At 72.2% G+C, this 50,293-nt stretch carries 50 protein-coding genes and 1 tRNA gene; 23 read left to right on the top strand and 28 right to left on the bottom strand.

Annotation, left to right across the window (positions count from 1 at the left end; all coding sequences use genetic code 11):
- Positions 1-316: 316 nt before the first annotated feature.
- Entirely contained in the window at positions 317-1,543 is a 1,227-nt protein-coding gene (locus QL987_RS08920) for a LacI family DNA-binding transcriptional regulator (protein WP_290157288.1), read from the bottom strand.
- 54 nt (positions 1,544-1,597) lie between these two features.
- Here QL987_RS08920 and QL987_RS08915 point away from each other — a divergent pair, with 54 nt between their 5' ends.
- The 5 genes from QL987_RS08915 (at position 1,598) to QL987_RS08895 (ending at position 8,007) form a co-directional block, all read left to right on the top strand.
- Positions 1,598-2,971, top strand: coding sequence for an MFS transporter (locus QL987_RS08915; protein WP_290157287.1), 1,374 nt, complete (start codon positions 1,598-1,600; stop codon positions 2,969-2,971).
- Between the two features lie 90 nt (positions 2,972-3,061).
- Positions 3,062-3,757 (top strand): endonuclease NucS, encoded by a 696-nt coding sequence (gene nucS / locus QL987_RS08910; protein WP_111075370.1) that lies wholly within the window; start codon positions 3,062-3,064, stop codon positions 3,755-3,757.
- 124 nt (positions 3,758-3,881) lie between these two features.
- Entirely contained in the window at positions 3,882-4,556 is a 675-nt protein-coding gene (locus tag QL987_RS08905; RefSeq protein ID WP_290157286.1) for an HAD hydrolase-like protein, read from the top strand.
- Positions 4,553-5,824 carry an MFS transporter gene (locus tag QL987_RS08900; protein WP_290157285.1) on the top strand — a complete coding sequence of 424 codons (1,272 nt, stop codon included), beginning with the start codon at positions 4,553-4,555 and terminating at the stop codon, positions 5,822-5,824. The genes QL987_RS08905 and QL987_RS08900 overlap by 4 nt, the downstream gene beginning before the upstream one ends.
- Before the next feature lie 137 nt (positions 5,825-5,961).
- Positions 5,962-8,007 carry a glycosyltransferase family 39 protein gene (locus QL987_RS08895; RefSeq protein WP_290157284.1) on the top strand — a complete coding sequence of 682 codons (2,046 nt, stop codon included), beginning with the start codon at positions 5,962-5,964 and terminating at the stop codon, positions 8,005-8,007.
- 15 nt (positions 8,008-8,022) lie between these two features.
- Here QL987_RS08895 and QL987_RS08890 read toward each other — a convergent pair whose 3' ends face one another.
- The 7 genes from QL987_RS08890 to QL987_RS08860 form a co-directional block, all read right to left on the bottom strand.
- Positions 8,023-8,862, bottom strand: a complete 840-nt coding sequence (locus QL987_RS08890; RefSeq protein WP_290157283.1) for an SDR family oxidoreductase — start codon at positions 8,860-8,862, stop codon at positions 8,023-8,025.
- A gap of 83 nt (positions 8,863-8,945) precedes the next feature.
- Entirely contained in the window at positions 8,946-9,605 is a 660-nt protein-coding gene (locus tag QL987_RS08885; RefSeq protein WP_290157282.1) for a nucleoside/nucleotide kinase family protein, read from the bottom strand.
- Positions 9,602-10,351: an FAD:protein FMN transferase gene (locus tag QL987_RS08880; protein WP_290157281.1), complete on the bottom strand. Its 750-nt coding sequence runs from the start codon at positions 10,349-10,351 to the stop codon at positions 9,602-9,604. The genes QL987_RS08885 and QL987_RS08880 overlap by 4 nt, the downstream gene beginning before the upstream one ends.
- Positions 10,348-10,812 (bottom strand): FMN-binding protein, encoded by a 465-nt coding sequence (locus tag QL987_RS08875; protein WP_290157280.1) that lies wholly within the window; start codon positions 10,810-10,812, stop codon positions 10,348-10,350. Before QL987_RS08875 ends, QL987_RS08880 begins: the two co-directional genes overlap by 4 nt.
- Positions 10,809-12,278 (bottom strand): ferredoxin reductase family protein, encoded by a 1,470-nt coding sequence (locus tag QL987_RS08870; RefSeq protein WP_290157279.1) that lies wholly within the window; start codon positions 12,276-12,278, stop codon positions 10,809-10,811. The genes QL987_RS08875 and QL987_RS08870 overlap by 4 nt, the downstream gene beginning before the upstream one ends.
- A 128-nt stretch (positions 12,279-12,406) precedes the next feature.
- Complete coding sequence (locus tag QL987_RS08865) at positions 12,407-13,855, bottom strand: HAMP domain-containing sensor histidine kinase (RefSeq protein WP_290157278.1); 1,449 nt, start codon at positions 13,853-13,855, stop codon at positions 12,407-12,409.
- Positions 13,852-14,532 carry a response regulator transcription factor gene (locus QL987_RS08860; protein WP_290157277.1) on the bottom strand — a complete coding sequence of 227 codons (681 nt, stop codon included), beginning with the start codon at positions 14,530-14,532 and terminating at the stop codon, positions 13,852-13,854. The genes QL987_RS08865 and QL987_RS08860 overlap by 4 nt, the downstream gene beginning before the upstream one ends.
- Before the next feature lie 224 nt (positions 14,533-14,756).
- Here QL987_RS08860 and QL987_RS08855 point away from each other — a divergent pair, with 224 nt between their 5' ends.
- The gene (locus QL987_RS08855; RefSeq protein ID WP_253465936.1) at positions 14,757-15,221 is read left to right on the top strand and encodes a DUF2231 domain-containing protein; all 465 of its coding nucleotides are present in this window, start codon (positions 14,757-14,759) and stop codon (positions 15,219-15,221) included.
- A gap of 40 nt (positions 15,222-15,261) precedes the next feature.
- On the opposite strand, the gene QL987_RS08850 is transcribed toward QL987_RS08855, so the two are convergent.
- Positions 15,262-15,780: a hypothetical protein gene (locus tag QL987_RS08850; protein WP_111075359.1), complete on the bottom strand. Its 519-nt coding sequence runs from the start codon at positions 15,778-15,780 to the stop codon at positions 15,262-15,264.
- A gap of 187 nt (positions 15,781-15,967) precedes the next feature.
- On the opposite strand from QL987_RS08850, the gene QL987_RS08845 reads away from it, so the two are divergent.
- On the top strand, positions 15,968-17,296 hold the full coding sequence (locus QL987_RS08845; protein WP_290157276.1) for a PP2C family protein-serine/threonine phosphatase: 1,329 nt from the start codon (positions 15,968-15,970) through the stop codon (positions 17,294-17,296).
- Here the strand turns inward: QL987_RS08845 and QL987_RS08840 are convergent.
- The gene (locus QL987_RS08840; RefSeq protein WP_290157275.1) at positions 17,280-17,693 is read right to left on the bottom strand and encodes a MarR family transcriptional regulator; all 414 of its coding nucleotides are present in this window, start codon (positions 17,691-17,693) and stop codon (positions 17,280-17,282) included. The genes QL987_RS08845 and QL987_RS08840 overlap by 17 nt on opposite strands.
- Before the next feature lie 54 nt (positions 17,694-17,747).
- Between QL987_RS08840 and QL987_RS08835 the strand changes: the two genes are divergently transcribed.
- The gene (locus tag QL987_RS08835; RefSeq protein ID WP_290157274.1) at positions 17,748-18,524 is read left to right on the top strand and encodes an alpha/beta fold hydrolase; all 777 of its coding nucleotides are present in this window, start codon (positions 17,748-17,750) and stop codon (positions 18,522-18,524) included.
- Positions 18,525-18,546: 22 nt separating this feature from the next.
- Here QL987_RS08835 and QL987_RS08830 read toward each other — a convergent pair whose 3' ends face one another.
- The 8 genes from QL987_RS08830 to QL987_RS08795 form a co-directional block, all read right to left on the bottom strand.
- Positions 18,547-18,987, bottom strand: coding sequence for an NUDIX domain-containing protein (locus QL987_RS08830; protein ID WP_111075355.1), 441 nt, complete (start codon positions 18,985-18,987; stop codon positions 18,547-18,549).
- Between the two features lie 319 nt (positions 18,988-19,306).
- Complete coding sequence (locus tag QL987_RS08825; protein ID WP_111075353.1) at positions 19,307-20,143, bottom strand: alpha/beta hydrolase; 837 nt, start codon at positions 20,141-20,143, stop codon at positions 19,307-19,309.
- Between the two features lie 70 nt (positions 20,144-20,213).
- Positions 20,214-20,930, bottom strand: coding sequence for an alpha/beta hydrolase (locus QL987_RS08820; RefSeq protein WP_290157273.1), 717 nt, complete (start codon positions 20,928-20,930; stop codon positions 20,214-20,216).
- Positions 20,931-21,069: 139 nt separating this feature from the next.
- The gene (locus tag QL987_RS08815) at positions 21,070-23,829 is read right to left on the bottom strand and encodes a LuxR family transcriptional regulator (protein ID WP_290157272.1); all 2,760 of its coding nucleotides are present in this window, start codon (positions 23,827-23,829) and stop codon (positions 21,070-21,072) included.
- 24 nt (positions 23,830-23,853) lie between these two features.
- Positions 23,854-24,198 (bottom strand): hypothetical protein, encoded by a 345-nt coding sequence (locus QL987_RS08810; protein WP_290157271.1) that lies wholly within the window; start codon positions 24,196-24,198, stop codon positions 23,854-23,856.
- A 7-nt stretch (positions 24,199-24,205) separates the two neighbouring features.
- Positions 24,206-25,315 carry a chorismate synthase gene (gene aroC, locus QL987_RS08805; protein WP_290157270.1) on the bottom strand — a complete coding sequence of 370 codons (1,110 nt, stop codon included), beginning with the start codon at positions 25,313-25,315 and terminating at the stop codon, positions 24,206-24,208.
- 95 nt (positions 25,316-25,410) lie between these two features.
- Entirely contained in the window at positions 25,411-25,998 is a 588-nt protein-coding gene (locus tag QL987_RS08800) for a hypothetical protein (RefSeq protein ID WP_290157268.1), read from the bottom strand.
- A gap of 61 nt (positions 25,999-26,059) precedes the next feature.
- Positions 26,060-27,379 carry a carboxylesterase family protein gene (locus QL987_RS08795; RefSeq protein WP_290157267.1) on the bottom strand — a complete coding sequence of 440 codons (1,320 nt, stop codon included), beginning with the start codon at positions 27,377-27,379 and terminating at the stop codon, positions 26,060-26,062.
- Between the two features lie 155 nt (positions 27,380-27,534).
- On the opposite strand from QL987_RS08795, the gene QL987_RS08790 reads away from it, so the two are divergent.
- The 3 genes from QL987_RS08790 (at position 27,535) to QL987_RS08780 (ending at position 30,219) form a co-directional block, all read left to right on the top strand.
- The gene (locus QL987_RS08790) at positions 27,535-28,335 is read left to right on the top strand and encodes a sugar phosphate isomerase/epimerase (protein WP_290157266.1); all 801 of its coding nucleotides are present in this window, start codon (positions 27,535-27,537) and stop codon (positions 28,333-28,335) included.
- Entirely contained in the window at positions 28,332-29,441 is a 1,110-nt protein-coding gene (locus tag QL987_RS08785) for a Gfo/Idh/MocA family oxidoreductase (RefSeq protein WP_290157265.1), read from the top strand. The genes QL987_RS08790 and QL987_RS08785 overlap by 4 nt, the downstream gene beginning before the upstream one ends.
- A gap of 82 nt (positions 29,442-29,523) precedes the next feature.
- Positions 29,524-30,219 carry a hypothetical protein gene (locus tag QL987_RS08780; RefSeq protein ID WP_290157264.1) on the top strand — a complete coding sequence of 232 codons (696 nt, stop codon included), beginning with the start codon at positions 29,524-29,526 and terminating at the stop codon, positions 30,217-30,219.
- A 396-nt stretch (positions 30,220-30,615) separates the two neighbouring features.
- Here the strand turns inward: QL987_RS08780 and QL987_RS08775 are convergent, their stop codons facing one another.
- From QL987_RS08775 to QL987_RS08750, 6 genes are all read right to left on the bottom strand, one after another.
- On the bottom strand, positions 30,616-30,909 hold the full coding sequence (locus QL987_RS08775) for a hypothetical protein (protein ID WP_290157263.1): 294 nt from the start codon (positions 30,907-30,909) through the stop codon (positions 30,616-30,618).
- Between the two features lie 131 nt (positions 30,910-31,040).
- Positions 31,041-31,679 carry a TetR/AcrR family transcriptional regulator gene (locus QL987_RS08770; protein ID WP_290157261.1) on the bottom strand — a complete coding sequence of 213 codons (639 nt, stop codon included), beginning with the start codon at positions 31,677-31,679 and terminating at the stop codon, positions 31,041-31,043.
- Positions 31,680-31,735: 56 nt separating this feature from the next.
- Positions 31,736-32,746 carry a diacylglycerol kinase family protein gene (locus tag QL987_RS08765; RefSeq protein ID WP_290157260.1) on the bottom strand — a complete coding sequence of 337 codons (1,011 nt, stop codon included), beginning with the start codon at positions 32,744-32,746 and terminating at the stop codon, positions 31,736-31,738.
- A gap of 214 nt (positions 32,747-32,960) precedes the next feature.
- Complete coding sequence (locus QL987_RS08760; RefSeq protein WP_290157259.1) at positions 32,961-33,527, bottom strand: MarR family transcriptional regulator; 567 nt, start codon at positions 33,525-33,527, stop codon at positions 32,961-32,963.
- Between the two features lie 102 nt (positions 33,528-33,629).
- The gene (locus tag QL987_RS08755; RefSeq protein WP_111075333.1) at positions 33,630-33,812 is read right to left on the bottom strand and encodes a hypothetical protein; all 183 of its coding nucleotides are present in this window, start codon (positions 33,810-33,812) and stop codon (positions 33,630-33,632) included.
- Between the two features lie 209 nt (positions 33,813-34,021).
- The gene (locus QL987_RS08750; RefSeq protein ID WP_290157258.1) at positions 34,022-34,360 is read right to left on the bottom strand and encodes a manganese catalase family protein; all 339 of its coding nucleotides are present in this window, start codon (positions 34,358-34,360) and stop codon (positions 34,022-34,024) included.
- Here QL987_RS08750 and QL987_RS08745 point away from each other — a divergent pair.
- From QL987_RS08745 to QL987_RS08735, 3 genes are all read left to right on the top strand, one after another.
- Complete coding sequence (locus QL987_RS08745; protein ID WP_290157257.1) at positions 34,359-34,769, top strand: hypothetical protein; 411 nt, start codon at positions 34,359-34,361, stop codon at positions 34,767-34,769. The two genes, QL987_RS08750 and QL987_RS08745, sit on opposite strands and share 2 nt — an antisense overlap.
- Positions 34,770-34,884: 115 nt before the next feature.
- Positions 34,885-35,583, top strand: coding sequence for an SDR family oxidoreductase (locus QL987_RS08740; protein ID WP_290157255.1), 699 nt, complete (start codon positions 34,885-34,887; stop codon positions 35,581-35,583).
- A 70-nt stretch (positions 35,584-35,653) separates the two neighbouring features.
- On the top strand, positions 35,654-36,442 hold the full coding sequence (locus QL987_RS08735) for an alpha/beta hydrolase (protein ID WP_290157254.1): 789 nt from the start codon (positions 35,654-35,656) through the stop codon (positions 36,440-36,442).
- A 127-nt stretch (positions 36,443-36,569) separates the two neighbouring features.
- On the opposite strand, the gene QL987_RS08730 is transcribed toward QL987_RS08735, so the two are convergent.
- A tRNA-Leu gene (locus tag QL987_RS08730) sits at positions 36,570-36,656 on the bottom strand.
- An 85-nt stretch (positions 36,657-36,741) separates the two neighbouring features.
- On the opposite strand from QL987_RS08730, the gene QL987_RS08725 reads away from it, so the two are divergent.
- From QL987_RS08725 to pknB, 7 genes are all read left to right on the top strand, one after another.
- Positions 36,742-37,422 carry a DUF3662 and FHA domain-containing protein gene (locus QL987_RS08725; RefSeq protein WP_111075329.1) on the top strand — a complete coding sequence of 227 codons (681 nt, stop codon included), beginning with the start codon at positions 36,742-36,744 and terminating at the stop codon, positions 37,420-37,422.
- Positions 37,419-37,985, top strand: coding sequence for an FHA domain-containing protein (locus QL987_RS08720; protein ID WP_290157253.1), 567 nt, complete (start codon positions 37,419-37,421; stop codon positions 37,983-37,985). The genes QL987_RS08725 and QL987_RS08720 overlap by 4 nt, the downstream gene beginning before the upstream one ends.
- A gap of 6 nt (positions 37,986-37,991) precedes the next feature.
- Positions 37,992-39,362 carry a Stp1/IreP family PP2C-type Ser/Thr phosphatase gene (locus QL987_RS08715; RefSeq protein ID WP_111075327.1) on the top strand — a complete coding sequence of 457 codons (1,371 nt, stop codon included), beginning with the start codon at positions 37,992-37,994 and terminating at the stop codon, positions 39,360-39,362.
- Positions 39,359-40,798 carry an FtsW/RodA/SpoVE family cell cycle protein gene (locus QL987_RS08710; protein ID WP_253465859.1) on the top strand — a complete coding sequence of 480 codons (1,440 nt, stop codon included), beginning with the start codon at positions 39,359-39,361 and terminating at the stop codon, positions 40,796-40,798. Before QL987_RS08715 ends, QL987_RS08710 begins: the two co-directional genes overlap by 4 nt.
- The gene (locus tag QL987_RS08705) at positions 40,795-42,249 is read left to right on the top strand and encodes a penicillin-binding protein 2 (protein ID WP_290157251.1); all 1,455 of its coding nucleotides are present in this window, start codon (positions 40,795-40,797) and stop codon (positions 42,247-42,249) included. The genes QL987_RS08710 and QL987_RS08705 overlap by 4 nt, the downstream gene beginning before the upstream one ends.
- Positions 42,246-43,976 carry a protein kinase gene (locus tag QL987_RS08700; RefSeq protein WP_290157250.1) on the top strand — a complete coding sequence of 577 codons (1,731 nt, stop codon included), beginning with the start codon at positions 42,246-42,248 and terminating at the stop codon, positions 43,974-43,976. The genes QL987_RS08705 and QL987_RS08700 overlap by 4 nt, the downstream gene beginning before the upstream one ends.
- Positions 43,977-44,129: 153 nt before the next feature.
- Positions 44,130-45,980 carry a Stk1 family PASTA domain-containing Ser/Thr kinase gene (gene pknB / locus QL987_RS08695; RefSeq protein WP_290157249.1) on the top strand — a complete coding sequence of 617 codons (1,851 nt, stop codon included), beginning with the start codon at positions 44,130-44,132 and terminating at the stop codon, positions 45,978-45,980.
- Between the two features lie 186 nt (positions 45,981-46,166).
- Here pknB and QL987_RS08690 read toward each other — a convergent pair whose 3' ends face one another.
- Positions 46,167-46,805, bottom strand: coding sequence for a gamma-glutamyl-gamma-aminobutyrate hydrolase family protein (locus tag QL987_RS08690; RefSeq protein ID WP_111075322.1), 639 nt, complete (start codon positions 46,803-46,805; stop codon positions 46,167-46,169).
- Positions 46,806-46,888: 83 nt separating this feature from the next.
- Between QL987_RS08690 and QL987_RS08685 the strand changes: the two genes are divergently transcribed.
- Positions 46,889-47,143, top strand: coding sequence for a cell division protein CrgA (locus QL987_RS08685; protein WP_110902913.1), 255 nt, complete (start codon positions 46,889-46,891; stop codon positions 47,141-47,143).
- 993 nt (positions 47,144-48,136) lie between these two features.
- Here QL987_RS08685 and QL987_RS08680 read toward each other — a convergent pair.
- Both QL987_RS08680 and QL987_RS08675 read right to left on the bottom strand, forming a co-directional pair.
- Positions 48,137-48,988, bottom strand: coding sequence for a rhomboid family intramembrane serine protease (locus QL987_RS08680; RefSeq protein WP_221849361.1), 852 nt, complete (start codon positions 48,986-48,988; stop codon positions 48,137-48,139).
- Positions 48,989-48,993: 5 nt separating this feature from the next.
- Positions 48,994-49,533, bottom strand: coding sequence for a peptidylprolyl isomerase (locus QL987_RS08675; RefSeq protein ID WP_290157247.1), 540 nt, complete (start codon positions 49,531-49,533; stop codon positions 48,994-48,996).
- 114 nt (positions 49,534-49,647) lie between these two features.
- Between QL987_RS08675 and QL987_RS08670 the strand changes: the two genes are divergently transcribed.
- Complete coding sequence (locus tag QL987_RS08670; RefSeq protein WP_111075320.1) at positions 49,648-50,223, top strand: hypothetical protein; 576 nt, start codon at positions 49,648-49,650, stop codon at positions 50,221-50,223.
- The last annotated feature ends 70 nt before the right edge of the window (positions 50,224-50,293 follow it).

Here is a 50,293-nt window from a genome sequence, read left to right as displayed (position 1 = left end):
AGGTGGAGCCGCACAACCCGCGCCCGCCCGAACCGCGGCATCCCGCGGTTCGGGGCGGATTCGGTTGGGCGGAGGCGCGTGGACGGCTGGTGTCGCGCCTCGCGTCCGACGCCGCGGCCTGCGCGTGAGCGGCTGGTGCCGCGCCTCGCGGCCGGCAGCGCTCGCGGCCAGGGCCGCGGGTCGCGGTTCGAGGCGGACCCGCACAACCGTCGCCCGCCCGAACCGCGGGATGCCGCGGTTCGGGGCGGCTTCGGTTGGGCGCAGCCGAACGGAACCACGGGCGCGAAGGGCGCGCAGAGCGCGCCGCGCAGCGCGCCTACCCCCGCGGGGGCGCCGTCGTGTCGCCGATCTGCAGCTCGGAGCGGAACGACGCCGGCTCCGGCGCCTCGCCCTCGAGCATCGCGAGCGCGGCCCGGGCGGCCGCCTCCCCCTTCGGCACGAACGGCTGCACGAGCGTCGTCAGCTGCCGGATCGGCGAGCGGTGCAGCAGGCTGTCGTCGACGTGGATGCCGTCGAAGCCGACGACGCTGACGTCCTCGGGGACGCGGAGTCCGGCCTCGAGCGCGGCGGAGATCACCCCGACGGCGAGCAGGTCGCTCTGCGCGACGACGGCGGTGGGAGCGTCGAGTCCGGCGGCGAAGAGCGCGGCGCCGGCGATCCGACCCTCTTCGACGGAGCTACCGGTGGTGACGACGGCCGGTGCCCAGGGGTAGACCTCGCGGACGCCACGGAGGCGCTCCATCGTGGTGAAGGCAGTGGAGGACCGTTCGCGCTCCGCGTCGACGGGTCCGCGTTCGCGCGAGCTGTCGAGCGGCAGAGCGACGACGGTGACGGCTTCGTGGCCGAGCTCGCGGAGGTACGCGGCCGCCCGGCGGGAGGCGTCGCGGTTGTCGAGGTGGATCGGGACAGCGCCCTCGATGACGTCGGCCTCGATCGCGACGACGGGGATCGCGCGACGGCGGAGGACGGCGACCGCGGGGTCGATCCGCACGTTGCAACCGATCAGGATGACGGCATCCATGGGCGCGTCGACGAGCGGGGCCATGCCGCGTTCGTCGTCGAGAGGGCTGCGCACCAGGAGGAGCGAGACCCCGGCGGCCCCGGCGACCTCGGCGATGCCGTCGAGCGTCAGCACGTTCACCGGGTCGCGGAAGGCGTCGCTCAGCCGGTCGTCGAGGACGACGCCGATCACGCCGGACCGTCCGCGGCGCAGCGATCGAGCCCGGGGGTCCGGACCGTCGTAGCCGAGTTCCGCGGCGACGGCGAGGATGCGCTGGCGGGTGTCCTCGGACACCGGGCCGCTGCCGCTGAACGCCAGGGACGCGGTGGACGGGGCGACTCCGGCAGCGCGGGCGACGGCGGCGAGCGTCGGCCGGGAGGCACGCCCCACCCGGGTACCGCCCGTCGCGTCCGACCGCGGCGGGCGGGGAACACCGGCCGGGACGGCCGGGCCGGTCGGGCTGGACGCGCCGTCCGGGCTGCTCGCACCGGGCACCGGGGCGCGGTCGTCCGACTCGCCGGGTTCGCTTGCCGTGTCGTCCATCGCTGGTTAGCGTAACGGGCAGACCAGCTCGAATCGATTCGATCGGACAGACCCATGGCGACGGCCGTCACCCGCACCGCACCGACGACGCGCGCCTGGCGCAACGCGGTGTTCGTCGTGTTCACGCTCTCCGGGCTCGACATCGCCACCTGGCTCGGCCGGATCCCGAGCGTCCGCGACTCGCTCGGCGCCTCGCCCTCGACGATGGGGCTGCTGGTCCTCGGCATGTCCGTCGGGTCGATCGGCGGGCTCACCTTCGCCGGCCACATCGTCGCCCGCCTGGGTGCCCGGCGCGGGGTCCTCGTCGCGTCGGCAGCGCTGGCGCTCGGCCTGGTCGCCGCGGGCGTCGCCGTCACCCTGGGCTGGGGCTTCGCCGCGATCTGGATCTGCCTGATCGCGTTCGGCTTCGGCAACGGCCTGTGCGACGTGTCGATGAACGTGGCCGGTGCGACCGCCGAACGACTCGGTGGCCGGACGATCATGCCGCTGTTCCACGCCGCGTTCAGCGTCGGCACCCTCGCCGGCGCGGGCCTCGGTGCCCTCGCCGAACGCCTGGAGGTCCCGGTCGCCCTGCACTTCATCGTCGTCGGGGTCCTCACCAGCCTGGCGATGATCGTCGCCATCCGCTGGTTCGGCGACGACCGACACGTCGAGCCCGAGGCCACCGACACCAGCCCCGTCGCCCTGCCGGTCTCGCGCTGGGCGGTCTGGCGACAGCCGTCGACGCTCCTCATCGGCGTCATCGTGCTCGGCATGGCGCTGGCCGAGGGCTCCGCGAACGACTGGCTGCCCCTCGCCATGATCGACGGGCACGGCCTGGAGAACGACGGCGGCTCCGCGGTGCTGACGGTGTTCCTCGCCGCGATGACCGCCGGGCGCATCGCCGGCAGCCCGCTCATCGACCGGTTCGGCCGTGTGCCGGTGCTCCGCGTCAGCGCAGCCGTCGCCGTGGTCGGCCTCGGCATGCTCATCTTCGTGCCGAGCGTCCCGCTCGCGATCGTCGGCGTCGTGCTCTGGGGGCTCGGCGCGTCCCTCGGCTTCCCGATGGGCATGTCCGCGGCCGCCGACGACCCCCGCACCGCCGCCGCCCGGGTCAGCGCGGTCGCGACGATCGGCTACGTGGCGTTCCTCGCCGGGCCGCCGATCATCGGGTTCGCCGGGGACCACGTCGGGCTGTTGCACGGGCTGCTCATCGTGTTCGTGTTCATCATCGCGGCGGGCCTGGCGTCCGGCGCAGCGCGCGAGCGGACCGGGGTGGGCGCGGGTGCCACGCCGACCGCCCAGGCCGGCGACGCGCACGGCGGGGGTGTGGCGCGCCTCCCGTCCGACGTGGACCGGGCGGTCGACGCGACCGGCACCGAGGAGACCGGCACCGACGCGACCGACGCAGCCGGCACGTCCCAGAAGGCAGACGCCGACCGCCGCTGACCCTGCCAGCACCGGCTGCCCGCGACCGCACCCACGCCCCCCGGCCCGCCGACCCGCCGGGCCACCGCCGATCCCGGTTAGGCTTCCCGGGTGCGTCTCGTCATCGCCCGCTGCTCCGTCGACTACGCCGGTCGCCTGTCGGCACACCTGCCCCTCGCGAACCGCCTGCTCATGCTGAAGGCGGACGGCTCGCTGCTCGTCCACTCCGACGGCGGCAGCTACAAGCCGCTGAACTGGATGAGCCCGCCGTGCTCCATCGCGATCGCCGAGCCCGACGAGGACCAGGCCGCCGCCGGCATCACCCAGGTGTGGACGGTGACGCAGAAGAAGACGCAGGACCGCCTGATCGTCAGCATCCACGAGGTCTTCGCCGACGAGTCCCACGACCTGGGCGTCGACCCGGGCCTGGTGAAGGACGGGGTCGAGGCGCACCTGCAGCAGCTCCTGGCCGAGCAGATCGAACTCCTGGGCGACGGGCACACGCTGGTCCGCCGCGAGTACATGACCGCCATCGGACCGGTCGACATCCTGGCGCGCGACGACGCCGGTGCGAGCGTCGCGGTCGAGATGAAGCGCAACGCCAACATCGACGCGGTCGAGCAGCTCACCCGCTACCTCGAGCTGATGAACCGCGACCCGCACCTGCGTCCGGTGCAGGGCGTGCTGGCGGCGCAGTCGTTCGCCCCGCAGGCACGCACCCTGGCCGAGGACCGCGGGATCCGCTGCCTGGTGCTGGACTACGACGAGATGCGCGGCATCGAGGGCGGGCACGCCCGCCTGTTCTGACGGGAGGCCCGTCCCGGCCCCGCCCCGCACGCCCGGCCCGGCATCCGGCTGCGGCCCGACCCTGCGTCGCGGCCCGGCCGTCCGTCGCGGCCTGACGGTCCGCCGCGGTTAGGCTGGACAGGTCATGACAAACAGCCCGGAGCGCCCCTTCACCGCCGTCCTGTTCGACCTCGACGGCACCATCAGCGACTCGGCGCCGGGCATCCTCGAGAGCCTGACGTACACGTTCCAGCAGGTCGGCGTCCCGGTGCCGGACCACGAGACCCTGCTGTCGTTCGTCGGGCCGCCGATCCTCGACACGTTCCGGATCGCGATGGGCATGGACGACGAGCTCACCGAACGCACGCTGTCCGTGTACCGCGAGCACTACCTGTCGCACGGGGCCCTGGACAGCCTGATGTACCCGGGCATCGACGTCGTCCTGCACACCCTGCACGAGGCCGGCGTGCCGATCTCGACCGCGACGAGCAAGCCCGAGACGCCGGCGACGTACATCCTCGAGCACTACGGCCTGACCGGGGACATCGACGTCATCACCGGAGCGAGCGACGACGAGGTCCGCTCCGCCAAGGCCGACGTCGTCGAGGAGGCCCTGCGTCGCCTGCGTGCCCGCGGGTTCGACGTGTCCCGCCCGGTGCTCGTCGGCGACCGCCTGCACGACGTCGAGGGTGCCGCGGCACACGGCGTCCCGACGGTCTTCGCGGAGTGGGGCTACGGCTCCCCTGCCGAGGCCGCGGACACCATCGCGCAGGCGGCGACCCCGCTCGACCTGCTGCCGATCCTGCTGCCGACCGCATGACCACCGGCACGGTCCGGTCCGGCCTGCGCGGAGCCGCCTGGCTGCTGCCGGCCGCGATCGTCCTGGTCGCCCTGAACTTCCGCGGGCCGATCGTGGCCCCCGCGCCGGTGATCGGCGACGTCCGCGCCGACCTCGGCATGACCGCGACGGTCGCCGGGCTCCTCACCACGATCCCGGTGCTCTGCTTCGCCCTCGCGACGCCGTTCGCCAGCTGGGTCATCGCCCGCTTCACCGCGGAGCGTGCGGTGTCCCTGTCGCTCGTCATCGTGCTGGTCGGGACCGTCGTCCGATCGATCCCGCACGAGGCCGCGCTGCTCATCGGCACCGCGGTGATCGGTATCGGCATCACGATCGGCAACGTGGTGATCCCGGTCGTGATCCGCCGCGACACCTCACCGGAGCGGGTCGGCCTGGTCACCGGCGTGTACACGTCGGCGCTCAACGTCGGGTCGATGATCACCTCGCTCGGCACCGCACCGATCGCGGCCGCCTGGGGGTGGCCCGTCGCGATCGCGGTCTGGGGTGTCCTGGCCCTCGTCGCGGCCGCCGCCTGGACCTACACGGTGGGCGCGGGCGCTGCCTGGCGCGGCACCGACCACGACCCGGAGCCGCTGCCCGTCACCGGGCCGATCGACCAGGTGCTCGACACCGGGTCGGTGCGGACGGTCACGTCGCGCGGGGCCACGGCCGAGGTCGAGAGCCTGCCCCACCCCGCCAAGCGCTGGGTGACGTGGGGGCTCATGCTCGCGTTCGGCGGGCAGGCGTTCTCGTACTACGCCCTGACCGCGTGGATCCCGACGCTGCTGCACGACGAGATCGGCTTCGACACGGCGTCCTCGGGCGCGAGCTCGTCGGTGTTCCAGATCCTCGCGGTCGTCGGGGCGCTCGGGGTCCCGGTGCTCGCCAGCCGGTTCCGGCCGCGGGCCATCATCGTCCTGGTCGCGTTGTTCTGGCTGGCGATGCCCCTCGGGCTCCTGGTCGCCCCGCAGCTCTGGCTGCTGTGGTCGGTGCTCGGTGGCGCGGCCCAGGGTGGTGGCATCACGATCATCTTCATCGTCATCGTCCGGCTGGTGTCGAACGACGACGACGCCCGCCGGATGTCCGCGTTCGTGCAGGGTGGCGGGTACCTGCTCGGTTCCGCCGGGCCCCTCGTCGCGGGCGCGCTGCACGGGGCGACCGGTGGCTGGACGGCTCCGCTGCTGACCGTGCTGGTCGCGGTGCTGCTGCTCGGCGTCGTCGGGTCGGTTGCGGCGCGGAAGGTCCGCTGACCAGGCCGACCGGGCTGGGAAGACCGGTCCGTCGCTCGGTGTCCGCTGGGTGTCGTCTCAGTGTCCGCCGATGATCAGCAGCGAACTGGGGGCACCCCCGCGGCTGGTCCATCGACTGGACCGACAGCCTCCCGGACGTGGACGACACGACGAGACCCGCCCGGTGGCGCGACCAACGCCCGAGCGCACGCTGGACCCTCGTCGGCATCCTGGTCGGCGCCCTCGTGCTGTTCTGCTGGAACCTCGGCCGCGGCGGTGACTTCACCTTCTACCAGGCGGCCGCGCGGTCGATGTCCGAGTCCTGGGCAGCGCTGGCCTCCGGTGCCTTCGACCCCGGTGCGACCGTCACACTCGACAAGCTCAGCGGCTTCGCGGTCCCGCAGGCCCTGAGCCTGCGGCTGCTCGGGGACTCGACCGCCGCGCTCGCACTCCCCCAGGTGGTCGAGGGGCTCGTCACCATCTGGGCGTGCTCGGTCGTCGGACTGCGCTGGGCGGGTCCGGGCACCGGCCTGGTCGCCGCGGCCGCGGCCGCGACGACGCCCGTGTTCGTGTCGATGTTCGCGCACCCGATGGAGGACGCGATGGTCACGGCGGCCCTGGCGGTCGCGCTCTGCTGCTGGCAGCGCTCGGTGCTGACCGGGAGGTGGTGGCCCCTCGTCGCCGCGGGCCTGGCCGTCGGCGTCGGCTTCCAGGCGAAGATGCTGCAGGCGTGGTTCGTCCTCCCCGCCCTGCTGCTCGGCACCTGGCTCGGCTCCGCCTCCGGCCGACGGGTCGTGCGGACGTCGGTCCTGGCGGTCGTCGCGGTCGTGTCGTCCCTGTCGTGGACGGTCGCGTTGGCGCTCGTGCCCGCGGGCCAGCGGCCGTGGATCGACGGCACGACGGACGACGACCCGTTCGCGATGGTGTTCGGCTACAACGGGCTGGGTCGGTTCCTGCCCGGGCTGGTCCCGGGTGCGGTGCCCGCCGAGGGCGGCGGCTCCCCGTGGATCCACCCCATCCCCGGCGCGGGCCACGGGACCGGTCTGACGAAGCTCGTCGACCCGCAGTACGCGACGCAGATCGGGTGGCTGCTGCCCGCGGCGGTCCTCGGCGCGGTGCTCGCGCTCGCCTCACTCCGGCCCCGCACCGGCGGGGACGGTCGGGCCGCCCGGGCGACGGCGGTCACCGTGCTCGTCTGGACCGTCACGGCCGCCGCGGTCCTGTCGGTCATGCACCTCCCGCACACCGCGTACGTCGCGGCGCTCGGCGTGCAGCTGTGCCTGCTGGCCGCCTCGGGGTGGCGCGGGGCGGTGGGACTGCTGCGTGCCTCCCGGCCGGTGCCCCGGTACACGCTCGCCGCACTGCTGCTGGTCGAGACGGTGTGGTGGCGGTGGCTGGACCGGACCGGCGGGACGCCCGAGGTCCTGGCACTGCCCGCGGTCCTCGCCGGGCTGGCAGCCGCCGCCGTCGCGCTGGTGCTCGGGGTGGTCCCCCCGGACCGGTGGCCCGCACGCCGTGCCGCCACGGAGGACCGGCCCGTCCGTCGGCGCGCGCGGCGCCTGGTCGCCGTCGCGACCGCCGCCGCACTGCTCGCCGGACCGGCCGCGTTCTCACTGCAGGCCCTGGACGCCCAGCGCGACGGGACCGGGGAGGACGCGTCCGTCGGGACCGTCGACAGCCTGGCGGCACGCGGCACCCACGAGGACCGCGAGGTCTTCCACGTGTCGGCCCCGGCGGTCACCGGAGGGACGACACCGGTGCCGTCGGACACCCGCGTGCTCGTCCGGACCGCGCTGGCGCTCGGCGGCGGGCGGGACGGTCGGCCGCTGTTCCTGTCCGACTCGTGGCGCGTCTCCGCCGAGGTGATCGCCACCACCGGCCGGGCCGTGCTCACCGACGGCGGCTACTCCGGACGCGTCCCCGTCTTCACGGTCGGGCAGGTCGGTGCCGAGGTCCGCTCGGGAGTCCGGCTGCTCGTGGAGCGCACCGGAGCCTCCGCGGACGACCCGGTCCGCCAGTACGTGGCGCACGGCCCCTGCCGGCTGGTCCGGCAGGACGGGCCCGGTGTGCGGCCCGGGTCGTCCGACCCGTCGCACCTCCGGTCCGGCGGACACACGGGTCCGGCCGACCGGGAGGCACGCCACCCGTCCGGTGCTGCGGCTCACCACCGGCAGACGGGCTGGACCCTCTGGCAGTGCGGCTGACGGGACCGGCGCGGGTCAGTCCCCCCGGGCCTCCAGGACCTGACGGAGTGTCATCGGCGGACGGCCGGTGACCCGCTCGACGTCACCGGACACCTTGCGGAGCGACCCGTCCGCGATCGCCGTGTAGGTGCTGACCCAGGCGTCGGCCTGCCACGGCTCGGGCTGCCAGCGCTGCCGGGAGGCATAGGCCTCCTCCAGGGACTCGCGGTGGTACGACACCGGGCGCCCGCGGACCTCGCTGACGACCGACGCCGCCTGCTCGAGGGTGATCGCGGCCGGACCCGTCAGGTCGTACGCGCGGTCGAGGTGCCGCGACGGCTCGCGGAGGACCGCCGTCGCCGCCCGTGCCACGTCGGCACGGGCGACCGCGGCCATCGCGCCGTCGCCCGCCGGACCGCGGATCACGCCGTCCTCGCCGACCAGGTCCTCGACGAAGTCCAGGTAGAACGAGTCCCGCAGGAACGTGTGCGCCATCGAGGTGTCCCGGATCGCCTGCTCGGTCCAGAAGTGGTCGCGACCGAGCGTGAAGGTGGCGTCGGCTGCCGCGCCCTGGAACGACGTGTAGACGACGTGCCGGACCCCGGCGTCGGCCGCGGCCCGGATGACGGTGCGGTGCTGGTCGAGCCGGTCACGGGCCTCCGCCCCGGACACCAGGAACAGGACCTCGATGCCCGCGAACGCGGCGCGGGCCGCCTCGGCGTCGGCGTAGGTGGCGACCGCGACGTCGGCGCCGGGCAGCTCCGGGGCACGGGCGGCGTCGCGGACGACCATGCGGAACGGCGTGCCGTCCGCGGCGAGCGCGCGGGCGACGGCGCCGCCGATGTTGCCGGTGGCCCCGGTGATGGCGATGGTCACGTCGTGCTCCTGTCGGTCGGGCGGTGCGGGGGTCGTGCGGTGCAGGGGTCGTGCGGTGGTGTGGGTCCGTCTCGTGCCCGGCGTCAGGTCCGGACCAGGACGGAGGCCCGGTGCAGGTCCGCCGTGACGCGTGCGGCGTTGACGCCGTCCACCTGCACGGCCCAGGCCCGGGCGGACTCGTGGTCGCGGCCGTGGCGCATGTGCCGCCCGACGAGGCGGTCGATGCGCACGTCGTCGTCGACCACGCAGGCCCAGGTCTCGGTGAACAGTCCGGGCAACTCGCGCCACGGGGCGGACTGGTCGAGCAGGTAGTTGCCCTCGGAGACGACGAGCACGGTCTCGGACGGGACGGCGATGCTGCCGGCGACGGGTTCGTCGACGCGGCGGTCGAAGTCGGGTGCCCAGACCGTCTCGGTGTCGTCCATGCCTCCGCCGGTCCTGGTGAGGCGTCGGACCAGCGCCACGTACCCGGCCGCGTCGAAGGTGTCGATCGCGCCCTTGCGGTCGTGCCGGCCCAGGGCGTCGAGTGCGGCGTTCGCCAGGTGGAAGCCGTCCATCGGGACCTGGACGGCGACGCCCGGGCCGAGCTGCTCGGTGACCGCGGTGACGACCCGGCGGGCGAGGGTCGACTTGCCCGCGCCGGGAGCACCCGCGATGCCGAGCACGCTCCGGCCACCCGCCGCGGCGAGCGCCACCGCGCGTGCGACGGCCTGGTCGGCGGACAGGGGCTCCGGCGTGCTCACGCCCCCATCCTGCTGCATGACCGGGCGGCGAGTCCGGGTGTCGCCCAGGCGCGGCCGTCGACGCCGAACGCCAGGACGTCGACCGTGCCGTCGGCGGTGGTGCGGGCGAGGTCGGCCTCGTCCCCGGCCAGGACCGCGGTGGCGAGGACGTCGGCCGTGACGATGTCGTCGGCCACGACCGTGACCTGCGCGAAGGTCGGGACCGAGCGGCGCCAGACGTGTTCCCCCCGTTCGGCGGTGCCGGAGGTCGCGACCGCACGTCGGGGCGCGTCGAGCTGCACGACGTCGGCCAAAGCGTCGCGTCGGTCCGGGTCGACGACGCCGACCCGCCAGGGTGCACCGTCGGAGGTGCCGCGGACCAGGACGTCACCGCCGGCGCTGAGCATCCAGTCCGGGGAGACGGCGTCGAGCAGCACGCCGGCGTCGCGGACGGCGAGGGCCTTGACGACGCCGGACAGGTCGATGGTCCCGTCCGGGCGGTGCGGGGTGAAGGCACCCGCGGTCCGGTCCCGCCAGGTCAGGGCCAGCGCGTAGACGTCACGGACCTCCTCGGGGGTGTCGGCGAGGCGGAGGGTCCCGGCGGCGACCCGGCTGAGCACCGAAGCGGGGTCGTACCGGCTGTACCGGTGGTCGTACCCGGCGAAGACCGCCCGGACGCGCGCGGCCGTCTCGGCGTCCGCGCCGCGCAGGCTCACGACGGTGCCCATCGTCGGGAAGGTCCGGACCGGGACGGCGGAGACCGTCACAGTCCGGCCTGGTCGATCGCGGACTGCAGGGACGTCGTGTAGCCCTCGCTGGTGAAGGTCGCACCGCTGACGGCCTGGATCTGGGCGGACTGCGCCTGCAGGGCCTCCTGGCGGAGGACCGGGGCAGCTTGGGCGCTGATCGCCACCGATCGGCCGTCCGCGTCGGTGAGCTGTGGTGCGGTGACGTCGGTGATCGTGCCGTCACTGACGACGATGCGCACCTGGACGGGTCCGTAGCGGGTCTGGGCGACGGCACCGAGGAAGGTGCCGGACGTCGTGGACCCGGACGCTGCCGACCCGGAGGTCCCGCTCGCGCCGGACCCACTCGTACCCGACCCGCTCGTGTCCGAGGTCGACGTCGGCGGGCTCGCCGTCGTCACCGTCTGCCCGCCGACCTGCCAGCCGATCACCAGCACGGCGACCGAGGACAGCACGCCGCCGAGGACCGCCCGGGCCCTCATGCGCCGAACCGCTCGTGGTGGATCCGGTGCGCGGGCACCCCGGCCCGTCGGGCGTCCTGCACGACCAGGTCGGCCCAGGACTGCGGGCCGCAGACGTACAGGTCCGACTCGAGCAGGTGCGGGAACACCGAGCCGAGGGTGACCCCGCGGCGCTGGTCCTCCTCCGTCATCCAGCTGGGTCGGGACCGGGCGCGCGGCCCGACCATCGCGCAGACCGCGCTGCCGGAGGCGTCGGCGAGCGCCGCGGTCTCCCGCCACAGGTACTGCTGCCGGTCGTCGGTGCCACGCAACAGCACCGTGGCCTCGCCGGGCCGCAGGTCGGTGTCCTCGAGCAGGGCACGGACCGGCGTGATGCCGATGCCGGACGCGACGAGCGCGAGGTACGGCGCGGTCCGGGCGTGCGTCGTGAAGAGTCCGTACGGGCCCTCGAGCGAGACCGCGGCACCCGGTCGGATCCGACCGAGTCGCGCCGAGCCCGCACCGAGGTCGCGGACGGTGATGCGCGCGCGGTCGACGGTGGGGACCGCCGAGAACGACACCGGGTGGGCGTGCCACCACGTCGCACCGGTCCAGAACCGCCACACGCCGTACTGCCCGCCGCGGGCGCCGAGCCGGTCCAGGTCCCGTCCGGCGAGGTGGATCGAGACCACCCCGGGGGCGATGGGTTCGACGGCGACGACGCGGATCCGGTGCCGCAGGCTCACGACGACCGGGACGACGAAGCGGTAGACCGCGATGAGCCCGAGGGACAGGACGTACAGCGCGATCCAGTACGCCCGCTGCCAGGAGCCGTGGGCCAGGACGCTGCCGGCACTGAGCATGTGGGGCAGGGCGACCAGGACGGCGGCGTAGCTGAGCAGGTGGATGCCGTGCCACACCTCGTACGGCAGGCGTCGACGGACGGCGACGAGCGAGCTGACGACCACGAGCACGAACAGCCCGAGGCCCAGGTACGCCAGCGGCATGTCCGGGCTCGAGAACAGCGCGATCGTCTCGGCGACCGGACCGGACCCGTCCGCCGCCGCGTACCCGAGGGTGAGCAGCGCCCCGTGTCCGAGCAGCAGGGAGAGGACCGGCTTGCCGAGGGAGCGGTGCACCGCGATCGCTCGGTCCTGGCCGACGACGCGGTCGAGCAGCGGGACGCGGGCAGCCAGGACGAGCATCACGAGGACCAGGTCGGTCGCGACGAGGCCGGCGACGATCCCGGCGTCGGTCAGGACGCCGCTGACACCGGTGACGGTGTGGGAGCCCGGTGACACGAGCCACAGGGCGACGGCCACCGCGGCGGAGGCCCAGGTCGCCACCACGAGCAGGTCCGCCATCGCCAGGCGGCGGCGTCCGGAGCGGCGGCGGCGACGTGCGGCGACGTCCCACGGCTCGACGACGGCCGGCGGGTGCGGTGTCGATGGGTGCGATGACCGTGGGACCGGGGCGGTCCTCGGTGCGGGGCGAGCGGTGTCGATCATCGGCTCGTTCCTCTCCAGCGTGTGATCAGGTGCCGTTCAGCATCAGCACCGCCCCTCTCGATCTGCCCGGAACGAGCACTGGGGATCGCTCGAGATCTCGAGTGATCGGGGGTGGACGCACCACGTGGTCAGGCCGGCGGGACCACGACGGCGGCGGACGCGCCTCCCGTCCGGCGGTTCGTCAGCGTGGCCGTTCCGCCGGCCTGCCCGGCCAGCCCGCGCACCAGCGCGAGGCCGAGGCCGGCGCCACCCGCCCCGCCGGTTCCGGCTCGGCGGGCGGTGTCCGCACGGGCGAAGCGCTCGAAGGCGACCGGCAGGAACGTCTCGGGGACACCGGGACCGTCGTCCTCGACCACCAGGCGCAGCGCCCGGTCCGGCGTCTGCACCAGCTCGATCGTGACGGCGGTCGCCGCGGTGCCGTGCGCGAGGGCGTTCGTCACCAGGTTGTCGACGATGCGCCCGAAGGCGGCGGGGTCGATGCCGTACCCGACGGTCGGGTCGAGGAGGTCGACCGTGAAGTCGACGTCGACCGGCGCGGCACCCACGCCGTCCCGCGCACCGCCACCGGCACCGGCACCGGCACCGGCACCGGCACCGGCACCGGCGGTCATCCGCGCCCGGTCGACGCCCTGCATGACCTCGGTCACGAGCGCCTCGGCCGTCGTGGTCACGGCGGGCGCACGGCCGGTGTCGGTCGCTTCGTCGAGCCGACTGAGCTCCAGGAGGGTCTGCGCGAGTGACGTCAACCGCGCCACGTCCGCCTCGGCTGCCGTCAGCGCACCCTCGAGCGCCACGGCGTCGCCGGCGGACCGGTGGGCGAGCTCGAGGCGCGCGGTCAGGGCGGCGAGCGGGGTGCGGAGTTCGTGACTGGCGTCCGACACGATGCGCCGCTCGCGCTCGGTGTTCTCGCGTTGCCGGTCGATGAAGGTGTTCAGCGTCCGGGCGAGGTCCGCCAGCTCGTCGTCCGACGGCCCGACCGGCAGGTGCCCCGCGGTCCGCCCGACGCTGAGGTCCTCCGCTGCCCGACGCATCCGTGACACCGGGCGGAGCGCGATCGTCGACAGCAGCCACGCGGCGAGGCCGAACGCGGTCAGCGCCAGGAGCGTGCCGCCGACGAGCGACCGGTCGATGCGCTCGAGCGTCTCGTGCCCGGCGCGGCCGTCCCGCGCCGCCCAGACCACGGAGGTCCGATCGGCGCTCCGGACCGGGACGCCGACGACGGTGACCGGGCCGCGCGGGGTGCGGAGGCGCAGGGTGACCTCGTCGCCCGGCACCGTCGTCGGCAGGGCACGACTGACCGCGCGGGGCAGGGCGTCCACGACCCAGTCGCCGTCCGCCGAGCGGATCCCGACGAGGACCCCCGCGGCCGGCCGGTCCGGCGCTTCCCCGGGGTTCCCGCGCAGGTCGGAGACGAAGGGTGCGGCGTCGGCGGCGGCGAGCGACCGGTCCGTCTCCAGCGTGGCGTGTGCGATCTGCAGGTGCAGCGCGACCGCGGCGCCGGCGAGGACGACCGCGCCGACCAGCAGGCTGCCCAGCGTGATCCGTGCCCGGACCGACAGCCGGCGCAGCAGTCTCACCCGGCGGTCCCGAGCTCGAGCGCGTACCCGACACCGCGGACGGTCCTGATGCGCACCCCGGCACCGGCCGCGAGCAGCTTCTTGCGGACGTAGCTGACGTACTGGTCGACGATCGTGGGGTCGAAGTGGTCGGCGCTCCCCCAGACCTCGTCGAGCACCTCACGGCGGCTGCGGGCCTCGGGCGAGCCCTGGATGAGGTACCGGAGGAGCGAGAACTCCTTGACGCTCAACGGCAGGTCCCGGCCACGGACGCTGGCCCGGACGGTGACGACGTCGAGCCGGACGTCGGCGGCCTCGAGGACCGTGGCCCCGGCGGCACGGCGACGCAGGTGGGCACGGATGCGGGCGTTGAGCTCGGCGATCGCGAAGGGCTTGGTGAGGTAGTCGTCCGCGCCGGCGTCGAGTCCGAAGACCCGGTCGTCGACGGCGTCCCGGGCGGTGACGAGGATCACCGGCAGGTCCTGTCCCATCTCGCGGAGCCGCCGGCAGATCTCGAACCCCGACATCTCGGGCAGCATCACGTCGATGGCCGCGGCGTCGAACGGTTCGGCGCGTGCGGCGGTCAGCGCGGCGATGCCGTCGGTCACCACCGTGACGACGTGCCCTTCGTCGCCGAGGCCCTGTGCCACGAGGGCACCCATCTCCGGGTCGTCCTCGACCACCAGGATGTTCGCCACGTGGATCCCTTCCGCCCGGTCGGCCGCGCACGGTCGCCCGGACCGTCGCCTGCAGCACCATCATGCGGCAGGGGCAGCCCTGACCGCACCCGCGCGAGCGCGGACGGGCGTTCGTGTGTGGTCTCGAACGAACCGACCCTCCGGCGCGCAGTCCACCAGCGGCGGGCTCCGGTTGCCTGGAACGGCGCGGCCACCCCTGGTCGCCCCGGCACGGAAGGTCCGACATGGACTGGCAACTCGGCGGACTCCCGCTCCACCCCCTCCTGGTCCACCTGACCTCGGTCGCGGTCCCCGTGGCCGCGCTGGTCGCGATCGCCGTCGCGGTCTGGCCGGCCGCTCGACGGTGGCTGGCGGTCGGCGCACCGCTGATCGGTCTGGTGGCGTTGGTCTCCGTGCCGCTCGCGACGTCGTCGGGTGAGTGGTTGGAGTCACGCGAGAAGGAGACCGCACTGCTCGAGCGGCACACCGAACTCGCCGACGGCCTGCTGCCGTGGTCGATCGCGGTCTTCGCGCTGCTCGTGCTGTGGTGGGGGTGGCACCGCTTCGGCACCGAGCGCATCACGAACCGCGGTGCGGTCCGAGCGGTCGCGGTCGTCGGCCCGGTCCTGCTCGTCGTCGTCGGCGTGGTCTCGCTGATCGAGGTCGTGGTGATCGGGCACGCGGGCGCCGTCTCGGTGTGGAAGGGCTGACGCCGCGCTGACACCGCTCAGCCGCCGTGGCTGACGCCGGTCAGCCGCCGTACTGCGCCGACACGACGATGTTGGAGCCGGACTCGGTGCAGGCGGTCCTGATCGTCCGGACCCGGAGGTCCCAGTCCGCCGTCGTGTCGTCGATCGTCGGCCCCGGGTGCTCCTCGAGGTACCGCTGGGCCCAGTCCACGGCCGGCGACACCTTCACGTCCGAGGTGACGAGGTGCTCGAACCCGAACCGGACCGACGCCGCCAGCGCGTCGAACTGCGCCTGGGTGAGCGCTCCGCGGGACAGGCCGTCGCGCGCGTTGTGCGCGACCGTCTCGAGCGCGCTGACCTGGCCGCACGTCGCAGCAGCGCTGTCGTCCTGGTCCATGTCCATGGGCTCCGGGGTCGCCTGCTCCGGGTCCACGGCCGCCGCCGCGGCTGAGGGTGTGCGCGACGTGCTCGGCGCCGCGCCTGCTCCGTCGTCGGCGGAGCACCCGGCGAGGGCGGTCGTCGCGAGCAGTGCGACGGTGACGGCGACGACGGACGTCCGGACGGTTCGGTGATTCCCCATGCGGACGATCCTGGCGGACCGGCCGGGGCCGTCGACCGCTCGATGCGGGATCGAGACCGGTACGAGACCGACTCGTGACCCGTCGGCGACGAGCCGGGAGGCCCGTGGCACGTCGCCCGGACCAGCCGTCTGCCCCACGAACGGGCGCGTTCCCACGGGCCCCTGCTGCCGGTAGCGTCAGCTCCTGATGACGAAGACGCCAACCGGTCGGACCGTCGTCCCGGACACCGCGGTCGACCGAGCGGACGCCGCCTCCGGGCGGACCGGGGCGAGAGCGAACCCGGTGGTCAACCAGGCGGTCATCGTCGTGGTGTCCGTGATCGCCGCGGTGTGCAGCGTGCTGCTGCCCTGGCTGACGGTGACCAACGCGACGAGCATGTGGACCGGGACGGCCCTGGCGGTCGTCGGGCTGGCGTTCGCCGGACTGCTCGCGGCCCGACCGACGCTGATGCGCTTCGAGCTCCTGGTGCCGGCGCTCGACTTCGTCGCGATCGGCCTGCTGCGGTACGGCACGGGTGACGCGCGGTCCCCGTTCCTCGCCGCGGTCCTGCTGCCGGTGATCTGGATCGCCGCCCGACCCGGCCGGCAGAACGTCCTCTTCCCTCTGGTCGGGACCGCCGCGACCTTCCTGGTGCCGGTGCTCCTCGGACACGCCGACCTGGGCGCGAGCGAGGTCGTGCGGCTCGTCGTCGTGCTCGTGGTGTTCACAGCCGTCGCCGGGGTCACCAACGAGCTCGCCCGGCAGGGCTCCGTCCGCCTGCAGACGGTACAGGAGCTCCGACGGCAGGCCGAGGCGGAGATCTCCCAGGCGGCGCTGGTCCAGCGGTCCCTGCTGCCCGTGTCGACGGCGGACCTGCCCGCGGCGTTCACCGTCCGGGCCGTGTGCCTGCCGACGCGCTCGGTCGGCGGCGACTTCTACGACTGGTTCCCGACCACCGCGGGCGCGGCCTTCACCCTCGGCGACGTGATGGGCAAGGGCGTCGGTGCCGGGATGATCGCCGCGGTGGTGCGGTCGGTCCTCCGCTCATCAGTACGGGAGGGGGCGCCGGACGAAGCGGTGAGCCGCACGGCGACCGGCCTGGACGTCGGTCTGGACGCACCGGCGACCGAGCAGTTCACCACGTGCTTCCACATGCACCTCGACGTCCGCGGCGTCGCCCGGTGGGTCGACGCCGGGCACGGCCTGGCGCTGGTGCTCCGAGCGGGCGGTGGCCACGAGTGGCTGCGGGGCACGGACACCCCGATCGGCGTCGGGACGAGCTGGACCACGCACGAGACGGCGCTCGACGCTGGCGACGTGGTCCTCGTCGTCAGTGACGGCGTCCTCGACCTCTTCGGCGACGGGCTCGACGCGCTGGACCGGTTCGAGGCGTTCACCCTGACCGAGCCGGACCCGGAACGCCTGGTGTCCCGCCTGGAGGAGCTCGGCCGTGCGGGCCACCACGCCGACGACGTCACGGTGCTCGCGGTCCGCTACGACCCGCAGCCGGCCGAGGTCGTCACTCCGCCGCGGTGAGGGTGGTCAGCGCGGCCATCAGCGCCGCGCGGCCCGGTTCGTCGAGCGGGGCGAACAGCTCGTCGAGCACCCGGGCGGCCACCCGGTGTCCGTCATCGAGTGCTTCGCGCCCGGTCGGGGTGAGGGTGTGCACGAGCCGACGCCCGCGTCCTGCCGACCGTTCGATGAGCCCGCGCTCGACGAGTCGGGACGCCAGCGTGCCGAACGCCTGGTCGCTCTGGAAGGTGGCGACGGCCAGGTCGTGACCGGACGCCCCCGGCATCCGGTCGACCGCACGGAGGGCGTCCCACTGCACCAGGCTCACCCCGACGTCCTGCAGGGCGAGGTCCATCGTGCGGTGGTTCCGGTACTGCGCGCGCTTGACCGCCTGGCCCAGCCGTTCGAGGTCCGTCGTCATGGTGCTACGGTATCAACACATTTAGATCAACATGTTGATTCAGGAGTCCCGACCATGCCGAACACCCTCCCCGACGACCTGCCCGTCCTCCGCGCCGACGACCCCGCCGCACCGACCGCCCTCGTGCTGCACGGTGGTGGTGGACCCCGGACGGTCGCCCCGATCGTCGGGCACCTCGCCGCCACCCGACACGTCCACGCCCCGACCCACCCGGGCTGGGACGGCACCGCGCGACCGGAGTCGATCGCGTCGATCGCCGACCTGGCGTCGGCCTACCTGACCCGGCTCCTCGACCACGGCGAGCGCGACGTGCTGGTGGTCGGGTCCTCGATCGGCGGCTGGACCGCCCTCGAGATGGCCGTCCAGGCCGCGGCGGACGACCGGTACGCCGGGGTCCTCGGCAGCGTGGTCGTCATCGACACCGTCGGCGTCGTCGTCGACGGGGAGCCGATCGCGGACTTCTTCGCGCTCGACGCCCGCGGCCTCGCCGAGGTCGCCTGGCACGACCCGGAGCGTGGCTACCAGGACCCGGCGCTCGTGACCGAGGAGCAGCGCGCGGTCCTGCGGGCGAACGGGCAGACGATGGCCGTGCTCGCCGGCCGGGCGATGAGCGACCCGACCCTGCTCGGGCGCCTGTCGGCGGTGTCCGTGCCGACCCTCGTCGTCTGGGGCGCCAGCGACCGCGTCGTCACCCCCACCTACGGCCGAGCGGTCGCCACGGCCGTCCCCGGTGCCGTGTTCGCCGAGGTCCCCGCCGCCGGACACCTGCCGCACCTCGAGGCGCCCGAGGCGACCTGGGCCGTGCTCGACCCGTTCGTCGCCGGGCACTGACCGACCGAACGGGAGGCGCGGCTCACTCCGTCGTGACGCCCGCCCACCGCAGGGCCTGCGCCACGAGCAACCCGTGGCGGTGCGCCCCGAGTTCGGCGATCGGCACCCAGGCCGCCTGGTCCGTCGTTCCCTCGGCCTCGTGGCGCAGCGAGCCCCCGACGACCCTGGCCCGGTGCACCACCTGCACGGCCTTCATCGGTCGGCCGTTCCGGGTCTTCCGACGCTCGGGCGGGACGACGTGGGAGCGCACCCCGAGCAGCTCCTCGACGACCACGTCGTACCCGGTCTCCTCGAGCACCTCGCGGACGGCGCCCTCCTCGACGGTCTCGTCGAGCTCCACCCCGCCGCCCGGCAACGTCCAGAGCCCGGCGTCCGGCCAACTCAACCGGGCGAGCAGCACCCGGTCCCCGTCGGTGACGACGGCGTAGGACGCCAGCCGGGTGTCGTAGTCGGTGTACTCCATGTCCCGACCATCCCAGGGACCGGGCCGATGCCGGAGCGCCGCGCCGGGCCTCCCGTCCTGGCGACCCGTCCGGCCGGGCCTCCGGGACGCGAGCCACGGGCCGGGCGGCGAGCGAGCGGCTGGTCAGCGAACTGGAGTGATGCCGGCGGTCATACGACGAACAGGGCGGTGACCAGCGACAGCAGCAGCAGGCACGAGGTCAGGACGGTCGCGACGACGGTCGGGAGGCGCGGTGCCGGTGCGCTGGTCGGCCCACCGGCACCGCGCCTCCCGTCCGGTCCGCTGCGGACGCAGAGTCGGCGACGTCGGTGCAGCGACGTCAGCTGCGGATGAACGCGAGGATGTCCGGGTTGATGACGTCCGCGTGCGTGGTCAGCATCCCGTGCGGGTACCCCTCGTAGATCGTGAGGGTCGCGTCACTGAGGAGCTCGGCCTGCTTCAGGGCGGCGGCCCGGTACGGGACGACCTGGTCGTCGTCGCCCTGCAGGACCAGCACCGGCACGGTGATCGCCCGCAGGTCCTCGGTCTGGTCGGTCTCCGAGAACGCCTTGATGCCCTCCAGGTGGGCGACCGCACTGCCCGTCATGCCCTGGCGCCACCAGTTGGCGACCACCGGTTCGGACGTCGTCACGCCGGGCCGGTTGAAGCCGTAGAACGGGCCCGAGGCGACGGCCTGGAAGAACTCGGCGCGGTTCGCCGTCAGCGCGGCACGGAACCCGTCGAAGACCGAGAGGTCGGTGCCCTCCGGGTTGGACTCCGTCTTGAGCATCAGCGGCGGCACGGCGGACACCAGGACGGCCTTCGCGACCCGACCCTGCGGCTGGCCGTACCGGGCGACGTACCGGGCGACCTGGCCGCCACCGGTGGAGTGACCGATGTGGACCGCGTCGTGCAGGTCGAGGTGCTCGACGACGGCGGACACGTCGCTGGCGTAGTGGTCCATGTCGTGGCCGGTGCCGATCTGCGACGACCGCCCGTGGCCACGCCGGTCACTCGCGACGACGCGGTAGCCCTCGGCCAGGAAGTACAGCATCTGCGCGTCCCAGTCGTCCGAGGACAGCGGCCAGCCGTGGTGGAACACGATCGGCTGCGCGTCGGGGTTCCCCCAGTCCTTGAAGTAGATCTCTGCCCCGTCGTCGGTGGTGATGTAGCCCATGTGTGGTGCCCTCCTGTGGTGGTCGTGCGGTGTGGTGGTCGTGCGGTGTGCTGGGTGGGTCGGTGTGGGGTCAGGCCAGCTCGGCGACGGCGTCGGTGATGACGGCGGCCACCTCGGCGGGGTGGGTCTGCATCACCAGGTGCGGGGCGTCGAGCTCGACCACCCGGCGGACCCCGGCGCGCTGGTACCCGAACCGCTCGACGTCGGGGTTGATGGTGTGGTCGGCGCTGGAGACGATCCCCCAGGACGGGCGGCTCTTCCACGCGGCGACGGACGCGGGCTCACCGAACGCGACCGCGGACAGCGGGCGTTGCGAGACCGCCAGGACCTCCGCCGTCTCCCGGTCGAGGCCGCCCGCGAAGACGACGGGGAAGGCCTCGATGGCCACCGAGACGTCCGTGCCGGGCTCGGCGCCGTTGACCGGGTACGGCGCGTACACGAGGGCGGCGGCGAGGTCGCTGTCCGGGAAGCCGCCCTGCAGCTCGCCGAGGCTCTCGCCCTCCTCGAGTGCGTAGGCGGCGACGAACACCAGCCCGACGACGTTCTCGGCGGCACCGGCGACCGTGACCACCGCGCCTCCGTAGGAGTGTCCGGCCAGCAGGACCGGCCCGTCGACCTGCTCGACGACGGACCGGATGTACGCCGCGTCGGCGGACAGGCTGCGGTTGGAGACCGGCGGGACGAGGACCCGGTGGCCCTGCTCGAGCAGGAGCTTCGTGATGGGTGCCCAGCTGGCGGCGTCGGCGAAGGCGCCGTGGACGAGGACGATGGTGGGGGCTCCGGACATGGTGCGTTCGCTCCTTCCCGGTCCGCAGCCCGTGGCGCGGCCCGGCGTCGGTGGTGACCGTGGGGTTCCGCTCAGAAGGTACGAGCGGGCACGACCGCAGCACATCGGTCACGATGACCGAGATCCGCCGCCGGATGACCTAGGGGCGAGTTGCCCGGTCCACGGCGTCGCCGTCGGCCTCGGCCTCGGCCTCGGTCGGCAGCACACCGGGCAACTGCTGGCGGGTCGAGATCCCGAGCTTCTGGAACGCCGCGTACAGGTGCGCGCCGACCGTCCGGGGTGAGACGAACAGGTGCTCACCGATGGCACGGTTGCTCATCCCGCGCGACGCGAGGGTGCAGACGCGGAGCTCCTGCGGGGTCAGCAGTTCGACGTCGCGTGCGCCGGCGGCCGGCAACCGCTCGCCGGCGGCACGGAGGGCGTCGCGCGTCCGTTCCTCCCACGTCGGTGCCGGCATCGCCGCGAACAGGTCGAGGGCCGCGTGCAGCACCGCCCGGGCGAGCGTCGTCCGGCGTGCTCGGCGCAGTCGGCGGCCCAGTCGGAGGAGCGCACGCGCCTGCACGTACGGCATCGCCCAGCGCTCGTGCTGCAGTGTCACCCACGCCGACTCGAGCTCGTCGTCGGGGACCAGCGCGAGCCGGGTGTAGTCGACCGCGGTCCGGACGATCGGTGCGTGCCAGCGCGCGTGGAGCTGCTCGAGGTCCGCCAGCCGCTGCTCGACGTCGCCGCGTCGGCCCGACTCCAGCGCGGCGTCGACGAAGTCGTGCGAGGTCGCGACGCCGAACCACGGGTGGTACCCGTCGTGAGCCGGGTCGGACAGGCCACGGAGGCGCTCGAGGGCCTCCGCCGCACGGCCCGCGAGCAGGTCGACCAGCCCCGCAGCCCCACGCAGGGTCGCGCGCATCGCCCCGGACCGGAGGACCTGCGCACCCGCCTGGGTCCCGCCAGCGATCTGCTCGGCGTCGGGCATCACCCCTTCGAGGGCGTCGAACCAGGCGAGCGCACAACGAGCCGCCGCCGAGAACCCGGCGTCACCGAGGTCACGGCCGAGCGACTCGGCCTGCTCCGCGAGGGACCGGGCCTTCGCGACGTCCCCGGCCAGGTACGTGGTCATCGAGGTGCCCATCAGTGCCTGCGGGAACGTCCGCAACTCACCACGAGCCCGCATGCTCGCGAGGGCCCGGTCGAGCAGGACCCGGGCGGTCTCGACCTCGCCGACGAGGTTGAGCGCGTAGCCGAGGAGCCACGCCGACTCCTCGTCCTCGGCCGTCGGAGCCGCTGCGAGCGCGCGTTCCATGACGTGGTCGCCGCGGACCACCGGTTCCGTCCGCGCGGCCAGGAGGATCGCCCGCGGGTCGTCGTCGGGCAGCGCGAGTGCCTCGACCACGACGAGCATCGGGTCCCCCGGGTCGGGCTCGGCGGTGTGGTCCCAGGCGATCGCGGCGAGGTGCAGCAGGGCGGTGGTGGCGTCCTCGACCCCGCCGGCCGCCTGCATCTCGGAGACCGCGTGGAGTGCCGGTCCGAGGTCGCCGACGGCGAGCCCCGTCCGGCCGGTGGGCAGGATCTCGGCGAGCCAGGCCGCACGCGCCGCGAGCAACCGGTCCGGCGCCTCGTCGCGGGCTCGCTGCACCAGGAGCGCCGCGTCGGCGATCCGGCCGGACAGCCCGGCGAGTTCCGCCGCGGTGATGCGTCGCTCGACGCGTCGGACGACGTCCGACGTCAGTTCGGCGGCTCGCTCGTAGGCGCGGCTCGCGACGAGCGGATCGGACATCGCCGTCCGTCCCGCGCCGAGTGCGGCGATCTCCTCGGCCAGGGCGTCGTCGTGTCCGGTCGTGAGCTCGGCACGCCACCAGACCGTCCGGGTCGGATCGTCCCCGTGCTCGGTGACGAGCGACCGCAGGACCGCGGTGCGCTCGGTCGGCGACGCAACGGCGAGGACCGCCGACTGGACGAGGGGGTGCCGGAACCGGATCGCGCGCGGGGCCTCCCAGACCAGGAGCGACGACGCCGACGCCTGCTCCGTCCAGGTCGGCGGTGGGAACCTCCCGAACGCCCGGGCAGCCACCCGTGCCGCCTCCTCCGCGCCCGTGCTGCCGGACAGTGCCACGGCGAGGACCGCCAAGCGGACCGACTGCTCGAGTCCGGCGAAGCGACCGGCGAACTCCTGCTCCACCCGGCCCACCACCGGACGGTCGCGGGCGTGCTCCTCCGACGCCGACCGGCCCAGTTCGCGCAGCGCCAGCGGGTTGCCCTCGGCGCGGAGCACGAGGTCCCGCCGAGCCTGCCCCCGCGGCGCTCCGGGGACGCCGTCGAGCAGCAGGTCGGCGGCCGGCGCGTCCAGCGGCGCGAGGTGCAGCCGTCGGACGCCCGGGTCCTCGGCCGCGTCCGAGTCCCGCGTCGTCATGACGATGACCATCGGGTCCTCGCCGACCCGGCGGGCGATCATCCGGAGTGCCCACCGCGACGGCACGTCCATCCAGTGCAGGTCCTCGACGACGACCAGGAGCGGACGTGCCGCGGCGGCGTCGGAGAGCAGGGTCAGCGCCGCCAGTCCGGCGAGGAGCGGCGATGGCTGCACCCCGGACGTGACCCCGAAGGCGACGTCGAGCGCCCGTCGCTGCGGCTGCGGCAGGTCCGGGATGCCCGCCCGCAGGGGGTACAGGAGCAGGTGGAGCGCGGCGTAGGGCTCGCTGGACTCGGCCAGGGTGCCGGTCGTCGTCAGGACCCGGAGACCTCGACCGTCCGCGTACTCGACCAGGTCGGCGACGAGGGACGACTTGCCGATCCCGGCTTCCCCGTCGACCACGAACGCGGCACCGCCGTCGGTGACGTGACCGACGGCATGTCGGAGGGCGGCGGTCTCCCATTCACGCCCGATGACGGGCTGCGCCGTCGTCATGGGGTCAGTATGGCAGCGGCACGGTCAGCTCGCGGAGCCGTCGTCCCACTTGATCGTCAGGATGCTGCTCATCGCGCCGTGGTCGGACGCCTCGATCGGCCCGCCACTCGACCCGCCGTCGGTCGCCACGACCGCGCTCGCCTGCCTCCCGTGCGGCGAGTCCGGGACCTCGTCCCACGCCACGGACACCCGCTCGCCCGGTACCAGGTACCCGAAGTCGCGCCCGACGACCGCGCTGAAGTGCACCCAGACGTCACGCACCACTGCCGGGAGGCCCGGATCACCTCCGACGTCCGGGTCCAGGTCGACGACCCCCCACCCCTCCTCGCCGTTCCAGCTCCGGACCGTCCCGGGCGTCGTCGTCGTCATCGGGCCGTCATGCGCTCGGCCAGACCGGGCCCTCGATCGGCGGGACGGGCAACGACACCGCCCCGTCGTACGCCCGGTGGAGCAGCATGTGGTCCATCAGCACGAGTGCCAGCATCGCCTCGACGACCGGCGTGGCACGGATCCCGACGCACGGGTCGTGCCGGCCCTTGGTCTCCACGACGGTCGGTGTTCCGTCGCGGTCGATCGAGCGGCGCGGGGTCCGGATCGAGCTCGTCGGCTTGATCGCGATCGAGACCCGCAGCTCCTGACCGGTCGAGATCCCGCCCAGGACCCCGCCCGCGTTGTTGCTCGCGAAGCCGTCCGGGGTCAGTTCGTCGCCGTGCTCACTGCCGCGCTGGCTGACGCTGTCGAACCCGGCGCCGATCTCGACGCCCTTGACCGCGTTGATGCTCATCATCGCGCTGGCGATGTCGGCGTCGAGCTTGCCGAACAGCGGCTCGCCGAGACCCGCCGGGACGTTCCGGGCCACGACGTCGATCCGCGCACCACACGAGTCACCGGCGGCGCGCAGCTCGTCCATCCGCTGCTCGAGCTGCGGCACGACCGCCGCGTCCGCGGCGAAGAACGGGTTCAGCGGGATCTGCGACTCGTCGACGAAGGGCACGACGATGTCGTCGAGCTGGCTCATCCACCCGACGATCTGCAGGTCGCACTCGCTCCGGAGCCACTGGCGGGCGATCGCACCGGCCGCGACCATCGGCGCCGTCAACCGGGCCGACGAACGACCCCCGCCACGAGGGTCGCGCAGGCCGTACTTGCGCCAGTACGTGTAGTCGGCGTGGCCCGGCCGGAAGGTGTCGAGCAGGTCCGCGTAGTCCTTGCTCCGCTGGTCCTCGTTCCGGATCACCAGCGCGATCGGCGTGCCCGTCGTCCGCCCCTCGTAGACCCCGGACAGGATCTCGACCCGGTCGGGCTCCCGACGCTGGGTGACGTGCCGGGACGTCCCGGGGCGCCGCCGGTCCAGGTCATGCTGGATGTCCGCTTCGGTCAGGGGGATCCCCGGGGGGCATCCGTCGACGACGCACCCGATGGCAGGACCGTGTGACTCGCCGAAGTTGGTGACGCGGAACAGTTCTCCGAACGTGCTGCCGGACATGGGTCCTCCAGATCAGTGGTCAGGTGCGCGGTGGCCGGGCGACCCTCGACCGTAGCGCGACGAGCCTGATCGTGGGGCACCCGATCGCGCAGAACTCAGACGAGCGCGACCGCACCCCACCCGGCGCGCATCCGGGCGACGGCCCGGTCCCACCCCGACAACAGGTCGTTGTCGTCGCGCATCAGCGACTGCACCTGCAACCCCTCGTAGAGGGCGACCAACTGCTCGGCGGCGTGCCGGGGCGACGTCCCGCGCGGCTCGCGACCGGCGACGACGTCCCGCACGAGGGCGAGGGTGATGTCCTCGAACGAGTGGACGTACTGGCTCCGGAACCACCCGGCGGCCGGGTGCGACGGCGCCGAGGCCGCACTGAGCGTGGCGATCCGGATGCGGACGAGCCCCGGGTCGGCGAGCCCGGACTGCAGGCGGGCGCGGAGGTACGCGGCAGCGCCGTGCTGTTCGGCGATCGGCCACAGGGATGCTCGGTCGCCGTTGTTCCAGCGGCTCATGACGGCGACGACGAGCAGTTCCCACACCGGGTAGGCGTCGGTGACGTCTGCGGGCGTGAGGTCGGCGAGCGCCGCGACCTCGGCGGGCCCGACGGCGTGGAAGTCCGAGCGCCGGAAGGCCTCGATCGCCGCCTGGACGATGCGGGGACGGAGGTCGGCATCGGGCGCGGGCATGAGGACGATCATCCGGCCCGGGCCCGGGTGGCGCGACCGCCAGTTCGAGGGGTGTGGACCGTCAGCCCCGGTCGAACGTCAGCGTCTCGTCGTCGGCCGCGGTGACCTGCCCGGTGCGCGCGAACTCCGCCCAGATCGCCCGGTGTCCCGGTCCGCGCCGTTCGACGGCCGCCCAGTCCTGCTCCGGCACGAAGCGGCTGCCGGCCCACGCCGCGCGGTCGCCGAGCAGCAGCGGCACGTCACTCATGTGCACCGCCCCGGTCGGTCGGACGGTCACCCCGCGGTGCAGCCGGTAGACGACGGCCCGACCACCGGCGGCGCGGTGTCGGGCGGCGAAGGCACGGGCGTCACGGCCGTAGATGACCTCGCTGAGCGGACGGACGAGCCACCAGCGGAGCAGCGCCCGGCCGATCCGGGTGCGCGCGACGGCCGGGAGGCCCGGGATCATCGGCACGTAGAGGGCGGCCTCGTCGGTGGCGGACCCGATGAGCACCTCCACGTGCGGGGCCGCGCGGCGCCAGGCGTCCGGCAGGTCGCGTTCGGCGGGCAGCGGTGCGTGCCCGTACTGCGTGCCGAAGGGCATCCCGCCGCGCAGCCCGTACGGCAGTGCCACCTTCTCGGCGGCCGCCTGCAGCGCGAACACGTCGTCCAACGCGGTGTCCGGGGCGACGGTCCCGACCGCGCGGAGCATCGCGCGGTTCATCCGCGCCCGACGACGCGACAGCCCGAGCGGGGCGCTCTGCACGATGGCGCGCTGGAACAGCCCGGCCGTGCCCTCGGCGACCATCAGGTGCGCGATCGCGTCGCCGCCGGCCGACTGCCCGAACAGGGTGATGCGCTCGGGGTCGCCGCCGAGCCCCGCGATGTTGGCGTGCACCCAGCGCACCGCCTCGACCAGGTCGAGCAGCCCGAGGTTCGCCGGCACCCGCTCCCCGTCGCCGAGGAACCCGAGCACACCCAGTCGGTAGGTGACCGCGACGACGACGACCCGCTGCTCCTCGGCGAGCGCCCGCGGGTCGTGGATCGGGATGTCCCCGCCACCGACGACGTACGAGCCGCCGTGGATCCACACCATCACGGGCAGCAGTTCGTCCTCGCCGAGGTCCGCGGGCACCGTCACCGACAGGGCCTGGCAGTCCTCGGACACCTCGGCCTCGATCGGGTGGATGAGCTCCTCGAGCACGGGCGTCGCCGGCTGCGGCGGCACCGGCGCGGGGGTGTCGGCGACGAAGTCGGTCGTGAACGGCGGGACCGGTTGCGGTCGCCCGAACCGCGCCGCGCGGGCGTACGGGATCCCGAGCGCGCGGACCACGCCGCCGTCGCGGTGGCCGACGATCCGGCCGACGGGCGTGCGGAAGGTACGGGTCGTCGCGGCGGTCACCGTGCAACCGTACGACGGTCCGGGAGGCACGGATCACGTCACACGGGGATGAAAACTACACAGCGGGTGGTTTCTGCGGTAGCGTCGGATCGTCTCGCCGTGGAGCAGTGTCTCCGTCGGCCGCACACCACGTCAGGATCGAAGGAGCCTCTGCAATGCCCACCACCTCTGTGCAGCTGTACTCACTGCGCTACGCGATCGCCGAAGACCTCGACCAGGCCATCGCCCGGGTCCGCGAGATCGGCTACGAGAACGTCGAGCCCTACGCGTTCGTCGAGCGCGCCACCGACCTCGAGCGTGCGTTCGCGGCCACCGGCCTGAAGGCCCCCTCCGGCCACGTCGCCGTGATCGACGCCGACGACACCGCCCCGATCTGGGACGCTGCGGAGCGCCTCGGCATCCACACCGTCATCGACCCGTTCATCCCGACCGACCGCTGGCAGACCGCGGACGACGTCGCGAAGATCGCCGAGCGCGTCAACGTCCTCACCGCCGAGGCCGCGTCCCGTGGCCTGCAGTTCGGGTACCACAACCACCAGTGGGAGTTCACGAACAAGGTCGACGGCCGCACGGTCTACGACCTGTTCGTCGAGCAGCTCGCGCCGGAGACCGTCCTCGAGGTCGACACCTTCTGGGCGACCGTCGGTGGCGCGGACGCCGCCGCCGTGCTCCGTGGCCTCGGCGACCGCGTCGTCGCCATCCACGTCAAGGACGGCAAGGTCGACGGTGACATCCGCACCGCACTGCCCTCGTCCGAGAGCGCCCTCATCGTGCCCGAGGCGCTGCAGCGTGCCTTCGAGAACCAGACCCCGGCCGGCCAGGGCGACGTCGACGTGGCCGGCATCCTCGCCGCGGCGCCGCAGGCCATCCGCGTCGTCGAGTTCGACGCGTACAAGGGCGACGTCTTCGAGGGCATCACCGAGTCCCTCACCTGGCTGAAGGACAACGACAAGTGAGCCGCACCGGCATCGGCATCATCGGCGCGGGGAACATCTCCACGCAGTACCTCGAGAACCTGACCCAGTTCGCCGACGTCGAGGTCCGCTTCGTCGCCGACGTGCTGCTCGACCGGGCCGCCGCCCAGGCCGAGAAGTACGGCGTCGCCGGTTCCGGCAGCGTCGACGAGCTCCTGGCCCGTGACGACGTGCAGATCGTCATCAACCTGACGATCCCCGCCGTGCACGCCGAGGTCGACCAGCAGATCATCGACGCCGGCAAGCACGTGTGGAGCGAGAAGCCGATCGCCACCGACCACGACTCGGCCGCGGCCGTGCTGGCGTCGGCGCAGGCGAAGGGCCTCCGCGTCGCGACCGCTCCGGACACCGTGCTCGGCGCGGGCATCCAGACGGCGCTCCGGGCCATCGCGCGCGGGGACATCGGCGAGCCGCTCACTGCGACGACGCTGTTCCACGTGCCCGGACCCGAGGCGTGGCACCCGAACCCGGACTTCCTGTTCGCCACCGGTGCCGGCCCCCTGTTCGACATGGGCCCGTACTACGTGACCACGCTCGTGCACGCGTTCGGCACCGCTTCGCGCGTGCAGGCCGTCTCGTCGAAGTCGCTCGACCGCCGCACGATCGCCTCTGGTGACCGTGCCGGCGAGACCTTCCCCGTCGAGGTCCCGACGCACCACGCAGCGCTCATCGAGTTCGCCGGCGGGCAGTCCGCCCAGTCGACGTTCTCGTTCCAGCACGCTCTGCCGCGGATGGGCTTCGTCGAGATCAACGGCACCCTCGGCACCATCTCGCTGCCGGACCCGAACACGTTCGAGGGCGAGTCGACCCTCTGGCGCTACGGGCACGACGAGCCCGAGACCCTGCCCGCCATCGGTTCCACCTGGGGCCGTGGCACCGGGGTCGTGGAGCTCGCCCGCGCGATCGCCGAGGACCGACCGGAACGCGCCTCCGGTGCCGTGGCCCTGCACGTCCTGGACGTGCTGCTCGGCATCCGCGACGCCGCCGAGTCGGGTTCCGCCGTCGAGATCACGTCGTCCGTCGACGCGATCCCGCCGCTGCCGGAGGACTTCGACCCGGCCGCCGCGGTCCTCACCGCCGGCGAGTAGCCGCAGCCCCACCACCGGAACGGCCGGCCCTCCTGCAGGGCCGGCCGTTCCGTGTTCCCCGGCGAGGGAGCAGGATGACGGCATGGGCAGCGCGTTCTCGACCGGCTGGCGCATCGCCCGCGCACGGCGGTCGGAGTTCCTCGACCCGACGCGGCTCCGACGCCGGACTGTCGTGACCGGCACGGTCGCCGTCGTCTCGGGCACGATGATGGTGATCGCCGATCTGCTCTGGGGCGTCTTCGACGGGCCGTTGCCGCTGCGCCTCCTGGCGATCCTCTGCTTCGCGGCCGCACTCGGGTGCCTGGTCGGGGTGTTCCTCCGGGTCGACCGTCGGGATCTCGACCTCCGAGGCACCGCCACCGGGACCGGGACCGGTGACTGGCGCCGCGATGAGCGCATCGACCGGCAGTTCGCCGCGCGTCCTCCGGCGATGCTCCCGGAGGACCGCGACGAGGTCCTGGCCCGGGCCGAGCGCACCCTCGGACCGTCGGTCGCCCTCGCGGCCCGGTTCATCCTGCTGCCGATCGCCTGGGTGCTCGTCTGGGCAGGGGCGCTGCTGTCCGGGCTCGGCTCGCTCGACTCCCCGCTCGTGTTGTTCTGGCCACCGATGCTCATGCTGCTGCAGTCGGCGTCCTTCATCGCCGCGGTGACGGGGATCGGGAGGTCAGACGCCGCACGCCACCGAGCCCTCGCGCTCGAGCCGGCCCCGGCCGTCGATGCCCCCGCACGCCGCAACCTCGACCCGCGCGGGTCGAAGATCGGTCTCCCCGGCGACTGACCCCGGTTGAGGCGGGCTGAAAGCGTGAGTCAGATCCGACGTCGGCAGGTGTTCGCGTGGGGCATGCCTTCGATCGCCTTCGTCCTCATCGCCGGCCACGCGCTGGCGTGCGTCCTGGCAGCTGTGGACGATCACGAACGGCAAGGCGGCAACGGCGTTCGACATCGGCATGGCATCGGGCACCAGCCCGGCAATCGCCGCGGTCGGCAGCGGTTACGTCGTCGCGGTCCAGACGAACGGCAACGACCTCTGGACGGTCACGAACGCAGACATCGGGGCCGCCACAGCTTCGAGATTGCCGCTGTCCGCCACGACGTCGAGGGCATGGACGCTCAGTTCGCCTCTGTGTCGAAGACCCTTCGACCGTCCGCTTGCCCGATCACCCAATTCGTTTATCTACTCCCGCAATTCTCCCCAGCCAAAACTGCTTTCAGCAACAAAGTCAGCGAACTCTGAACGCAAACGAGCGACAAATCGCACATCTGTTTCATCGGGGATGAGCCTGAGTAAAAACGTCTCTCCGAGAACCACGACCTTCACGAGGTCTCTATTCGAGGGGGAATCACTACCCGAAAGGCGATTGCCCGCATCAGTCGTGAACTCTACAATAGTGCGAGCCGCTTCGTTCTGCTTCAGCAAGCCCGTAATAACATTGACCACTAAGCCCTCAAGATGCGATACGGTACTCATTTTGTCCTATCGGTTACGATAAAGAGCCCATTCGTGTAGACAAACGCGGTGCCACCTCGACCTCGCCCGACGACGGACCACGATCGCACCGGTGGCAAGGGAGCAGCCGCCGCAGGACGGCCGAGCCGCCCTCAGCCCGAGGCCTCGGCCCCCCGCCGCTCCCCACCCGGCACGATCCGCTCCAACAACCGCAACACCCGCTCCCCGTCGACCGCGTCCGGGTCGAGCAGCCACTGCACCTGCAGCCCGTCCGACACCGCGATGCTCAGGCTCGCCAGGTCCTCCGCATCCAGGTCGTCCCGGATCCGTCCGGACGACTGGTCCCGCCGGATGAGGTCGGCCAGGTCGGCCCGCAGCCGGGTGAACCGCTCGCGCATGAACTCCCGCGTCGCCGGGTGCCCCTCCTGCACGGCGTCGGCCGACAGGGTCGTGTACAGCTGCACGAGCCCCGGCACGGCCCGGTTGCGGGCAGCACTCTCGCGCATGTCCCCGATCGCGGACTTCATCCGCTCCGGTGCCCCCTGCTCACGCACCTCGTGCTCGCGGTAGACGGCGAGCAGCAGTTCGTCACGGCTCGGGAAGTAGTGCCGGAGCGCCGCGTGCGTGATCCCGAGGGCGTCCGCGACGGAACGCAGCGAGGACGCGTCGACCCCCTGCTCGGCGACCATCCGGATCATCTCGTCCAGGATCTGGGCCCGCCGCTCGGTGCCCTTGCGGTAGCCGCCGCGGCGCGACGGCGTCCCTGCGTCGTCGTCCACGGGGTCGGTCATCGTGCCAACTTACCGCTGGAAGGTTTTCGCGGCCAGTGGCGGACGGGAGGCCGGGCTCACGCGGTCCCGCCGGTGCCGGACGCCGCCCCTCCGCTCCCCGACTGCGCGGAGCGGAGCAGGAGGCCGTGGTGGTGCGTGGTGAGCGTGGCTGCTCGGACGGTGCCGAACGGGTCGCCGTCGAGTTGGATCCGCTCCGGGGTCTCGAGCTCCAGGTGCAGGGTCCGCGCGCGGGTCATCGGGAGCGCTCGGGAGGTCGGGAGCACCCGGGCGATGACCCGTCCGAGCCGGGTGCTGGAGAAGAACCGGTTGAGGGAGAGCGTGTACCCGATCTTGGTCCACCCGAGCCAGCCCCCGGGGCGGAACGCGACGGCGTCCAGGATGCCGTCGTCGGGTTCGGCCCGGGGCAGCAGCAGCACGCCCGCGGTGAGGCTGCCGCAGTTCCCGACGATGACGGTGTGCGCGTGCATCGTCCGGGTCGGCCCGTCGTCCAGCGAGTAGTGGACGGGGATCTGCCGGTTCCCGACGATCGACCGGGCGATGGGGTCGGAGTACGCGACCCAGCCGAACCGCTTCTTCACCCAGGCGTTGGTGTCCGCCGCCATGCTGGCGTCGAGACCGATGCCGGCCATCACGAGGAACGCGTGCGTGCTGGTCGCTCCGTCGGCGTCGGTGAGTTCGGCGATCCCGACGTCGATCGGCCGGTCGGAGCCGGTGAACGCCGCCCGCACCGCGCCGGCCATGTCGTTGCGGTGCAGGCCGATGTTGCGGGCGAACAGGTTGCCGGTCCCGCTCGGGACCAGCGACACCGGGATCCCGGTCCCGCGCAGTTCCTCGGCGACCACGCGGAGGGTGCCGTCACCGCCCGCGACGAGCACCACATCGGGCGCGGCGCCGACGGCAGCGCGTGCAGCAGCACGCCCGTCGTCATCGGCAGCGGTCTCGAACCACCCGGTCTCGGCCCAGCCGCTGCGGGCTGCCTCGGCATCGACGAGTGTCCGGAGTCGTTCCGGGTTGCCCTTCACCGGGTTGACGACGACCGCCGCGCGCTGCGGTGCCGGAGCGTTCATCCGGCTGTCGGCGCTCAGTTGGTTCCTTCGATGGGTGCTGACTCCGGTGCCGGAGCCCCGGGGCAGGGGTGCGCCCAACGCTAGGGCGGCGGCGGCATCCTGAGCAACTCCACGCGTCGGCAACTCGACGCGCAAGCGACGTGACGCATCAGGGCGCGGTGGCGGACGGGAGGCCCGGATCACCACCCGTGACGCGCCTCCCGTCCGGTGGGTGTCAGGAACCGGCGGCCGGCCCGCTGGCGTCAGCCCGGGCCTCCGGCACCGTGTACTCGTCCACCGGTGTCGGCAGGCCGGCGTCGAGCGCGGCCGTGATCTGCGCGAGGCAGCGCGCCAGGACCTCGTTGTCCTCGGCGGAGAGGTGGTCGATGACCTCGACGACGGCCTCGTGGAAGACCTCGTACGACCGGTCGATCTTGCGGGCGGCCTGCACGGTCGGCTCGAGCACCTGCGCCCGTCGGTCGGTGGGGTGCGGGACCCGGAGCAGGTCGCCCTTCTCGACCAGGCCGTCGACGATCTTGGTGACCGAGGCGTTCGAGACCGACAGCATGACGGCCAGGTCCTTCGGGCCCATGCTCCGGCCGTCGCGGTGTGCCTGCAGCATGTAGCGGACGGTGAGGAACTCGTTCTTCGTCAGGCCGCTCTCGCCACGGGCACGTTCCAGCTGGTCCTCTTCGGCGTGCTGCAGCCGGAGCAGGGCGTCGACGGCGGTCTTGGCGGACCGGGTGCGGGGCTCGCGGGCGTAGAGGTGGACGTGCTCGCGGCGGACGACGGTCAACGGCATGGGTCGGTGTCTCCCTCACCCGTCCGGGCGGGTGGTCAGGCTGGTGGGGCGGACGCGGTGGCTCCGGCGCCTGCGGTCGGGCGATCGGGTCAGGCGGTGGGGTCAGGCGGCCGGCGCGACGAAGAAGTCGGCGTAGGACAGTTCGGTGCGGCGGGACAGCAGCGACGGGTCCTCGATCCGCTGGGCGACCCAGGCCTCGATGACCGCCGGGTCGGTCAGTCCCACGCGCGGGTGGGAGCCGCCGAACCGGGTGTCGTGCGACGTGCCGTGGTACGTGCTCTGCATGGGTGCGCCTTCCTCGTCGAGGGTCTGCCGTCGGCCTGGTCTTCCAGACGTGAGAACTATTTCACGACGTGAACAATGAGGGCAACAAACAGTTCGTCGAGTTGTACAGTTCGCGCACCGAACGACTGTGGACACAGCGAACGCGGCGGGCGAACGCGGACGAGCCCCTCCTCCGGCGGAGGAAGGGCTCGTGCGGGGAACGGGTCGGACTACTCCTTGTTGAGCTTGTCCTGCACCGTGCCGGCGATCTTCTCGACCGTGTTCGGCAGCTCGGTCGTGCCGTACAGGCGCGAGTCCGGGTGCGTGGGCGGCGGCATCGGCACCGAGGTGGTGGGGCCGTCGTGGTACGAGTACTCGCCCTTGCCGTCGAACGACGGGCCACTCGCCCACGAGCCCTCCTTCGCCTGCGCACCGTCGGAGAAGTTGAGGTACTGGTAGTTGACCTCCTGGTTCTCCTTGTGCTGCGGGAAGTTGCTCGGCACCGGCAGGGTCTCGAGGCCCTGCTCGCGGAGCTCGGCGGCGGCGGTCGCCCACATGTTCTGGTGCATGGTGTCGCGGGCCGGCGAGCTCCGGCTGCCCGCCGACGGTCCGGTCGCCTGGACCGCGCAGGCGGACCTGGCCGTCGCCGCCGCGATCGCCCTCACCGACCCCGACCGACTGCACGGCACCACGCCGCCGTTGACCGCCTCCCGAGCGATCGACATGGACCAACTCGCCGAGGTCGTCTCGCGGATCACCGGTCGGACCGTCACCCGGACCGTCGTGGACGAGGACGAGTACCGCGCAGCGCTCGTCGCGGGCGGACTCCCGGAGGCATTCGCCCCGATGATGACCGGGTCCTTCGCAGCCGCACGGGACGGCGAGTTCGCCACCGTCGACCCGACGCTCGCCGACCTCCTCGGCCGCGAGCCGCGCAGCATCGAGGACGTCCTCACCGACACCCTCCGGGCGCACTGACCCGGGCGGGTCACGTCGGTCCGATGCAGGCACGCTCCGGACGGGAGGCGCGGCGCGGCCCCGCCACGGGCCTCCCGTCCGGCACCCGGCCGGCCACCGGCGTACCGTCACCGACGTGGATCTCCAGCTGCAGGACCGTGTCGCACTCGTCGTCGGCGGGAAGGGGTACATCGGCACCGCCGTCGTGGACCGCCTCCGCCAGGAGGGTGCGACCGTCGTCGTCGCCTCCCGAACCGCCGACACGGCCGACGGCTCAGCGACGGACAGCGTCGCGATGGACACCGCCGACCAGGCCGCCGTCGACGCGGCGGTCGCCCGCGTGCTCGAGCAGCACGGACGGATCGACGTGCTGGTCGTCACCGCGGCCCCGGCGGCGAACACCCTCGACCCCGAGCGCCGTTCCGACCCGGACCAGGTCGCCGCGGCCGTCGACGGCAAGGCCCTCGGGTTCCTCCGGGTGGCCAACGCGGTCCTGCCCGCGCAGCGTCAGGCCGGCTTCGGCCGGGTCGTCGTCGTCAGCGGGCAGAACGCCTACCTGTCGGGGAACATCACGACTTCGTTGCGCAACGCGGCCACGAACGTGATCGCCAAGAACCTCGCTGACGAGACCGCGGGCACCGGCGTCACCGTGAACGTCGTGAACCCGGGGACCGTGCGGGACGAGCCGAGCGCCGAGGTCCGACCCGGCGCCGGTGGCGAGTCCAGCCCGCAGCAGATCGCGGACCTCGTGGCCTTCCTGTCGTCCCCGCTGTCTGTGGTGTCGGGCGAGTCGATCTCGATCGCGCACCGCGTCCTGGGCAGCGTCACCGTCTGATCGCCGTGCGCGGACGACACCGCGTCCGTCCCCCCTTCCACTGCGATCCGGGCGGGTGTTGACTGCCGCCATGCAGCAGGCCCACTCCGCCGACGGAACGCCCATCGCCTGGGAGGCGATCGGCCCTGCCGATGCTCCCGGTGTGATCATCACCGGCGGTGCGTTCAGCACCGCCGACGCCGCCCGTCCGCTCGCGCAGGCCCTCGCCGAGGTGAGCATCCGCGGCGTGGTCCTCGACCGGCGCGCCCGTGGTGGCTCCGGCGACACCCGGCCGTACGCGCCGGAACGGGAGGCCGAGGACCTCATCGCCGTCGCCGCGGCGGCCGGGGGCGTCCGGGCCGCGCTCGGACACTCGTCGGGTGCGGTCCTGACGCTCCGGGCAGCGGCCAGCGGGCTGGACGTCGACCACCTCTTCCTCTCCGAACCGCCCTTCGCATTCGACGAGTCCCGGCCACCGCAGTCACCGGACCTGGTGGACCGGTTGCAGGCGCACGTCGACGCCGGTCGGCCCGAGGACACCGTCGTCCTCTTCCAGCGGGAGGCCGTCGGCCTCCCCGACGAGGTGATCGAGCAGATCCGGCACGCACCGATGTGGCCCGCCCTCGTCGACGTCGCCCAGTCGACCGTGTACGACGCGACGATCACCGGCGAGACGCCCGTGCCCTCCCCCGCGATGGCAGCCGTGACGACGCCGGTGACCGTGCTGCGGGGTGGGCGGACCTGGCCGTTCCTGGTCACCGCGACGGACCGGCTCGCCGCCCTGCTGCCGGCCGGGAGGCTCGTGGTCGTCCCGGAGTCGCAGGACCACGGTCTGCACCCGGCGGGCACGGCGCGGGAGGTCGCGGCCGCACTCGGGTGAGCCGGGTGGCCTGGGCGGGCGTGGCTGGACTGGCTGGGCGTGTCGGCGGATGACCGACCGCCGGAACGACGAAGGCCCCGATCTCTCGATCGGGGCCTTCGTCTGCTCGCTCTTGCGTGAAGAGCTCTGGTGCGCGAGGGGGGACTTGAACCCCCACGCCGTTTCCAGCACACGGACCTGAACCGTGCGCGTCTACCAATTCCGCCACTCGCGCCAGCGACGAGAACACTACCACGCACAGACGGGGCCAGGAGCCAACCACTACCATGCAGAGGTCAGCGACCGAGAACGTGGAGACCATGGGCTTACTGGACAACTTCGAGCGAGGGTTGGAGCGCGCCGTCAACGGCGCCTTCGCGAAGACCTTCCGCTCCGGTGTGCAGCCGGTCGAGATCACCGCGGCCCTGCGGCGTGAACTCGACACCAAGGCTGCCGTGGTCTCCCGCGAGCGCATCCTCGTGCCGAACGAGTTCACGGTGCGACTCGCGCCGCCGGACCACACCCGCATGCACGACGTCGGGCAGCCCCTCATCGACGAACTCACGCAGCGGGTGCAGCAGCACGCGGTGGCGCAGAACTACTCGTTCTCCGGTCCGGTCACGATCCGCCTGCAGCAGGACGGCACCCTCTCCACCGGCATCCTCGAGATCGACTCGACCACGGTGCAGCGCGACCTGGCCTGGGTGGCGGTCCTCGACATCGGGTCGCAGCGTCACCACCTGAAGCGCGGACGCACGGTCATCGGCCGCGGTACGGACGCCGACATCACGGTCGCCGACACCGGGACGAGCCGGAAGCACGTCGAGGTCCTCTGGGACGGCAAGCACGCCCAGGTGAACGACCTCGGGTCCACCAACGGGTCGAAGCTCAACGGCGAACGCTTCAGTCAGGCCATCCTCGAGCCGGACTCAACCATTGAGATCGGTCGGACCCGTATGGTGTTCCGGGTGATCCCGGAGAACGACGGAGGTGCGCGATGACCACGGGCCTGACCCTGCTCGTCCTGCGCTTCGCGTTCCTCGCGGTGCTGTGGCTGTTCGTCTTCGTGATCGTCTTCGCGTTGCGCAGCGACCTCTTCGGCCAACGCGTCCGTGCGATCCCCACCGACCCCAAGGCCGGCCCGTCGACCCCGACCACCCCGCCGATGCCCGCCGGTGCCGGAACAGCAGCCGCAGCCTCCGGGGCGTCTCCCGGTGCGTTCACCGAGCTGATCGGTCAGGCCAGCGCACCCACCGCCGCCACCGCGGGCCCGGTCGCGACCCGTCTCGTCATCACCGAGGGCGCCCGCGAAGGCATGGAGATGCCCCTGGGTGGCGGCCCGATCACGATCGGCCGCTCCAGCGAGAGCAACGTCGTGATCCGCGACGACTACACCTCCACGAACCACGCCCGCCTCGACCTGCAGGGCGGTGCCTGGGTCCTGACCGACCTCGGATCGACCAACGGCACCTTCGTGGGCGGCCAGAAGGTCACCGTCCCCACCACCGTGGCGGAACGCACCCCGATCACCATCGGGACGACGACGTTCGAGCTGCGGCGGTAGTCCCGGATGACGGCTCGCACGCTGAGCGCCGCTGTGTCCCACGTCGGACGCATCCGCGCGAACAACCAGGACTCCGGCTACGCCGGGCAGCACCTGTTCGCGGTGGCCGACGGCATGGGCGGGCACGCCGGCGGCGACGTCGCCTCCGCGATCGCCATCCGGCGCATCCGAGAGGTCGACCGCGAGTTCCCGTCGGCACACGACGCCGAGTTCGCACTGCAGTCGGCACTGATCGCCGCGAACCAGCTCATCACCGAGACGGTGTTCGAGCACCAGGAGCTCACCGGCATGGGCACCACGGTGAGCGCCATGATCCGGGTCGGCGACCAGCTGGCGATCGCACACATCGGCGACTCCCGCATCTACCGCTGGCGCGACGGCGAACTGCAGCAGATCACCTCCGACCACACGTTCGTGCAGCGTCTCGTCGACAGCGGGCGGATCACGCCGGAGGAAGCCGCGGTGCACCCCCGCCGCTCGGTCCTCATGCGCGTGCTCGGCGACGTCGACGCCGCGCCCGAGGTCGACACCGCGATCATGGACATCCGCCCCGGCGACCGGTGGCTGCTCTGCTCCGACGGGCTGTCGTCGTACCTGGCAGAAGAGCGCATCCGGCACGCGCTCGCGTCCACGATGGACGCCAACCAGGTCACGCAGCGTCTGGTCAAGGAGACGCTCGACCACGGCGCCCCGGACAACGTCACGGTCGTCGTGCTCGACGTCACCGACTCCGAGCCGGGCGAGGACGACGACGCGGCCACCACGGTCGGTTCGGCCGCCGCCCCGCTGACCTTCGAGGCGTCGACCGGCCGAAAGCCGATCCGCCTCCCCACGATCCTGCTGCACCCGCTCAAGGTGTCGGCCGCTCCGGAGGACTCGCACTTCGAGCCGGAGTCGGACCAGTACTTCGCCGAGCTCATCGCCGAGGACCGCCGACGCCGCGTGCGTCGTCGGGTCTCCTGGTCGATCGCACTCGTCATCGCGATCCTGGCACTGATCGGCGCGCTCTTCCTCGGTTACCGGATCGTTCAGGACCACTACTACGTGGGCACGGACCGCGGCTCGGTGGCGATCTACAAGGGCGTGCAGCAGTCGATCGGACCGATCGCGCTGTCCGACGTCTACGAGGACACCGACATCTCGCTGACCGAGCTCCCCGACTACACGCGTGAGAACGTCCGCTCGACGATCAACGCGACGTCCCTGCAGGACGCCCGCGCGATCGTCGACCGGCTGCGCACCGCCGCCGAGACCGGTCAGGACCAGAGCGGGACGGGAGGCTCGGGAGACTCCCCGACGTCGTCACCGTCCGCCTCCCCCTCGGGGTCCGCAACGCCCCGGTCCCCGTCACCCTCCCCGTCGAGGAGCGCAAGATGAGCGCCACGACCGCACCCTCGTTGACCCAGGCGATCACGATCAAGCTCCGGGAGCCCGCGCGCGCCCGGAACCTCGAGCTCGTGCTGCTCGTCATCGCCTGCGGCATCTGCGGCGGTGCGATGGTGCTCGTGCAGCTCGGCACCAAGGGCCGCGTCTTCGACACCTCGGTGCTCTGGACCGCGGCCTCGATCCTCGGCCTGGCGCTCGTGATGCACGTCATCCTGCGCGTCGTCGCGAAGAACGCCGACCCGTTCATCCTGCCGGTGGCCCTCGTGCTCAACGGCATCGGGATCGCCGAGATCTACCGGATCGACATCCACAACGGCGTCTCCGGGTGGGCGGCGATCGGCGTCAAGCAGATCGCCTGGACCCTGCTGGCGATGGTGTTCGCGATCATCACGATCCTGCTCGTGCGCAACCACCGGTTCCTGCAGCGCTACCGCTACATCTTCATGCTGCTCACCATCGTGCTGCTCCTGCTGCCGATGCTGCCCGGCATCGGCACGAACATCGGCGGTGCCCGGGTCTGGATCCGGATCGGACCGTTCTCGTTCCAGCCGGGTGAGCTCGCGAAGATCACGATGGCGCTGTTCTTCGCCGGCTACCTGGTCACCGCGCGGGACAGCCTGTCGATCGTCGGCCGGAAGTTCCTCGGCATGACGTTCCCGCGTGCCCGTGACCTCGGCCCGATCCTCATCATCTGGGGTGTGGCGATGAGCGTGCTGGTCTTCCAGCGCGACCTCGGCACCGCCCTGCTGTACTTCGGCCTGTTCCTCGTGATGATCTACGTCGCGACCGCCCGGCTCAGCTGGGTCGTGATCGGCCTGGTGCTGTTCATCGGCGGTGCCCTCATCGCGGCGAGTGTCCTGGTCTACGTGCAGGGCCGCTTCGAGCAGTGGCTCGACCCGTTCGACCAGCAGATCTTCCTGCGGCAGACGCAGGGCAGCTACCAGCTCGTGCAGGGCCTGTTCGGCTTCGCCAACGGCGGGATCACCGGCACCGGGCTCGGGCAGGGCCGGCCGTACATCACGCCGGTCGCCAACGCGGACTACATCATCGCCTCGCTCGGTGAAGAGCTCGGGCTGATCGGGGTCTTCGCGATCCTCGGCCTGTTCGTGGTCCTGGTCTCCCGGGGCATCCGCGTCGGCTTCATGGCGCAGGACGACTTCGGCAAGCTGCTCGGCATCGGGTTCGGCTTCACGATCGCCCTGCAGGTCTTCGTCGTCGTCGGTGGCATCACCCGGATCATCCCGGTCACCGGACTCACCACGCCGTTCATGGCGGCAGGTGGTTCGTCCCTCGTGGCGAACTGGATCATCGCGGCGATGCTGCTGCGGCTGACCGACTCGATCCCCGCCGAACAGCGCGTCCAGCAGGGTGCGCTGTCGGAGCGGGGCAACACCGGCCGTGGCCGGTCCAGGAAGGAGCGCCGGTGAACCGCCAACTCCGCGGCGTCTCGACCGTCGTCGTGCTCATGTTCGTCGCGCTCTTCGTGTCGACGACGTCCATCCAGTTCTTCGCGGCGGACTCGCTCCGTGCCGACAGCCGGAACTCCCGAACCATCCTGGACAGTTACTCCACGAAGCGTGGGGCGATCCTGGTCGACGGCAAGCCGATCGCCGAGTCCACCGCGGTCGACGACCAGTACCAGTACCAGCGCAAGTACAACAACGGCGCGCTCTACTCGGCCGTCACCGGCTACTTCACGATCGGCCAGGGCAACTCGGGCATCGAGAGCGCCGAGAACGCCGTGCTGTCGGGCAACAGCGACGACTCGTTCTTCCAGAACCTCAACGCGATCCTCACCGGACAGGACATCCAGGGCGACAACGTCAACCTGACGATCGACCCCGACGTGCAGCAGGCCGCGTACGACGCCCTCGGTGCGAACACCGGCGCGGTCGTCGCGATCCAGCCGAAGACGGGCAAGATCCTGGCGATGGTGTCGAAGCCGGGCTACGACCCCAACACGCTCACCTCGCACGACACCAAGGACGTCATCGCGCGCTACCAGGCGCTCGAGGCCGACGCCTCGAAGCCGCTGGCGAACCGTGCCATCGCCGGCGACCTGTACACGCCCGGATCGGTGTTCAAGCTCGTGGTCGCTTCCGCGGCCCTGGCGAGCGGGGACTACACGCTCGACTCGACACTGCCGAACCCGTCGACCCTGACCCTGCCGGGCAGCAGCTCGCGGATCAACAACGCCGAGGGCGGCAGCTGTGGCGGCGGCGACCAGGTCAAGCTCCGCGTCGCGATCCAGTACTCGTGCAACATCCCGTTCGCCGAACTCGGCCGGAAGCTCGGCTACGAGACGATCAAGAAGACCGCGGACGAGTACGGCTTCGGCAACGTCATCGACGTACCGACCTCGGCGACGCCGAGCCAGTACCCGGAGCCCGAGTCGACGGCCGAGCTCATGCTCAGCTCGTTCGGCCAGGCCAGCGACCGCGTGACCCCGCTGCAGATGGCGATGGTCTCCGCCGGCATCGCGAACGGCGGGCGTGTCATGCAGCCGTCGCTCGTCGAGTCGATCGAGACGAGCGACCTGAAGACGGTCGACTCGTTCTCGCCGAAGCAGTACAGCGCCCCGCTGTCGTCCGACGCGGCGTCCGACCTGACCGAAGCGATGCAGAGCGTCGTGAACGCGGGGACCGGAACGAATGCGAAGATCGACGGTGTCGACGTCGCTGGCAAGACCGGCACGGCCGAGGGCGGCACGGGCGATCCCTACACTCTCTGGTTCACGGGCTTCGCCCCGGCCAAGGACCCGGAGGTCGCGGTCGCCGTGGTCGTCGGGAACGGCGGCGGGCTCGGGCAGTCCGGAGTCGGCAACACGGTCGCGGCTCCCGTCGCGAAGAAGGTCATGGAGGCGGTGCTGAACAAATGAGACCCACCAGCGGACTCACCTTCGGTGGGCGGTACCAGCTCTCCTCCCGAGTCGCCATCGGCGGCATGGGAGAGGTGTGGCAGGCGACTGACCTCGTCATCGGGCGCACCGTCGCCCTGAAGATCCTCAAGGACGAGTACCTCGGCGACCCCGGGTTCCTCGAGCGCTTCCGCGCCGAGGCTCGGCACGCCGCACTCGTCAACCACGAGGGCATCGCCAACGTGTTCGACTACGGCGAGGAAGACGGCAGCGCCTACCTCGTGATGGAGCTCGTCCCCGGCGAAGCCCTGTCCACGATGATCGAGCGCGAGCACACCCTGCCCGTCGACAAGGTCCTCGACATCGTCGCCCAGACCGCGAATGCCCTGCAGGCAGCGCACGCCGTCGGCCTGGTGCACCGCGACATCAAGCCGGGCAACCTACTCATCACGCCGGACGGCCGCGTCAAGATCACCGACTTCGGGATCGCCCGCATCGCCGACCAGGTCCCGCTCACCGCGACCGGCCAGGTCATGGGCACCGTCCAGTACCTGTCGCCGGAGCAGGCGAGCGGCCACCCCGCGTCGCCGTCGACGGACGTGTACTCGCTCGGCATCGTCGCGTACGAGTGCCTGGCGGGTCGTCGACCCTTCACGGGCGAGTCGCAGGTCGCCATCGCGATGGCACACATCAACGACCAGCCGCCCGCGCTGCCGGGGACCGTCCCGGAGCCGGTGGCCGCCCTCGTGATGTCCTGCATCGCGAAGAAGCCCGCCGACCGTCCGGCGACCGCGGCGAACCTCGCCCGCGCCGCCCAGGCCCTCCGTCGCGGTGACGTCGCTGCGGCGACCGTGGCGGTGCCGGCCATCGGCGGCGCCGGGACGGTCGCGTTCAACCCGCCCCCGGGCAACGACGCCGCCACCGCCCTCATCGGCACCCAGGCGAACGCGCCGGTCGTCGGTGGCGGTGCGCCGCGCAGCCCCGCCGGTCCCGAGGACGACACCGACGAGAAGAAGAGCCGCGCCTGGATCTGGTGGCTCGTCGGCGCCGTCGTGCTCATCGCGGCGATCGTGATCGGTGTGCTCGTCTTCGCGAACGCAGACCAGGACCCCGACCCGTCCGCGTCCCAGAGCAGTGCTCCGTCGCAGACGAGGTCGCAGGCGCCGAGCCAGGAACCGTCGGCAACCCCGACCGAGACCCGGACGACGATCAACCCCGCCGACTACATCGGGCGGGCGACCGACCAGGTCCAGACGGAACTGCAGAGCATGGGCTTCGCCGTCCAGGTGCAGGACGGCGACCCGGCCGAGACCGCCGAGCAGGCGAACACGGTGCAGTCGATCAGCCCCACCGGCAGCCTGTCGGACGGCGCACTCATCACCCTGCGTGAGTACACCGCGCCGCCGTCGGTCAACAAGCCGAACACCCCGAGCGCCGGCGCGGTCTCCGCCACCGGAGCCGTGACGTTCAGCTGGTCGACCGCCACCTGCCCGACCGGGTACACCGTCTCGAAGTACTCGTGGACGGTCTCCGGCGGCAAGGACTCCAGCGGCGCCACGAGCGGTGACACCTCGGAGACGTCGGTGGACATCCAGGCCGACCAGGCCGGTGACGACGTCACGCTGTCCTACACGGTGACGTGCGGCAACCTCGCCGCGTCGAGCACCTCGGACCCGGCCACCGCCACGTGGGTCGCCCCCGTCGAGCCGACGGACGCGCCGACCTCGACGGCGACGCCGCAGGACTGACGCACCACCTGCACCACCCCCGCGAGGCCCCGACACGGAACGTGTCGGGGCCTCGCCACGTTCCGGTAACGGTTGCTCGTGGAGCACGGCCAGCCAGCGTCCCCCAAGAGACCCCTGCCGTACACTTGCCCGGACGGACATTCGGAGGAGTACGTGCCTGAAGGTGTGACCGCGGGGATCACGCTCCTCGCCAACCGGTACGAGATCGGTGACGTCATCGGACGCGGCGGCATGGCCACCGTGCACGTGGGTACCGACACGCGACTGGGCCGGCGAGTGGCCGTGAAGCTGCTCAAGCCGAGTCTCGCGAACGACCCGGCGTTCCGCACGCGCTTCCGGCAGGAGGCGCAGGCCGCGGCCCGCATGGCCCACCCGACGATCGTCCGTGTCTACGACGCCGGCGAAGAGACCGTGCGCGAGTCCTCGGGCGCCGAGGTGCAGGTCCCCTTCATCGTCATGGAGTACGTCGAGGGCCGCCCGCTGAGCGAGATCGTCGCCGAGGGTCCGGTCGTGCAGGAAGAAGCCGCGCGCATCGTCGAGGGCATCCTCACCGCGCTCGAGTTCTCCCACCGCGCCGGTGTCGTCCACCGCGACATCAAGCCCGCGAACGTCATGATCACCCACTCGGGCCAGGTCAAGGTGATGGACTTCGGCATCGCCCGCGCCATCACGGACACATCGGCCACCGTGGCGCAGACCACGTCGATCCTCGGCACCGCGTCGTACTTCTCCCCGGAGCAGGCCCGCGGCGAGGTCGTCGACGCCCGCACCGACCTGTACTCGACCGGCATCGTGCTGTTCGAGCTGCTCACCGGACACCCGCCCTTCCGTGGCGCCTCCCCGGTCGCCGTCGCCTACCAGCACGTCAGCGAGCAGCCCGTCGCGCCGTCCACGATGACGTCGACGGTCTCGCCGGCACTCGACGCCGTCACCCTGCACGCCCTCGTGAAGGACCGCACCCGTCGGTTCCAGAACGCTGCGGAGTTCCGCCGCGACCTCCAGCAGGCCGCCGCCGGACACGTCCCGATCTCGAAGAAGAAGCTCGCGGCCGCCGTGGCGGACGACGCCGCGCTGCTGTTCGGGGTCAACCCCCGTGCGGCCGCCAACGCCGACGTCGCCTTCCGCGAACTCGACGACACCTCCGAGCGCCGACCCCAGCGGACCCAGAACCGGCCCCCCGTCGCCTGGATCTGGCTCGGGATCGTCCTCACCATCGCGGTCATCGCTGCCGTCGCCTACTTCGTCGCGAACCTCGAGCCGGGCAAGCCGCCGGTCAGTTCGTCGATCAAGGTGCCCAGCGTCGCCGGCCAGACCTACGACCAAGCCCAGGCGACACTTGAACGTCGCGGACTGAAGGCTGCGCGCGACGACGAACCCTCGGACAGCGTCGACAAGGACGACGTGATCCGGACCGTCCCGGACGCGAAGACCTCCGTTGCTCGTGACCAGGAGATCCGGGTCGTCGTGTCGACCGGACCGGAGCAGATCGCCGTGCCGGACGTCCGGTCGCAGACGCAGGACGCCGCCACCAAGGCCCTGGACGCCGCGGGCTTCTCGGTCGGCGCGGTCAGTTCGGACTACTCGCCGACGGTGCCCGAGGGCACGGTGCTGAGCAGCGACCCGGCGTCGGGCGTCACCCAGGCCAAGGGCTCGGTCGTGAACCTCGTCGTGTCGAACGGCAAGGTCCAGCTGCCGGACGTCACACAGCAGCCGTTCGACACCGCCCGGTCCACGCTCGCCGGCAAGGGACTCACCGTGCAGCCCGCGCCGTCGTACGCCTGCACGGGCACCACGGTGACGCAGCAGAGCGTGCCCGCGGGCGACGTCCCCCAGGGCACCACGGTCACGCTGACCTACTGCGCAGCCTCGGCACAGCCGCAGCGGCAGCCGTCGCGCCAGCCGGCACCCGGTGGCGGCACGTCGAACGGCGGCGGTGCGGCCACCGGTGGCGGCGCGACGAACGGCGGCGGCGGATCGCTGAACCCGGGCGACGGGGGCAACTGACCACTGGGGTCGACGTCCTGACGGCGGCCGATCAGGCCGAGGCGAACAGCGGGGCCGACACGACCGGCACGCCGCGACCGGTCAGCCGACTCGGCTCGTCAGGCCGGAACGGCCGGTCGGGCCGACTCCATCGACCTGGCCGGAGCGTGCCGATGGTCAGCCGTCGGGCGGTCAGCCGTCGGCTGGTCAGCGTCCGGAGATGAGCGGGCCGAGTCCGGCAGCCCGCTCGGCGGCGCCACTGAGGCCCGCCGTCTCGAGCCAGTTGCCGACCATCCGGTAGCCACCCTCGGTGAGGACGGACTCCGGGTGGAACTGCACGCCGTAGACCGGTGCGCCACGGTGCTGCACACCCATGATGACGCCGCCCGCGGTCCGCGCCGTGATCGTCAGCTCGTCCGGGACCGTGCCGTCGACGATCGCCAGCGAGTGGTACCGCGTCGCCGTGAAGGGGTGCGGGACACCGGTGAACAGCACGCTGTCGTCGTGGTCGACCTGCGACGTCTTGCCGTGCATCAGCTCGTCGGCGTGCGTGACCGTGGCGCCGAGGGCCTCGGCGATCGCCTGGTGTCCCAGGCAGACGCCCAGCAGGGGCTTGTCCGCCGCGATGGCGGCACGCACGGTCGGGATCGAGACGCCGGCGTCGGCGGGGGTGCCCGGGCCAGGAGACAGCAGGACGCCGTCGTACTCGGCGATCCGGTCGGCGATCTCACTCTCCGGGAAGGCGTCGTTCCGCACGACGTCGGTGTCCGCGCCGAGCTGCTGGACGTAGCCGTTGAGGGTGTACACGAAGCTGTCGTAGTTGTCGACGACGAGGATCTTGGTCATTGGCCGTTCACCGTACTCGTGGGGGATGTGAGTCACGTCCGACGAGGCCGGAACTCACGCATGGTGACGGTAGGATACCGGCCATGGCCATGGACAAGGATCGCACCAAGCCCGCCCGGACGACCCGAGCCGACTCGGTCGACACCGCGGGGGACCAGCCGAACCCCGTGTGGTTCAAGCCCGTCATGTTCGGCTTCATGCTGATCGGACTCGCATGGGTCATCGTCTTCTACGTCTCCGGCGGCACGCTCCCGGTCCCGTCGCTGAACTCGTGGAACATCCTGATCGGCTTCGGCATCATGTTCGTCGGCTTCCTCATGACCACGCGGTGGCGCTGACCACCCGCTCGAACGCTTCCTCGACGCCCGTCGCACCGGTTCCGGTGCGGCGGGCGTCGTCGTTGGTCCCAACACCAGATCCGGGCGTCACTGTCCACAAGCAACTGGAGTGAGGACGTCCCGATCGGGAGGCTCAACCCCGTTCTCCACAGATCCGTACGTTCTCCACACGGTTGTCCCCACCCCCGCCCCGGAGTTCTCCACAGGCTCCTCCACAGTGGGGATAATCACACGCGTGTAACTCACCGATCTATCCCCAGCTGTGGACAACTCGGCGGAGGGGTGTGGAGAACGAGGCGGTGGGCACGGGACCTGCCGGATCTCGTCCTGGTCGGGACGCCATTCGAACGCTGGTCTGCTCTGGGGAGGCGTCGCTCGCGCCCAGCCGGCGCCGCCCCGCTGCAGGGCACGGCGCGTCCCACCGTCGCAGCCTGCACGTGTCAGCTCGCCACCGCGCAACCCGCACGCCACCGCAACACCGCACGGCGCGACTCGGTGCGTGTCGGCACCACACGCCACGGCACGGCCCAGCATGCATGGCGCCGGAACACGGCACGGAACGAGACGGGACGGAACGGCGCGCCGAGGCAAGTCTCGGCCCGGGACGGGACGGGACGGTACAGCGAGACTCAGCGGGTCTCGCACGATGCGGCACGCCCATCCCGACACAGGACGGGACCGCGGGTCTCGGCACCACACGGCACACCCGCCCCGGGACGGGAGGGGAGGGGATGGCGAGCCTCGGCACACCCAGCACGGCACAGGAGGGGACGGCGAGCCTCGGCACACCCAGCACGGCACAGGAGGGGACGGCGAGCCTCGGCACCACGGCACACCCAGCACGGCGTGGCACCACAGCCAGGCACGTCACGGCATCGGCGTTCGGCGTTCGGCGTTCGGCACGGCATCGGAGCCCGAGACGGATCAACATCACGCACCAACAACAGAACGCCCCGTCGCGAGAGCGACGGAGCGTTCTGGTGGATCCAGGCGTCAGCCGGTGGTGACCGCGTACCCGACGAAGCAGAGCGCGATGGCGACCACGGCCTCCAGGGCGAGCAGCGTCATCTGCAACCCGCGCTGCCGGACGTTGCGCGTCCGCGAGAACACGAACCCGGTCACGAAGCCGGCGAGCACACCGCCCACGTGGGCCTGCCACGAGATGTTCGTGCCGGGCAGGAACCCGATCACCAGGTTGAGCCCGATGATCACGAGCAACTGCACGGCGTTGTTGCCGAGGCTGCGCTGCAGGACGAAGAACGCCGCGAACAACCCGAAGATCGCTCCCGAGGCGCCGACGACCCATGTCCCCGGAGCCAGGAACGTCACGAGCATCGAACCGGCGATGCCCGAGATGAAGTAGAGCGCCAGGAACCGCCACGTGCCCAACATGTTCTCGAGCATCCGTCCGAAGATGAACAGCGCCCACATGTTGAACAGGATGTGGAAGACGCCCGAGTGCACGAACAGCACCGTGACGATGCGCCACGGCTGGGTAGGCAGCAGGGCCGAGTTGTACGCGAGCCACTGGCTCAGGAACCCGCCCGACAGGCGGTCGAGCAACCAGATGGCGACCGAGACCGCGATGAGGACGACGGTCCCCTTCTGGTCGAGCATCGCGAACCGGCGCCGGGCGACCGTGAGGCTGCTCGGACCGGAGGCGCGACGGTTCTCGGTGAACTTCGCCCGCTGCTCACGCACGCACTCGGGGCAGTGCACCCCGACCGCTGCCGGCGTCTGGCACTCCGGGCAGATGGTCCGCCCGCAGCGCTGGCAGAGCACGAAGCTCTGCCGGTCAGGGTGCCGGTAACAGGTGTTGGACGAAGCCGAGGTGGAGTCGGTCACTCGGTTCAGACGTCCTCGACGTCGATGCTCTGGATGACGACGTCCTCGACGGGCTTGTCACGACCGTCGGTCGGGACGCCCTCGATCGCGTCGACGACGGCGCGCGACTCGTCGTCAGCGACCTCACCGAAGATGGTGTGCTTGCCCTGCAGCCAGGGGGTCGCCACCGTGGTGATGAAGAACTGCGAGCCGTTGGTGCCACGGCCACCCTGCAGGCCGGCGTTCGCCATGGCGAAGATGTACGGGTTCTGGAACGTGAGCTCCGGGGAGATCTCGTCGTCGAAGCGGTAGCCCGGGCCGCCGACGCCCTGGCCGAGCGGGTCGCCGCCCTGGATCATGAAGTCCTTGATGATGCGGTGGAAGACGACACCGTCGTAGAGCTTGTCGGTCGACACCTTGCCGGTGCCGGGGTGCGTCCACTCCTGGGTGCCGGTCGCGAGACCGACGAAGTTCTGGACGGTCTTCGGTGCGTGGTTGCCGAACAGGTTGACGCGGATGTCGCCCTTGTTGGTGTGGATCGTTGCGACAGCGGTGTGCAGAGACATGACCCGATTCTCGCATGTGCCGCTGGATGTGCACGGGACCCACAGCCAGGGTTCTGTGACCTGTCAGGCGCTCGGGTGGCAGGATGGGGTCACGTCGAGCCATGGAGGTACCGAATGTCGATCGAGATCCCGCGCAAGCGCCGGAAGCAGATCAAGAAGCTCAAGGGCAAGACCGCCTCACTGCTCGGTGAGCAGCGGAAGGTCCTGGAGCACGCGAACGCCATCCTGACCGAGGCCCGTGAGCACGCGGCAGATGCTGCGCGCAAGGACTTCGCTCCCCGCGTGCAGAACGCGATCGACAACGGGCTCCGTCCCGCGGTCGCGACCGGGGTGCACGCTGCGACCTCGGCAGCACAGAACGCCTCGCACCGGTTCCAGTCGGAGGTCGTTCCCGGCCTCATCTCCACCGCTGGCTCCGTGCTCAGCGTCGGGGACCTGGCGAAGGACCCCCGCGTGCAGAAGATCGTGAAGGAAGCACAGAAGCGCAGCAAGACCGCGCGCAAGGCTGCCGGCAAGTACGTTCCGGCCGTCGCACCGAAGAAGGGCATCGGTTTCGGTGGGGTCGCACTCATCATCGTCGGTGTCGTCGCAGTTGCCGGTGCTGCGTACGCCGCGTACCAGACGCTCCGTGCCGACGACGACCTCTGGGTCGCCGATGACGCGGACAACGCGGGCAAGCCCGCCGCCTGATCTCCTGGTTCGCTCGAAGGGCCCCGGCACTGCGCCGGGGCCCTTCGTCGTCCCCGGTGTGCGCGTGCCG

It is taken from the genome of Curtobacterium sp. APC 4022 (assembly GCF_030407555.1).
Taxonomy (GTDB): Bacteria; Actinomycetota; Actinomycetes; order Actinomycetales; family Microbacteriaceae; genus Curtobacterium.
This window is presented reverse-complemented; position numbering and strand designations above follow the sequence as displayed.

Coding starts and splice junctions, on each gene's coding strand:
- QL987_RS08765 (WP_290157260.1), bottom strand. CDS start 32,746: ATGAACGCTCCGGCACCGCAGCGCGCGGCGGTCGTCGTCAACCCGGTG.
- QL987_RS08915 (WP_290157287.1), top strand. CDS start 1,598: ATGGCGACGGCCGTCACCCGCACCGCACCGACGACGCGCGCCTGGCGC.
- QL987_RS08870 (WP_290157279.1), bottom strand. CDS start 12,278: ATGATCGACACCGCTCGCCCCGCACCGAGGACCGCCCCGGTCCCACGG.
- QL987_RS08745 (WP_290157257.1), top strand. CDS start 34,359: ATGGTGTCGCGGGCCGGCGAGCTCCGGCTGCCCGCCGACGGTCCGGTC.
- QL987_RS08855 (WP_253465936.1), top strand. CDS start 14,757: ATGGACTGGCAACTCGGCGGACTCCCGCTCCACCCCCTCCTGGTCCAC.
- QL987_RS08815 (WP_290157272.1), bottom strand. CDS start 23,829: ATGACGACGGCGCAGCCCGTCATCGGGCGTGAATGGGAGACCGCCGCC.
- QL987_RS08700 (WP_290157250.1), top strand. CDS start 42,246: ATGAGACCCACCAGCGGACTCACCTTCGGTGGGCGGTACCAGCTCTCC.
- QL987_RS08875 (WP_290157280.1), bottom strand. CDS start 10,812: ATGAGGGCCCGGGCGGTCCTCGGCGGCGTGCTGTCCTCGGTCGCCGTG.
- QL987_RS08835 (WP_290157274.1), top strand. CDS start 17,748: ATGCCGAACACCCTCCCCGACGACCTGCCCGTCCTCCGCGCCGACGAC.
- QL987_RS08820 (WP_290157273.1), bottom strand. CDS start 20,930: ATGTCCGGAGCCCCCACCATCGTCCTCGTCCACGGCGCCTTCGCCGAC.
- QL987_RS08715 (WP_111075327.1), top strand. CDS start 37,992: ATGACGGCTCGCACGCTGAGCGCCGCTGTGTCCCACGTCGGACGCATC.
- QL987_RS08690 (WP_111075322.1), bottom strand. CDS start 46,805: ATGACCAAGATCCTCGTCGTCGACAACTACGACAGCTTCGTGTACACC.
- QL987_RS08900 (WP_290157285.1), top strand. CDS start 4,553: ATGACCACCGGCACGGTCCGGTCCGGCCTGCGCGGAGCCGCCTGGCTG.
- QL987_RS08710 (WP_253465859.1), top strand. CDS start 39,359: ATGAGCGCCACGACCGCACCCTCGTTGACCCAGGCGATCACGATCAAG.
- QL987_RS08830 (WP_111075355.1), bottom strand. CDS start 18,987: ATGGAGTACACCGACTACGACACCCGGCTGGCGTCCTACGCCGTCGTC.
- aroC (WP_290157270.1), bottom strand. CDS start 25,315: ATGTCCGGCAGCACGTTCGGAGAACTGTTCCGCGTCACCAACTTCGGC.
- QL987_RS08780 (WP_290157264.1), top strand. CDS start 29,524: ATGGGCAGCGCGTTCTCGACCGGCTGGCGCATCGCCCGCGCACGGCGG.
- QL987_RS08685 (WP_110902913.1), top strand. CDS start 46,889: ATGGCCATGGACAAGGATCGCACCAAGCCCGCCCGGACGACCCGAGCC.
- QL987_RS08845 (WP_290157276.1), top strand. CDS start 15,968: ATGACGAAGACGCCAACCGGTCGGACCGTCGTCCCGGACACCGCGGTC.
- QL987_RS08720 (WP_290157253.1), top strand. CDS start 37,419: ATGACCACGGGCCTGACCCTGCTCGTCCTGCGCTTCGCGTTCCTCGCG.
- QL987_RS08725 (WP_111075329.1), top strand. CDS start 36,742: ATGGGCTTACTGGACAACTTCGAGCGAGGGTTGGAGCGCGCCGTCAAC.
- QL987_RS08850 (WP_111075359.1), bottom strand. CDS start 15,780: ATGGGGAATCACCGAACCGTCCGGACGTCCGTCGTCGCCGTCACCGTC.
- QL987_RS08825 (WP_111075353.1), bottom strand. CDS start 20,143: ATGGGCTACATCACCACCGACGACGGGGCAGAGATCTACTTCAAGGAC.
- QL987_RS08790 (WP_290157266.1), top strand. CDS start 27,535: ATGCCCACCACCTCTGTGCAGCTGTACTCACTGCGCTACGCGATCGCC.
- QL987_RS08905 (WP_290157286.1), top strand. CDS start 3,882: ATGACAAACAGCCCGGAGCGCCCCTTCACCGCCGTCCTGTTCGACCTC.
- QL987_RS08675 (WP_290157247.1), bottom strand. CDS start 49,533: ATGTCTCTGCACACCGCTGTCGCAACGATCCACACCAACAAGGGCGAC.
- QL987_RS08775 (WP_290157263.1), bottom strand. CDS start 30,909: ATGAGTACCGTATCGCATCTTGAGGGCTTAGTGGTCAATGTTATTACG.
- QL987_RS08750 (WP_290157258.1), bottom strand. CDS start 34,360: ATGCACCAGAACATGTGGGCGACCGCCGCCGCCGAGCTCCGCGAGCAG.
- QL987_RS08840 (WP_290157275.1), bottom strand. CDS start 17,693: ATGACGACGGACCTCGAACGGCTGGGCCAGGCGGTCAAGCGCGCGCAG.
- QL987_RS08735 (WP_290157254.1), top strand. CDS start 35,654: ATGCAGCAGGCCCACTCCGCCGACGGAACGCCCATCGCCTGGGAGGCG.
- QL987_RS08920 (WP_290157288.1), bottom strand. CDS start 1,543: ATGGACGACACGGCAAGCGAACCCGGCGAGTCGGACGACCGCGCCCCG.
- QL987_RS08755 (WP_111075333.1), bottom strand. CDS start 33,812: ATGCAGAGCACGTACCACGGCACGTCGCACGACACCCGGTTCGGCGGC.
- QL987_RS08770 (WP_290157261.1), bottom strand. CDS start 31,679: ATGACCGACCCCGTGGACGACGACGCAGGGACGCCGTCGCGCCGCGGC.
- QL987_RS08760 (WP_290157259.1), bottom strand. CDS start 33,527: ATGCCGTTGACCGTCGTCCGCCGCGAGCACGTCCACCTCTACGCCCGC.
- QL987_RS08670 (WP_111075320.1), top strand. CDS start 49,648: ATGTCGATCGAGATCCCGCGCAAGCGCCGGAAGCAGATCAAGAAGCTC.
- QL987_RS08800 (WP_290157268.1), bottom strand. CDS start 25,998: ATGCCCGCGCCCGATGCCGACCTCCGTCCCCGCATCGTCCAGGCGGCG.
- QL987_RS08810 (WP_290157271.1), bottom strand. CDS start 24,198: ATGACGACGACGACGCCCGGGACGGTCCGGAGCTGGAACGGCGAGGAG.